The organism is Sphingomonas sp. CD22 (assembly GCF_034556155.1).
Lineage (GTDB): Bacteria > Pseudomonadota > Alphaproteobacteria > Sphingomonadales > Sphingomonadaceae > Sphingomonas.
In genome coordinates this window covers 109,926-164,620 of record NZ_JAYDYX010000008.1, presented here as the reverse complement: position 1 = coordinate 164,620, position 54,695 = coordinate 109,926, and the positions used below count along the sequence as shown (strand labels likewise).

The 54,695-nt window shown below is 68.4% G+C and carries 59 protein-coding genes and 2 tRNA genes (2 of these 61 cut by a window edge); 34 read left to right on the top strand and 27 right to left on the bottom strand.

Going from position 1 to position 54,695, the window contains the following annotated elements; genetic code table 11:
* The 4 genes from spt to lptG all read left to right on the top strand — a co-directional run.
* Positions 1-47, top strand: partial view of a serine palmitoyltransferase gene (gene spt, locus SFC76_RS16195; RefSeq protein WP_322850435.1) — the 3' portion only. The gene continues 1,228 nt to the left of window position 1, outside the view; 47 of the gene's 1,275 nt are visible here — the last part of the coding sequence; its start codon lies beyond the left edge, outside the window; the stop codon is at positions 45-47.
* A gap of 144 nt (positions 48-191) precedes the next feature.
* Positions 192-2,072, top strand: a complete 1,881-nt coding sequence (locus tag SFC76_RS16190) for an ATP-binding protein (RefSeq protein WP_322850467.1) — start codon at positions 192-194, stop codon at positions 2,070-2,072.
* Positions 2,073-2,152: 80 nt separating this feature from the next.
* Positions 2,153-3,349 carry an LPS export ABC transporter permease LptF gene (gene lptF, locus SFC76_RS16185; protein WP_322850434.1) on the top strand — a complete coding sequence of 399 codons (1,197 nt, stop codon included), beginning with the start codon at positions 2,153-2,155 and terminating at the stop codon, positions 3,347-3,349.
* Complete coding sequence (lptG, locus tag SFC76_RS16180) at positions 3,346-4,437, top strand: LPS export ABC transporter permease LptG (RefSeq protein ID WP_322850433.1); 1,092 nt, start codon at positions 3,346-3,348, stop codon at positions 4,435-4,437. The genes lptF and lptG overlap by 4 nt, the downstream gene beginning before the upstream one ends.
* A 283-nt stretch (positions 4,438-4,720) precedes the next feature.
* Here lptG and SFC76_RS16175 read toward each other — a convergent pair whose 3' ends face one another.
* Together SFC76_RS16175 and SFC76_RS16170 are read right to left on the bottom strand one after the other, a co-directional pair.
* Positions 4,721-5,260, bottom strand: a complete 540-nt coding sequence (locus SFC76_RS16175; protein WP_322850432.1) for a hypothetical protein — start codon at positions 5,258-5,260, stop codon at positions 4,721-4,723.
* A 55-nt stretch (positions 5,261-5,315) separates the two neighbouring features.
* Positions 5,316-6,419 carry a fatty acid desaturase gene (locus tag SFC76_RS16170; protein WP_322850431.1) on the bottom strand — a complete coding sequence of 368 codons (1,104 nt, stop codon included), beginning with the start codon at positions 6,417-6,419 and terminating at the stop codon, positions 5,316-5,318.
* Between the two features lie 144 nt (positions 6,420-6,563).
* Between SFC76_RS16170 and SFC76_RS16165 the strand changes: the two genes are divergently transcribed.
* Entirely contained in the window at positions 6,564-7,715 is a 1,152-nt protein-coding gene (locus SFC76_RS16165) for an N-acetyltransferase (RefSeq protein ID WP_322850430.1), read from the top strand.
* A gap of 46 nt (positions 7,716-7,761) precedes the next feature.
* Here the strand turns inward: SFC76_RS16165 and SFC76_RS16160 are convergent, their stop codons facing one another.
* The 7 genes from SFC76_RS16160 to SFC76_RS16130 all read right to left on the bottom strand — a co-directional run bounded on the left by SFC76_RS16160 (position 7,762) and on the right by SFC76_RS16130 (position 14,059).
* Complete coding sequence (locus tag SFC76_RS16160; RefSeq protein WP_322850429.1) at positions 7,762-8,115, bottom strand: HesB/IscA family protein; 354 nt, start codon at positions 8,113-8,115, stop codon at positions 7,762-7,764.
* Entirely contained in the window at positions 8,115-8,573 is a 459-nt protein-coding gene (locus tag SFC76_RS16155; RefSeq protein ID WP_322850428.1) for an SUF system Fe-S cluster assembly protein, read from the bottom strand. The genes SFC76_RS16160 and SFC76_RS16155 overlap by 1 nt, the downstream gene beginning before the upstream one ends.
* Before the next feature lie 10 nt (positions 8,574-8,583).
* On the bottom strand, positions 8,584-9,786 hold the full coding sequence (locus SFC76_RS16150) for a cysteine desulfurase (protein ID WP_322850427.1): 1,203 nt from the start codon (positions 9,784-9,786) through the stop codon (positions 8,584-8,586).
* Complete coding sequence (locus SFC76_RS16145) at positions 9,783-10,856, bottom strand: SufD family Fe-S cluster assembly protein (RefSeq protein WP_322850426.1); 1,074 nt, start codon at positions 10,854-10,856, stop codon at positions 9,783-9,785. The genes SFC76_RS16150 and SFC76_RS16145 overlap by 4 nt, the downstream gene beginning before the upstream one ends.
* Before the next feature lie 412 nt (positions 10,857-11,268).
* Positions 11,269-12,012, bottom strand: coding sequence for a Fe-S cluster assembly ATPase SufC (sufC, locus tag SFC76_RS16140; RefSeq protein ID WP_322850425.1), 744 nt, complete (start codon positions 12,010-12,012; stop codon positions 11,269-11,271).
* A 98-nt stretch (positions 12,013-12,110) separates the two neighbouring features.
* Positions 12,111-13,595 (bottom strand): Fe-S cluster assembly protein SufB, encoded by a 1,485-nt coding sequence (gene sufB / locus SFC76_RS16135; protein ID WP_038661488.1) that lies wholly within the window; start codon positions 13,593-13,595, stop codon positions 12,111-12,113.
* A 2-nt stretch (positions 13,596-13,597) separates the two neighbouring features.
* Complete coding sequence (locus SFC76_RS16130) at positions 13,598-14,059, bottom strand: SUF system Fe-S cluster assembly regulator (RefSeq protein ID WP_322850424.1); 462 nt, start codon at positions 14,057-14,059, stop codon at positions 13,598-13,600.
* Positions 14,060-14,360: 301 nt separating this feature from the next.
* Here SFC76_RS16130 and SFC76_RS16125 point away from each other — a divergent pair, with 301 nt between their 5' ends.
* From SFC76_RS16125 to SFC76_RS16115, 3 genes are read left to right on the top strand one after another with little or no spacing between them, the layout of a single operon-like run.
* Positions 14,361-15,386 (top strand): quinone-dependent dihydroorotate dehydrogenase, encoded by a 1,026-nt coding sequence (locus SFC76_RS16125; protein WP_322850423.1) that lies wholly within the window; start codon positions 14,361-14,363, stop codon positions 15,384-15,386.
* 40 nt (positions 15,387-15,426) lie between these two features.
* Complete coding sequence (ggt, locus tag SFC76_RS16120) at positions 15,427-17,145, top strand: gamma-glutamyltransferase (RefSeq protein ID WP_416222436.1); 1,719 nt, start codon at positions 15,427-15,429, stop codon at positions 17,143-17,145.
* Positions 17,146-17,188: 43 nt separating this feature from the next.
* A complete protein-coding gene (locus SFC76_RS16115) occupies positions 17,189-18,973 on the top strand; it encodes an AMP-dependent synthetase/ligase (protein ID WP_322850422.1) in 1,785 nt (594 codons plus the stop codon).
* 439 nt (positions 18,974-19,412) lie between these two features.
* On the opposite strand, the gene SFC76_RS16110 is transcribed toward SFC76_RS16115, so the two are convergent.
* Complete coding sequence (locus SFC76_RS16110) at positions 19,413-19,724, bottom strand: endonuclease domain-containing protein (protein ID WP_322850421.1); 312 nt, start codon at positions 19,722-19,724, stop codon at positions 19,413-19,415.
* A 124-nt stretch (positions 19,725-19,848) separates the two neighbouring features.
* On the bottom strand, positions 19,849-22,725 hold the full coding sequence (locus SFC76_RS16105; protein WP_322850420.1) for a M16 family metallopeptidase: 2,877 nt from the start codon (positions 22,723-22,725) through the stop codon (positions 19,849-19,851).
* Between the two features lie 152 nt (positions 22,726-22,877).
* Here SFC76_RS16105 and SFC76_RS16100 point away from each other — a divergent pair, with 152 nt between their 5' ends.
* The 7 genes from SFC76_RS16100 (at position 22,878) to SFC76_RS16070 (ending at position 28,367) form a co-directional block, all read left to right on the top strand.
* On the top strand, positions 22,878-23,672 hold the full coding sequence (locus SFC76_RS16100) for an aspartyl/asparaginyl beta-hydroxylase domain-containing protein (protein WP_322850419.1): 795 nt from the start codon (positions 22,878-22,880) through the stop codon (positions 23,670-23,672).
* A 102-nt stretch (positions 23,673-23,774) separates the two neighbouring features.
* Positions 23,775-24,347, top strand: a complete 573-nt coding sequence (locus SFC76_RS16095; RefSeq protein ID WP_322850465.1) for a NifU family protein — start codon at positions 23,775-23,777, stop codon at positions 24,345-24,347.
* Positions 24,347-24,940 carry a malonic semialdehyde reductase gene (locus SFC76_RS16090; protein ID WP_322850418.1) on the top strand — a complete coding sequence of 198 codons (594 nt, stop codon included), beginning with the start codon at positions 24,347-24,349 and terminating at the stop codon, positions 24,938-24,940. Before SFC76_RS16095 ends, SFC76_RS16090 begins: the two co-directional genes overlap by 1 nt.
* A 358-nt stretch (positions 24,941-25,298) precedes the next feature.
* Positions 25,299-25,940, top strand: coding sequence for a tRNA (adenosine(37)-N6)-threonylcarbamoyltransferase complex dimerization subunit type 1 TsaB (gene tsaB / locus SFC76_RS16085; RefSeq protein WP_322850417.1), 642 nt, complete (start codon positions 25,299-25,301; stop codon positions 25,938-25,940).
* Positions 25,940-26,407 carry a GNAT family N-acetyltransferase gene (locus tag SFC76_RS16080; RefSeq protein ID WP_322850416.1) on the top strand — a complete coding sequence of 156 codons (468 nt, stop codon included), beginning with the start codon at positions 25,940-25,942 and terminating at the stop codon, positions 26,405-26,407. Before tsaB ends, SFC76_RS16080 begins: the two co-directional genes overlap by 1 nt.
* A gap of 63 nt (positions 26,408-26,470) precedes the next feature.
* Positions 26,471-26,893, top strand: coding sequence for a Fur family transcriptional regulator (locus tag SFC76_RS16075; protein WP_037534772.1), 423 nt, complete (start codon positions 26,471-26,473; stop codon positions 26,891-26,893).
* A 754-nt stretch (positions 26,894-27,647) separates the two neighbouring features.
* Positions 27,648-28,367, top strand: coding sequence for a lysophospholipid acyltransferase family protein (locus tag SFC76_RS16070; RefSeq protein ID WP_322850415.1), 720 nt, complete (start codon positions 27,648-27,650; stop codon positions 28,365-28,367).
* 13 nt (positions 28,368-28,380) lie between these two features.
* Here SFC76_RS16070 and SFC76_RS16065 read toward each other — a convergent pair whose 3' ends face one another.
* The gene (locus SFC76_RS16065) at positions 28,381-29,181 is read right to left on the bottom strand and encodes a MipA/OmpV family protein (protein ID WP_322850414.1); all 801 of its coding nucleotides are present in this window, start codon (positions 29,179-29,181) and stop codon (positions 28,381-28,383) included.
* Positions 29,182-29,350: 169 nt separating this feature from the next.
* Between SFC76_RS16065 and SFC76_RS16060 the strand changes: the two genes are divergently transcribed.
* The 9 genes from SFC76_RS16060 to SFC76_RS16020 all read left to right on the top strand — a co-directional run bounded on the left by SFC76_RS16060 (position 29,351) and on the right by SFC76_RS16020 (position 36,804).
* Positions 29,351-29,908, top strand: coding sequence for a DUF4142 domain-containing protein (locus SFC76_RS16060; RefSeq protein ID WP_322850413.1), 558 nt, complete (start codon positions 29,351-29,353; stop codon positions 29,906-29,908).
* Positions 29,909-30,141: 233 nt separating this feature from the next.
* A complete protein-coding gene (gene miaB, locus SFC76_RS16055; protein WP_416222435.1) occupies positions 30,142-31,482 on the top strand; it encodes a tRNA (N6-isopentenyl adenosine(37)-C2)-methylthiotransferase MiaB in 1,341 nt (446 codons plus the stop codon).
* 116 nt (positions 31,483-31,598) lie between these two features.
* The gene (locus SFC76_RS16050; protein WP_322850411.1) at positions 31,599-32,597 is read left to right on the top strand and encodes a PhoH family protein; all 999 of its coding nucleotides are present in this window, start codon (positions 31,599-31,601) and stop codon (positions 32,595-32,597) included.
* A gap of 50 nt (positions 32,598-32,647) precedes the next feature.
* Entirely contained in the window at positions 32,648-32,896 is a 249-nt protein-coding gene (locus SFC76_RS16045) for a type II toxin-antitoxin system VapB family antitoxin (protein ID WP_322850410.1), read from the top strand.
* Positions 32,893-33,288, top strand: coding sequence for a type II toxin-antitoxin system VapC family toxin (locus SFC76_RS16040; RefSeq protein WP_322850409.1), 396 nt, complete (start codon positions 32,893-32,895; stop codon positions 33,286-33,288). Before SFC76_RS16045 ends, SFC76_RS16040 begins: the two co-directional genes overlap by 4 nt.
* A complete protein-coding gene (gene ybeY / locus SFC76_RS16035) occupies positions 33,285-33,797 on the top strand; it encodes an rRNA maturation RNase YbeY (protein ID WP_322850408.1) in 513 nt (170 codons plus the stop codon). Before SFC76_RS16040 ends, ybeY begins: the two co-directional genes overlap by 4 nt.
* A 10-nt stretch (positions 33,798-33,807) precedes the next feature.
* A complete protein-coding gene (locus tag SFC76_RS16030) occupies positions 33,808-34,716 on the top strand; it encodes a hemolysin family protein (protein WP_322850407.1) in 909 nt (302 codons plus the stop codon).
* 28 nt (positions 34,717-34,744) lie between these two features.
* Positions 34,745-35,230: a hypothetical protein gene (locus SFC76_RS16025; RefSeq protein ID WP_322850406.1), complete on the top strand. Its 486-nt coding sequence runs from the start codon at positions 34,745-34,747 to the stop codon at positions 35,228-35,230.
* Between the two features lie 245 nt (positions 35,231-35,475).
* Positions 35,476-36,804, top strand: a complete 1,329-nt coding sequence (locus SFC76_RS16020; RefSeq protein WP_322850405.1) for a sorbosone dehydrogenase family protein — start codon at positions 35,476-35,478, stop codon at positions 36,802-36,804.
* A gap of 196 nt (positions 36,805-37,000) precedes the next feature.
* Here SFC76_RS16020 and SFC76_RS16015 read toward each other — a convergent pair whose 3' ends face one another.
* Positions 37,001-37,219 carry a hypothetical protein gene (locus tag SFC76_RS16015; RefSeq protein ID WP_322850404.1) on the bottom strand — a complete coding sequence of 73 codons (219 nt, stop codon included), beginning with the start codon at positions 37,217-37,219 and terminating at the stop codon, positions 37,001-37,003.
* 296 nt (positions 37,220-37,515) lie between these two features.
* Here SFC76_RS16015 and SFC76_RS16010 point away from each other — a divergent pair, with 296 nt between their 5' ends.
* Positions 37,516-37,731, top strand: coding sequence for a cold-shock protein (locus tag SFC76_RS16010; protein ID WP_037534615.1), 216 nt, complete (start codon positions 37,516-37,518; stop codon positions 37,729-37,731).
* A 244-nt stretch (positions 37,732-37,975) separates the two neighbouring features.
* Here SFC76_RS16010 and SFC76_RS16005 read toward each other — a convergent pair.
* A tRNA-Ala gene (locus SFC76_RS16005) sits at positions 37,976-38,051 on the bottom strand.
* A gap of 83 nt (positions 38,052-38,134) precedes the next feature.
* Positions 38,135-38,455, bottom strand: coding sequence for a TIGR02300 family protein (locus tag SFC76_RS16000; protein WP_037534617.1), 321 nt, complete (start codon positions 38,453-38,455; stop codon positions 38,135-38,137).
* A gap of 121 nt (positions 38,456-38,576) precedes the next feature.
* Between SFC76_RS16000 and aroA the strand changes: the two genes are divergently transcribed.
* From aroA to SFC76_RS15965, 7 genes are all read left to right on the top strand, one after another.
* Positions 38,577-39,908: a 3-phosphoshikimate 1-carboxyvinyltransferase gene (gene aroA, locus SFC76_RS15995; RefSeq protein ID WP_322850403.1), complete on the top strand. Its 1,332-nt coding sequence runs from the start codon at positions 38,577-38,579 to the stop codon at positions 39,906-39,908.
* Positions 39,905-40,567, top strand: coding sequence for a (d)CMP kinase (gene cmk / locus SFC76_RS15990; RefSeq protein ID WP_322850402.1), 663 nt, complete (start codon positions 39,905-39,907; stop codon positions 40,565-40,567). Before aroA ends, cmk begins: the two co-directional genes overlap by 4 nt.
* A 268-nt stretch (positions 40,568-40,835) precedes the next feature.
* Positions 40,836-42,557, top strand: a complete 1,722-nt coding sequence (gene rpsA / locus SFC76_RS15985) for a 30S ribosomal protein S1 (RefSeq protein ID WP_322850401.1) — start codon at positions 40,836-40,838, stop codon at positions 42,555-42,557.
* Positions 42,558-42,689: 132 nt separating this feature from the next.
* A complete protein-coding gene (locus tag SFC76_RS15980) occupies positions 42,690-42,968 on the top strand; it encodes an integration host factor subunit beta (protein WP_322850464.1) in 279 nt (92 codons plus the stop codon).
* A 63-nt stretch (positions 42,969-43,031) separates the two neighbouring features.
* Positions 43,032-43,115 (top strand) — tRNA-Leu (locus tag SFC76_RS15975).
* Positions 43,116-43,117: 2 nt separating this feature from the next.
* Positions 43,118-44,551, top strand: coding sequence for an ABC transporter substrate-binding protein (locus tag SFC76_RS15970; RefSeq protein WP_322850400.1), 1,434 nt, complete (start codon positions 43,118-43,120; stop codon positions 44,549-44,551).
* Between the two features lie 5 nt (positions 44,552-44,556).
* Positions 44,557-44,985 carry a DUF4112 domain-containing protein gene (locus tag SFC76_RS15965; RefSeq protein WP_322850399.1) on the top strand — a complete coding sequence of 143 codons (429 nt, stop codon included), beginning with the start codon at positions 44,557-44,559 and terminating at the stop codon, positions 44,983-44,985.
* Positions 44,986-44,988: 3 nt separating this feature from the next.
* Here the strand turns inward: SFC76_RS15965 and SFC76_RS15960 are convergent, their stop codons facing one another.
* The 3 genes from SFC76_RS15960 to nadC all read right to left on the bottom strand — a co-directional run bounded on the left by SFC76_RS15960 (position 44,989) and on the right by nadC (position 47,077).
* The gene (locus tag SFC76_RS15960) at positions 44,989-45,705 is read right to left on the bottom strand and encodes a ribonuclease T2 family protein (protein ID WP_322850398.1); all 717 of its coding nucleotides are present in this window, start codon (positions 45,703-45,705) and stop codon (positions 44,989-44,991) included.
* Entirely contained in the window at positions 45,699-46,166 is a 468-nt protein-coding gene (locus tag SFC76_RS15955) for a hypothetical protein (RefSeq protein ID WP_322850397.1), read from the bottom strand. Before SFC76_RS15955 ends, SFC76_RS15960 begins: the two co-directional genes overlap by 7 nt.
* 62 nt (positions 46,167-46,228) lie before the next feature.
* The gene (gene nadC / locus SFC76_RS15950) at positions 46,229-47,077 is read right to left on the bottom strand and encodes a carboxylating nicotinate-nucleotide diphosphorylase (RefSeq protein WP_322850396.1); all 849 of its coding nucleotides are present in this window, start codon (positions 47,075-47,077) and stop codon (positions 46,229-46,231) included.
* A gap of 77 nt (positions 47,078-47,154) precedes the next feature.
* Here nadC and SFC76_RS15945 point away from each other — a divergent pair, with 77 nt between their 5' ends.
* On the top strand, positions 47,155-47,301 hold the full coding sequence (locus tag SFC76_RS15945; RefSeq protein ID WP_322850395.1) for a hypothetical protein: 147 nt from the start codon (positions 47,155-47,157) through the stop codon (positions 47,299-47,301).
* Between the two features lie 3 nt (positions 47,302-47,304).
* On the opposite strand, the gene nadA is transcribed toward SFC76_RS15945, so the two are convergent.
* From nadA to SFC76_RS15905, 8 genes are all read right to left on the bottom strand, one after another.
* Complete coding sequence (nadA, locus tag SFC76_RS15940) at positions 47,305-48,318, bottom strand: quinolinate synthase NadA (RefSeq protein WP_322850394.1); 1,014 nt, start codon at positions 48,316-48,318, stop codon at positions 47,305-47,307.
* 45 nt (positions 48,319-48,363) lie between these two features.
* The gene (locus tag SFC76_RS15935; RefSeq protein ID WP_322850393.1) at positions 48,364-49,095 is read right to left on the bottom strand and encodes a DUF4230 domain-containing protein; all 732 of its coding nucleotides are present in this window, start codon (positions 49,093-49,095) and stop codon (positions 48,364-48,366) included.
* On the bottom strand, positions 49,092-49,949 hold the full coding sequence (locus tag SFC76_RS15930; protein WP_322850392.1) for an MBL fold metallo-hydrolase: 858 nt from the start codon (positions 49,947-49,949) through the stop codon (positions 49,092-49,094). The genes SFC76_RS15935 and SFC76_RS15930 overlap by 4 nt, the downstream gene beginning before the upstream one ends.
* A 385-nt stretch (positions 49,950-50,334) precedes the next feature.
* Entirely contained in the window at positions 50,335-51,861 is a 1,527-nt protein-coding gene (locus SFC76_RS15925) for a M56 family metallopeptidase (RefSeq protein ID WP_322850391.1), read from the bottom strand.
* A complete protein-coding gene (locus SFC76_RS15920; RefSeq protein ID WP_322850390.1) occupies positions 51,858-52,226 on the bottom strand; it encodes a BlaI/MecI/CopY family transcriptional regulator in 369 nt (122 codons plus the stop codon). The genes SFC76_RS15925 and SFC76_RS15920 overlap by 4 nt, the downstream gene beginning before the upstream one ends.
* 326 nt (positions 52,227-52,552) lie before the next feature.
* Entirely contained in the window at positions 52,553-52,879 is a 327-nt protein-coding gene (grxD, locus tag SFC76_RS15915) for a Grx4 family monothiol glutaredoxin (RefSeq protein WP_322850389.1), read from the bottom strand.
* 11 nt (positions 52,880-52,890) lie between these two features.
* A complete protein-coding gene (locus SFC76_RS15910; RefSeq protein ID WP_322850388.1) occupies positions 52,891-53,121 on the bottom strand; it encodes a BolA family protein in 231 nt (76 codons plus the stop codon).
* Positions 53,121-53,450, bottom strand: coding sequence for a DUF1476 domain-containing protein (locus tag SFC76_RS15905; RefSeq protein ID WP_322850387.1), 330 nt, complete (start codon positions 53,448-53,450; stop codon positions 53,121-53,123). The genes SFC76_RS15910 and SFC76_RS15905 overlap by 1 nt, the downstream gene beginning before the upstream one ends.
* 171 nt (positions 53,451-53,621) lie before the next feature.
* Between SFC76_RS15905 and SFC76_RS15900 the strand changes: the two genes are divergently transcribed.
* On the top strand, positions 53,622-53,762 hold the full coding sequence (locus tag SFC76_RS15900) for a hypothetical protein (protein WP_322850386.1): 141 nt from the start codon (positions 53,622-53,624) through the stop codon (positions 53,760-53,762).
* Between the two features lie 4 nt (positions 53,763-53,766).
* Here SFC76_RS15900 and SFC76_RS15895 read toward each other — a convergent pair whose 3' ends face one another.
* Positions 53,767-54,695, bottom strand: the 3' portion of a protein-coding gene (locus SFC76_RS15895; protein WP_322850385.1) for an NADPH:quinone oxidoreductase family protein. It continues 70 nt past the right edge of the window; the window shows 929 of its 999 coding nt (coding positions 71-999); its start codon lies beyond the right edge, outside the window; the stop codon is at positions 53,767-53,769.

The window sequence follows — 54,695 nt, the reverse complement described above, 5'->3', positions numbered from 1 at the left end:
TGGCGGCGTTCCGCGCCGCGGGACAGGCCGTGGGCGCGATCGGCTGAGCCTGCCGCGGCGTACGCCGCGGCGGCTTTCCACGCGGCGGGAAACGGACTAGCCTCGCGACCGTGACTCGCAACGACGCCGAAACGGTCTCCGTAGGGACCCTGGAGGGCGACGCGACCTGGCGGACGATCACGCTCGTCGTGATGGGTCTGCTCGGCGCGGCGGTGCTCGTCGCGCTCATCGTGACGCTTGGCGAGGCCAACCGCCAGCGCGACCGCGCGTTGCAGGCGCAGGCGCACAGCTACGACGTGATGATCCTCGCCCGCACCGTATCGGGCACGATCGCCCGCTCCGAGGCGTCGCTCGGCCGCTACGTCATCAGCGGCAAGGCCGAGAAGGAGCTGGGCCAGCTCTATTACGACCAGTGGCGCCTCGCCGGATCGCAGCTCGGCCGGCTCGAACGGCTGACGATGGACACGCCGGAGCAGAGCGCCCGCGTCCGCCGGCTGCGCGGCGCCTACGAGCAGCGCGGCGAGGAGCTGTCGCTGACCGCGCTCAGCACCACCTACGGCCAGAACAGCCAGGCGCTCGCCCGCTATTACAAGGCGCGCCAGTCGCCGACGCTGACCGCGATCGATACCACGCTCGACCAGATCATCAGCCGCGAACGCGCGCTGCTCGACCAGCGCACCGCCGACGCGATGCGCACCGTCGACCGGTCGAGCCGCATCGCGACGGTGCTCGCGATCTTCGGCGTGCTGATCGTCGTCGGTGCGCTGGTGCTCGGCTGGTTCACGCTGCACGCGGTCGGCGAGCGCGCGCTCGCCCGCGCCGAGGCGGAGGAGGAACGCGAACGCGCCGAGGAACTCGCCGCCGCGGTGACCAAGGCGACCGACGAATTGCGCGTGCAGGAGGCCAAGGTCCGCCAGATCCAGAAGATGGATGCGGTCGGCCAGCTCACCGGCGGCATCGCCCACGATTTCAACAATATGCTCGCGGTGGTCCTCGGCGGGCTCGAACTGGCGCGGCGCGCGGTCGGTCATGACCCGGCGATCGTCGCGCGGCACCTCGACAGTGCGACCGACGGCGCCAATCGCGCCGCGGCGCTGACCCGGCGGCTGCTCGCCTTCAGCCGCGAGGAATCGCTCAAGCCCGAACCGATCGCCGCGGCGGCCCTGGTGTCGGGCATGTCCGAGCTGATCGACCGGACGCTCGGCGATGCGATCACCGTCGTCGTCCGCGACGACGCCCGCGGCTGGCAGGTTCACGCCGATCGCGTGCAGCTCGAAAATGCGGTGCTCAACCTCGCGGTCAACGCGCGCGACGCGATGAACGGCCGCGGCCGGCTGGTCATCGCGACCGGCGCGGCGACGCTCGCCGACGATCATGTCGACGATTGCTGCGCCGGCGACTATGTCACGCTCGCGGTCACCGATACCGGCACCGGCATGACGCCCGACGTGCTCGAGCGCGTCTACGAACCCTTCTTCACCACCAAGGCGGCGGGCAAGGGCACCGGCCTCGGCCTCAGCCAGATCTTCGGGCTGGTGCGGCAATTGCGCGGCGGCATCGCGATCGAGACCGCGCCGGGGCGCGGCACCACCGTCACGCTCTATCTGCCGCGCGACACCAGCGCCGGCGCCGCCGCGCCCGCCGCAGTCGCCGCGCCGGTCACCGTCGCCCCGCTCGCCGAGGCGCTGCGCGTGCTCGTCGTCGAGGACGATCCGCGCGTGCTCGCCGCGACGATGATGGCGCTGGAGGAGCTGGGCCATCGCGCCGTCGCCTGCGACGCGCCGCTCAAGGCGCCAGCCCTGCTCGCCGGGCACGACGATATCGACCTCATCATCTCGGACGTGCTGATGCCGGGGCAGACCGGGCCGGAGATGATCGCCGGTCTCGCGCCGCGTTACCCCCATATCGCGGTGCTGTTCGTCACCGGCTTTGCCGGCGAGGCGAATGCGAGCGAATTCGGCCGCCATCCGGTGCTGCGCAAGCCGTTTACCCTGAGCGGCCTGGAACGCGCGATCGGCAAGGCGCTGGCGACCGAACGCCCCGCCCCGCCGCAGCAGATAGCCGCCGAATGAGGCACGGGAATTTTAGCTGACGTTGCCGCGACCCGCGCCTATACCGGCGGTCCCCAGCCCCGGCCCGAGCCCCTGACCGCATGACTTCCCTCGACCGCTACATGGCCCGGCTGATCGCGTTGCCGCTGTTCTCGACACTGACCATCGCCGCCATGCTGCTGGTGCTCGACCGTATCCAGCGCCTGTTCGTGTTCGTCGCCACCGAAGGCGGCCCGGTCAGCGTCGTGTGGCGCATGCTCGCCAATCTGCTGCCCGAATATCTCGGCCTGGGCATCCCCATCGGCCTGCTGCTCGGCATCCTGCTCGCCTTCCGCCGGCTCGCCGCCAATTCCGAACTCGACGTGCTGCGCGCGGTCGGGGTGAGCTACACCCGGATGCTGCGCGTGCCGTTCATGTACGCGCTGATCCTGGCGGCGCTCAACATCGCGATCGTCGGCTTCGTCCAGCCCAAGGCGCGCTATTATTACGAACAGCTCCGCTTCGAGCTACGCACCGGCGCGCTGGGCGCGTCGATCAAGGTCGGCGAATTCACCCATTTCGGCGACCGCATGACGCTGCGCATCGAACAGAGCCATGACAAGGGCCGCAAGCTCGACGGCATCTTCGTCTATTACAACGACAAGGGCACCAGCTATTCGGTCACCGCGCAATCGGGCCAGTTCCTCGCCACCGACGATCCCAACACGATCATCTTCCGCCTGACCAAGGGCACGCTCGTCCACAAGGCGCCCAATTTCACCGTGCCGCGGGTGCTGACCTTCACCTCGCACGATCTGCCGATCCCGCTGCCGCGCTACGAGAACTTCCGCCAGCGCGGCGGCCGCAACCTCGAATTCACCTTGCCCGAACTCGCCAGGCTCGGCCATCGCGCGCAAAGCGTCGAGCAGCGCGACAGCAGCCGCTCCGAATTCCACTTCCGCCTGGTCGAGGTGGCGACGATGTTCCTGTTGCCGCTGCTCGCGATCGCGCTCGGCGTGCCGCCCAAACGCTCCAATTCGGGGTTCGGCGTGTTCCTCGCGATCGTGATGATCGTCGCCTATCACAAGGTGAACGAATATGCCGCCTCGATCGGCGAGCTCGGACGGATCGATCCGCTGATCGCGCTCTGGGTTCCCTTCTGCATCTTCGCCGGGATCATCCTCTGGATGTATTATCAGATCGCCTATGTCCCCGGCGGGCAACCGATCGGCGCGCTCGAACGCGCCTTCTCGAAGCTCGCCAAGCTCATCACCCGCTATCTGCCCGGCCGCGGCCGCAAGAAGGAGCGCGCGGCATGAGCAGCTTCTTCCCGTCGCGCACCGTCGCGATCTACATGGGGCGGATGTTCCTGGTGCGAACCTTCGGGCTGCTCGCCGCGCTGCTGCTGATCCTGCAGACGCTCGATCTGCTCAGCGAATCGGGACAAATCCTCGCGCATGCCGGCAATACGCAGGACCAGGTGTGGCAATATGTCGGGCTGCGCGCGCCGCAGATCGCCGCCTTCCTGCTGCCCTTCTCCGTCCTGCTCGGCACGATCCTGACGCTCATCACGATGAACCAGAACAGCGAGGTCATCGCGTTGAAGGCCGGCGGGCTGTCGGCGCATCAGGTGCTGGCGCCGCTGCTCGTCGCCAGCCTCGGCGTCGCGGCGCTCAGCTTCGCCTTCAACGAACGGATCGTCAGCCGCGCCACCGCGACGCTCGACCAGTGGAAGGACGCCGATTACGGCGCGCTGCCGATCGACCGCGGCGACCGGACCAACGTCTGGGTGCGCGACGGCGACGATCTGATCGCGGTGCAGCAGGTGCGCGGGCGCGGCGAACAGGTGCGGCTCGGCAACGTCACCGTCTACGATCGTACCGGCGGCGAGCTGGTCGCGATCATCAAGGCGCCGAGCGGCCGCCACGCCGGCAACGGCTGGGCGATCAGCCCGGCGACGCGCTTCGACGTCGCCACCGGCAAACTCAGCACCCTCGGCACGGTCAAGGTCGCGCCGGGCGTGCGTCCCGACCAGTTCACGCTCGGCACGGTCAATCCCGACGGGCTCGACTTCGCCGCGCTCCACGCCGCGATCGGCGACCTGCGCGACGCCGGCCGGCCGACCAAGGCGCTCGAAGGCACACTCTGGCACAAATTCTCCAGCCCGCTGTCCGCGGTGCTGATGCCCCTGCTCGGCGCCGTCGCGGCGTTCGGCATCGCCCGGTCGGGGCAATTGTTCGTACGTGCGGTGATCGGCATGGCGCTCGGCTTCGCCTATTTCGTCGCCGACAATTTCGCGCTCGCGATGGGCAACCTCGGCGCCTATCCGCCCTTCCTCGCCGCCTGGGCCCCCTTCCTGCTGTTCCTGCTGATCGGCGAAGCAGTCCTCATCCGCACCGAGGAATAGGCACGCTGGCGGTGCTGATTGTGGCAGTTGCCCACACCCCGACCGTCCGCCCTGAGCCTGTCGAAGGGCAAGTGAGTCTTGCGCCAAGCTTCGACAATCGGAGCATCAACGGGTGACGTGATGATTGCACGCGAAGGCGCGGAGGCGCGGAGAGGTGTCGCGTGGGCGGACGTGGTCCTATAATTGCGAGCTTTAGTAGGAGAGCCGCTGACGCGGCGAGCGCAACATCTCCGCGCCTCCGCGCCTCCGCGTGAACCAACCTTCTTCCCGTCCGACGCAGCCGTCAGGGCACCGACAACGGCCCCTCGAGCACCGCCGGCATGCGCGACACCAAGGCGCCCGCCAGCTTCGCACCGACGACGGCGGGCGCATTGGCCTGTGTGCCGCCGACCTGCGCGGTCACCGCGCTGCCCGTCCACAAGGTACGACCATCGCGCCACGCGGTGAGCGTGATCGTCATGCGCGTCACGATCAGCGCGCGCAGGTCCTGCTTTTGGGTCGGCAGCGACAGCTGCACGCCAGCCCCCCAATTGGCGACGCTGGCGGCGGGTCCCTTGGTCCCGGCCGGCGCTCCGACCAGACCGCGCGTCTCGTGGACGATCGCGACCCGCGCGCGATAGCGGCTCGGGCCGGTGGCAGGCAGGACGAGGTAATTGGCGGTGTTGAACGCGTCGCCGACTGCCTCCGCGATCGCCGGAACCTCGGGCCCGTCGGTCTTGCCGTCATCCACCACGGTGAGCGTCACCGTACCCGGCGGCAAGGCTTCGACAGCCACTGCGGCGGGAACGGCGAGCAGGGCGACGATGCCAGACCATATGACCATCTATCGACCCCCGCCTTCGATAACCGCCCTGCCCCATTATAGCGCAGTCATGTGGTTACCGGGGTTGGAACGTGCTCCGGACGATCTTGTTCACCAATCCCGGCAGACCGGCATAGCTCGCCTTGTGATAGGGCGAACCGTGCTCGACCGCCGCGGTGATCCGGCGATGCGCCTCGCCGAGCGCGTGATAGGGCAGGCTCGGCAGCAGGTGGTGGAGCGCGTGATAGCGCAGCCCGACCGGCGCCCACAACGCCGGCAACAGCGCGGGCGGCGGCACGTTGACCGAATCGAGATATTGCGCGGTCACCGACATCGGCTCGCCGTCATTCTCCCACAGATGCGCGACAAGCGTGCGGACCTGATTGACCACCGCGACGCCCGACCCGATCGCCAGCGCTATCGCGACGCTCCGCAGCGGGAAGACGCCCGTCGCGGTGAGCACGACGACCGCGATCGCCCACAGGCTTGCCGCGGTCTCCACCCGGTCCCACATCGTCCGCGCCTCGCCGTCAGGTGCGCGGCGGCGGAACGACGGATTGATCGCCAGCGCCGAATAACGCTCCATCACGATGGTGCGGAACTTGGGCGACAGCAGCGACAGCGGCGACAGGATCGCATAGCGGATCAGCAGGCCGAGCGGCGCCAGCGCAGATATCACCACGAACGCCGGCAGGGTCCACGGCTTCATCAGCGCGAGCGGCAGATATTCGGGATCCTCCGACGTGCCATAGCGCGTCTTGGCGTGATGGAGGTTGTGCACGCCTTCGTACATGAAGCTCGGCACCAGCATCGGCACGCCGACCAGCGCATTCCACGCACCGCGGAAGCGGGGCACGGCACTATGCTTCATGTGACTGATTTCATGGATAAAGCTCAGCGCGCGATACAAGGCCAGCGCCGACACGACGGCAGCGAGGACCACCCATCCGGTCCCCTGTACCGTGACCGCCGCGACCAGCGCGCCATAGCCGACCATCACCGACCCGATCAGGTCGGCCCAATAGATGCCGGGACGCGGCGCGATCAGGTCGCGCGTCGCCTCCGCCGCCGCCCGCAGCATCGCCTTGTCATCGGCGATGCGCACACGCGGCGCGCGCCCGGCGGCCTCGGCGACGGGGGCGCGGGATAGGGTCAGCGAGCGTTCCATGGCTTGGTCCATTGGATGAAGATAGTGGCGGTAGCGTGGCATTTACAGGCACCGTCGACGCTGCGGCGCTGCAACATATCGATCACTGATGACGGAAACGTCACTCGCCTTGTCGCGCCGGCGTGCTAGATCGCGGGCCAAAATGGGAGGCCCGACATGAGCGACCTGACGATCACCCCCGTCACCACGAAACGCGAGCGCAAGGCGTTCGTCGACCTGCCGTTCCGGCTGTACAAGGACGATCCCGCCTGGGTGCCGCCGCTGAAGGGCGAGGCGCTCGGCCTGATCACCCCGGAAAAGAACGGCTGGTACAGCCACGCAAAAGTGCAACTGTTCCTGGCGCACGAAGCCGGCCGCGTCGTCGGCCGCATCTCCGCCCACATCGACACCCTCGCGCTGACGATGCCGGCGGATCAGGGCTTCGGGCCGGGCGTCGGCCAATGGGGATCGATGGAGGCGGAGCGCGAGGATATCTTCGTCACGCTCCTCGCCAAGGCGGAAGGCTGGCTGCGCGAACAGGGCATGACGCGGGCGCTGGGTCCGATCTCGCAGTCGGTATGGGAAGAGCCCGGTCTCCTCGTCCAGGGCTTCGATCATGCGCCGACGATCATGATGGGCCACGCCAAGCCGGAATATCAGGGCTGGATCGAGCGCGCGGGCTACCAGCAAGTCAAGCAGCTCTTCACCTATGAGCTTGACATCACGCAGGAATTCCCGCCGATCGTGAAGCGGATCATCCGGTCCGGCGAAAACAATCCCCGCATCGTCGTCCGCGAGGTCGACAAGCGCAAGTTCGAGGAGGAGGCGGCGATCATCCTGTCGATCCTCAACGATGCGTGGAGCGACAATTGGGGCTTCGTGCCGCTCACCCCGCCCGAGATCAAGGACGTCGGCGTCAAGCTCAAACCGATCGTGTTCAACGACCTGATCCGCATCGCCGAGCTCGACGGCAAGCCGGTAGCGTTCATGATCACGCTCCCCGATCTCAACGAGCCGCTGAAGCCGCTCAACGGGTCGCTGCTGCCGTTCGGCTGGGCCAAGCTGCTGCTGTGGTTACGCAAGCCCAAGGTGCGCACGATGCGCGTGCCGCTGATGGGCGTCGTCAAGGAATTGCAGGCGTCGCGGATGGCGAGCCAGCTCGCCTTCATGATGATCGAATATATCCGCGTCGCCTCGGTCCAGCATTACGGCGCGAGCCGCGGCGAGATCGGCTGGATCCTCGACGACAATCAGGGGATGCGCTCGATCGCCGAGACGATCGATAGCCGCGTCAACAAGGTCTACAACATCTACGGGCGGGATCTGTAGACCCCGCCGGCTCCTTCCCCGCGGCGCGAGGGAGGAGCTGATCGGGTCAGACCGTGAAGCTTTCCCCGCAGCCGCAGGCGCCCTTGGCATTGGGGTTGTTGAACACGAAGCCCGCGGTGAAATCGTCCTCGACCCAGTCCATCGTCGAGCCGACCAGATACAGGATCGACCCGCCGTCGACGAACAACGTGCCGCCGGGCGTCTCGATCCGCTCGTCGAACGGCTTGGCCTCGGTGACGTAGTCGACCGAATAGGCGAGCCCCGAACAGCCGCGCCGCGGCGTCGAGAGCTTGACCCCGATCGCCCCGTCCGGCGCGCGCGCCATCAGGTCAGCGATGCGCGCGTCGGCGTTGGCGGTGAGGATCAGCGGCGCGGGCCGCTGGCGCAGGATCGTGGCCATTACAGCATCCCCAGTTCGAGCTTGGCGTCGTCCGACATCTTCTGCGGATCCCATGGCGGGTCCCAGACCAGATTGACGTCGGCGAAGGCGATCCCCGGCACCGCGGCGACGCGCATCTCGACCTCGGCGGGCATCGATTCGGCGACCGGGCAATGCGGCGTGGTGAGCGTCATCGTCACCACCGCCTGACCGTTGTCCGCGACCTCGACGCCGTAGATCAGGCCGAGATCGTAGATGTTCACCGGGATCTCCGGATCGTAGATCTCCTTGAGCGCGTCGATCACCGCCTCGTACAGCGCGCCGCCCGGCTCGCCCGGCGCATCGCCCTGCGGCTGCTGCTGGAGAAAGCCGGTGAGGTAATCGCGTTCGCGCGGCGCAGTGTCCGCCACGTCCTCGACACGCGCGCGCGGCGCCGGCGTCACCGCCTCCACTTCCTCGATACGGATCGCATCGCTCATCCGAAAATCCCTACCCAAAAATACGAGTTACGCGTTCGACGCCCTTGACCAGCGCCTCGATGTCCTGCGGACCGTTGTAGACCGCGAAGCTCGCCCGCGCAGTCGCGTCGACGCCCAGCACCTCCATCAGCGGCTGTGCGCAATGATGGCCGGCGCGGATCGCCACCCGGCCCTCGTCCAAGATGGTGCCAACGTCGTGCGGATGCACCCCCTCGACCGCGAAACTGACGATGCCGGCGCTGTCCTCCGGCCCGAACAGGCGGACCGAGTTGAGCGAGCCCAGCGCCGCACGGGCATCGCGGACCAGCGCGGTTTCATGCGCGTGGATGCGATCGAGCCCGATCCCCTCGACATAATCGATCGCCGCGGCGAGGCCGAGCGCGCCGACGATATGCGGCGTCCCCGCCTCGAACCGCCCCGGCGGCGGCGCATACGTGGTGCGCGCGAAGGTGACGCGGTCGATCATCGAACCACCGCCCTGATAGGGCGGCATCTGCGACAGCAGGTCGCCGCGGCCCCAGAGCACGCCGATCCCGGTCGGGCCATAAAGCTTGTGGCCGGAGAAGACGTAGAAGTCGCAGCCGATCGCCGCGACGTCCACCGCGATCCGCGGCACCGCCTGACAGCCGTCGAGCAGGATCTTCGCGCCCACGCCATGCGCCAGATCGGTCGCGCGCTTCGCATCGAGCACCGAGCCGAGCACGTTCGAGACGTGCGCGAGCGCGACCAATTGGTGCTGCGGGGTCAGCATCCGCTCCATCGCATCGAGGTCGATGCGCTGGTCGGCGGTGAGCGGCAACACGTCGATCGCCGCGCCGACGCGCTCGGCGGCCATCTGCCACGGCACGATATTGCTGTGATGCTCCAGCATCGACAGCAGGATGCGGTCGCCCGCCTTGAGCTGCGTCGCCGCCCAGCATTGCGCGACGAGGTTGATCCCCTCGGTCGCGCCGCGGACGAAGACGATCTCGTCGGACGTGGTCGCGCCGATGAACCGCGCGACCTTGGCGCGCGCCGCCTCATAGGCGACGGTCATGTCGGCCGACCGCTGATAGACGCCGCGATGCACGGTCGCATAGGTCTCGCCATAGGCGCGCGCGATCGCGTCGATCACGACCTGCGGCTTCTGCGCGGTCGCGGCGGTGTCGAGATAGGCCCAGCCCGCCGGGATCGCCGGAAAATCGGCGACGCGATCGAGGGGGGATTCGCTCATGACGTCCGCTCCAGCCACGCGTCGGCATCCGCCGCGAACACCTCGCGCACCGTCTCGTCCGCGATCCGGTCGATCGCATCCGCGACGAACGCTCGCGTCAGCAACGCCTTGGCGCGGGCCGCGGGGATGCCGCGGCTCTGCATGTAGAAGAGCGCGCGCGCGTCGAGTTCGCCGACCGTCGCGCCGTGCGCGCACTTCACGTCGTCGGCGAAGATCTCCAGCTCGGGCTTGAGGTTCACCGTCGCGGTACGCTGGAGCAGCAGGCCGCGCAGCGATTGTTCGCCGTCGGTCTTCTGCGCATCGCGCGCCACCTCGACCGCGGCGGCGAGGCTGACCGTCGAGCGATCCGCCGCGACCGCGCGCCAAAGCTGGTGCGACTGGCCGTTGGGCTTGGCATGGCGGACGCGCACCGCGCATTCCTGCCGCTGATCGTCGCGGGTGAGCAGCGCACCGCCAAGCTCGGCATAGGCGCCGTCGCCGTTCAGCGTCAGCGCCGCGTCGAGCCGCGTCCCCGCCGCAGTGGCGCCGAGCGCGACCGAGACGAAGCTGGCGGCCCCGGATAGCGTCACCTCGTCGCGGGTCGAGACGAAGCCGGCGTCCTGCACGATGCGGACGGCGCGCATCACCCGCGCGCCCTGCCCCAGCTCGAACCGGGTCAGCGTGTTGGTCCAGCCGGCGCCGGTGAAGCTCTCGACCAGCGTCAACACGGCATCCTCGCCGAGCGTGATGACGAGCGGCGTCTGGCTGTCCTCGCCGGCATTGACGCGGGCGATCTCGATCATGGTGACGGTCCGCGGCGCGAGCGTGATCCGGTGGCCGTCGCCCGAGGCATAGCGGCCGAGCGGGTGGTCGCTGCCGACGGTTTGCGCGGTGATGGCGAGATCGCCGGGGCGGCTGGCATCACGATCGAGACAGCCGCCGACGAACACCAGTCGCGCCGCGTCGGGCAGGATCGCCGCGGGCACCGCCGCCGACTGCGGCGTCAGCGCGCGGGCGGCCTGCAACGCGGGCATGTCGGCCCAGCGGAACGCTTCCTCGCGCGCGGTGGGCAATTCGAGAACGGCGGTCATGCGGCGGCTCGCTGAATGATGTCACGCGAAGGCGCGAAGACGCGAAGCATCCCCAATTCCTCCCCCGCCAGGGAGTGTCGGGTTGGATTGCCCCCGGCAATCCAAGCACATGCCGGGGGCATGTGCGACCCGACACTGTGGCAGGCCGAAGGCCTGACGGAGGGGGAGGATACGGTAAGCTCGGCGTATGCGGAAACGCCCCCTCCACCACGCCCTGCGGGCGCGGTCCCCCTCCCCCGCTGCGCGAGGGAGGAATTTAGGGCGCCCGCGAAAGCGACCGGCAGGATCGCCCCGACAACGCAATCTCCGCGCCTCCGCGCCTCCGCGCGAACAAAAACCGAATCGAGGACACCCGACGGCATGCCAAGCGACACGCCCTCTTCGCGCCTTCGCGCCTTCGCGTGAACGAAAATCACGCCGTCACCCCCGCATAGCCCTCGCGCTCCAGCTCGTGCGCAAGCTCCGCACCGCCGGTGCGGACGATACGCCCGTCGGCGAGCACATGGACGACGTCCGGCCGCACGTAATCGAGCAGCCGCTGGTAATGGGTAATCAACAGCACCGCCTTGTCGGGCGCGCGCATGATGCGGTTGATCCCGTCGCCGACGATGCGCAGCGCGTCGATGTCGAGGCCGCTGTCCGTCTCGTCGAGGATCGCGAACTTGGGGTTCACGACGCCCATCTGGACCATTTCGTTGCGCTTCTTCTCGCCGCCCGAGAAGCCGACGTTGACCGGGCGCTTGAGCATCTCGGCATCCATGTCGAGCTTGCGCGCTTCTTCGCGCGCGAGCTTGAGGAATTCGGCGCCCGACAGCGACTTCTCGCCGCGCACGCCGCGTTGCGCGTTCAAAGCCTCGCGCAGGAACTGGACGTTGCTGACGCCAGGGATCTCGACCGGATATTGAAATCCGAGGAACACACCCGCCGCGGCACGCTCGTTGGGAGCAAGCTCCAGCAGATCCTGCCCGTCGAAGGTGATCGACCCTTCGGTCACCTCATAGCCGGGGCGGCCGCCGAGGACATAGCCGAGCGTCGACTTGCCCGCGCCGTTGGGCCCCATGATCGCATGGATCTCGCCGGCGTTCACCTCGAGGGTCAGGCCCTTGAGGATCGGCTTGCCGTCGATCTCGGCATGGAGGTTTTCAATCTTGAGCATCGTTCTGATCTTCTTCCTTAAGCCCCTCCCCTTCAGGGGAGGGGTTTGGGGGAGGGGGAAGTCTCACCGAGACCGTCACCCGCATCCCTCACCCAATCTTACCCTACCGAGCCTTCGAGGCTGATCCCGAGCAGCTTCTGCGCCTCGACGGCGAACTCCATCGGCAATTGCTGCAGCACCTCGCGCGCGAAGCCGTTGACGATCAGCGCCACCGCCGCCTCCTGATCGAGCCCGCGGCTCATCGCGTAGAAGAGCTGGTCCTCGCTGATCTTCGAGGTCGTCGCCTCATGCTCGATCTGCGCCGAGGGGTTCTTCACCTCGATATACGGCACGGTATGCGCACCGCATTGGTCGCCGAGCAGCAGCGAATCGCACTGCGTGAAGTTGCGGACGTTCTCGGCGGTCGGCCCGACGCGCACCAGCCCGCGATAGGTATTGTCCGAGCGGCCCGCCGAAATCCCCTTCGACACGATCGTCGAGCGCGATCCCTTGCCCAGGTGGATCATCTTGGTGCCGGTATCGGCCTGCTGGCGGTTGTTGGTCACCGCGACCGAATAGAATTCGCCGACGCTGTTCTCGCCCGCCAGCACGCAGCTCGGATATTTCCAGGTGATCGCCGAACCGGTCTCGACCTGCGTCCACGACACCTTGCTGTTCCTGCCCTGACAGAGCGCGCGCTTGGTGACGAAATTGTAGATGCCGCCGACGCCATTCTCGTCGCCGGGATACCAATTCTGCACGGTCGAATATTTGATCTCGGCATCGTCGAGCGCGACCAGCTCGACCACCGCGGCGTGGAGCTGGTTCTCGTCGCGCATCGGCGCGGTGCAGCCTTCGAGATAGGAGACGTAGCTCCCCTTGTCGGCGACGATCAGCGTCCGCTCGAACTGCCCGGTATTCTCGGCATTGATCCGGAAATAGGTCGACAGCTCCATCGGGCAGCGCACGCCCTCGGGAATGTAGACGAAGGTGCCGTCCGAAAAGACCGCCGAATTGAGCGTCGCGAAGTAATTGTCGCGCTGCGGCACGACCTTGCCCAGCCATTTGCGGACGAGATCGGGATATTCGCGGATCGCCTCGCTGATCGAGCGGAAGATGACGCCCGCGGCCTCCAGCTCCTTGCGGAAGGTGGTGGCGACCGACACGCTGTCGAACACCGCATCCACCGCGACGCGGCGCTTGGGATTGCCCTCGGCGTCGAGATCCTCGACCCCGGCGAGCATCTTCTGCTCGGCGATGGGAATGCCGAGCTTCTCGTAGACGCGCAGGATCTCGGGATCGACCTCGTCCAGCGACCCCAATTTGGGCTTCGCCTTGGGCTCGGCGTAATAATATGCGTCCTGATAGTCGATCGGGGGCACGTTGAGCTTCGCCCAATCCGGCGCCGCCATCGTCTGCCACAGGCGGAACGCCTTCAGCCGCCAGTCGAGCATCCATTCGGGCTCGTTCTTCTTGGCGCTGATATAGCGAACCGTGTCCTCGCTCAGCCCCTTGGGCGCGAAGTCCTGTTCGATATCGGACGAAAAGCCCCATTCGTAGGTCTTGGAGACGGCCGCATAGGCCTCTGCGTTCTTGGTCGCCATGGTTACACCTGTTCGCCCGCAAGGACGGGAATGGGGCTGGAAATCGAATCGTGGATGGGCGCGCGCGACAGTCGGGCGAGCGAGACGCCGGCGAGCGCACCGCGCACCGCCTCGTTGACGATCCCCCAATGCGGCCGGACGAGGCAATTGCCCTCCAGCCCGCATTCGTGGCGACTGCCCTCGACGCAGGAGGTCATCTGGATCGGCCCTTCGACCGCCTCGATGATATCGGCGAGGCTGATCGCCGCCGCGGGGCGCGCGAGGCGGAAACCGCCGCCGGTGCCGCGCGTGCTCTCGATCAGGCCGGCGCTCGACAACCGGCTGACCAGCTTCTGCGCGGTCGGCAGCGGCACACCGGTCTCCTCGGCGAGCAGCGTCGCATTGAGCCGCGCCGCGCCGCCGCAATGGCGCGCGGCGGCCGACATCATTACGACCGCATAATCGGCAAGGCTGGAAAGTCGCATCGGCTCCGGTCGTGTTGTTGCGAGCGTTTCGCAAATCGGATCAATTCGATCCGATTGCGAGATAGGGTTTTGTGCGCTGCGGTCAAGCGGCGACGGTGGCAGGACGATGAGGCGCCTCCAAACTCCTCCCCCGCCAGGGGGAGGTGGCGCCGCGTAGCGGTGACGGAGGGGGAGGATACGGCGAAGGTCGCCGTATGCGGCAACGCCCCCTCCACCACGGCCTTCGGCCGCGGTCCCCCTCCCCCGCTAAAGCGAGGGAGGAATTTTGACGTTCGCCCGCACCGGTGCGATGGGCCACCCCATGTCTTACGCCCTCCGCCCCTTGCTCTTCGCCCTCGATGCCGAGCGCGCGCACGCGCTCACGCTCAAGGCGCTGGCGATGCGCGCGAAACTCCCCGCCCCCGCCGCCAAGACCAATCCGCGGCTCGCCACCCGCATCGGCGGCCTCGCCTTCGCCAATCCGCTCGGCGTCGCGGCGGGGCTCGACAAGGACGGCGTGGCGATCGAGGGGCTGTTCGGGCTCGGCTTCGGCGCGGTCGAGATCGGCACGCTCACCCCCCTGCCCCAGCCGGGCAATCCGAAGCCGCGCCTGTTCCGGCTGGTCGCCGATCGCGCGGTGATCAACCGGATGGGCTTCAACAACGGCGGCCTCGCCGCCGGGCTCGCCCGCGCGCGGACCGCGCAGCGCTGCACCGGCCGCCTGGGCATCAACGTCGGCGCCAACAAGGACGCGACCGACCGCGTCGCCGATTATGTCGCCGGCGTCTCCGCCGCGGCGCCGATCGCCGATTACGTCACGATCAACATCTCCTCGCCCAACACCCCCGGCCTGCGCGATCTCCAGCACGGTGCGGCGCTCGACGCGTTGCTCGCCGCCTGCACCGCGGCGCGTGGCACGACGCCGCTGTTCCTCAAGATCGCCCCCGATCTCGACGCCGCGGCGATCGACGGCATCGCCCGCGCTGCGATCGGCCACGGGCTCGACGCGATCATCATGGGCAATACGACGATCTCGCGTCCGCCGCTGCGTGGCCGGCACGCCGGCGAGGCCGGCGGCCTGTCGGGGGCGCCGCTCGCCACGCTCGCCCGGCAGCGCCTCGCCGACCTGCGCAGCGCCACCGGCGGCGGAATCGCGCTGATCGCCGCGGGCGGCATCGACAGCGGCGCCGAGGCCTATGCGCGGATCCGTGCCGGCGCGCGCGTCGTGCAGCTCTATTCGGCCTTGGTCTACGAAGGGCCGGGCCTCGCCCGCCGCATCCTCGCCGAACTCGACGCCTGCCTCGTCCGCGACGGTTTCGCCGACATCGCCGCCGCCGCCGTGGCGTAACGGCTTGCCCTCGGCGGACCAGCCGTTAGGCTTTGCGGCGATGAAGACCGGACTCGCGCTCGCCCTCGCCGCCGTCAGTGCCCCGGCGCTGGCCAAAGCTCCGTCACCCCAGGCGCCCGGGATGGTCAGCGCCGCCGATCCGCGCGCCGCGGCGGCGGGCGTCGAGATCCTGAAAGCGGGCGGCAGCGCCACCGATGCGGCGATCGCGACGATGCTCGCGCTCAACGTCGTCGAGCCGCAGAGTTCCGGCATCGGCGGCGGCAGCTTCTGGGTCAGCCATGCCGCCAGGACCGGCAAGGTCACCACGATCGACGCGCGCGAGGCCGCCCCCGCGGCCGCGACGCCGCGCTGGTTCTACGGCGCGGACGGCGTTGCCATGAGCCACGACGAGGCGGTACCGGGCGGGCGCAGCGTCGGCGTGCCCGGCGCGCTGCGCGGCATGGCGCTGGCGCATCGCCAGTCGGGCAAGCTGCCGTGGGCGCGCTTGTTCGCACCGGCGATCCGGCTGGCGCGCGACGGCTTCCAGGCGACGCCGCGGTTCCGCCATTCGATCGCATCCTACGGCGCCTATCTGACGCCGGCGGCGCGCACGTTGTTCACCGTCCCCGCCGACGGCATCGTCCGCAACCCCGCGCAGGCGGCGCTGCTCCAGCGGATCGCGAGACAGGGTCCCGACAGCTTCTACGTCGGTCCGCAGGCGGCGAAGCTCGTCGCGACCGTCAACGGCGCCGCGCGCAATCCGTCGAAGATGACCGCCGGCGATCTGGCGACCTACGATGCCAAGCCGCGCCCCGAAGTGTGCGTGCCCTACCGGACGTACCGGATCTGCGGCATGGGGCCGCCGTCGTCGGGCGGGATAACCGTGCTGATGATCCTCAAGCAGCTCGAACGCTTCGATATGGCGAAACTGGGCAAGGATTCGCCCGTCGCCTGGCATCTGTTCGCCGAAAGCTCGCGCCTCGCTTATGCCGATCGCAACCTCTACGTCGGCGACCCCGATTACGTCCGCGTACCGGTCGACGGCCTGCTCGACCCCGCCTATCTCGCCACGCGCTCCGCACTGATCGCGCCCGACCGGACGATGGCGAGCGTCGCCGCCGGCACGCCGCGCGGCGCGCCCGCGCGCACCCCCGCGCCGGTCAGCGAGGTCGCCGGCACCACCGACCTCGCCGTCGCCGACCGCGCCGGCAACGTCGTCGAGGTGACGACGACGGTCGAGGGGCCGTTCGGCTCGGGGCTGGTCGTCGACGGAACCGTGCTCAACAACGAACTGACCGACTTCGACATCGTGCCGGTGGATGCGGGCTATCTCGTCGCCAACCGCGTCGAGGGCGGCAAGCGGCCGCGCAGCTCGATGGCGCCGACGATCGTCTACGATGCCAGCGGCAAGGTCCGTCTGGCGGTCGGCGCGGCGGGCGGATCGACGATCATCGCGCAGATCGCCAAGGCGCTGGTCGGCGTGCTCGACTGGAACCTCTCGGCGCAGGACGCGATCGCGCTCGGCCTCGTCTACGCCCCCGGCCCGGTCGCGACGCTGGAGACCGGCACCGCCGCCGCCGCGCTGCAACCCGCGCTCGCCGCCTTGGGCGAGCGCACGCAGGTCGCGCCGCTCGGGCTCAAGGCGAATGCGATCGAATGGAAACGGGGCCGCTGGGTCGGCGCCGCCGATCCGCGCAGCGAGGGCGTCGCGATCGGCGAGGACGGCAGCGTCAGCGACCCCACCCGCATGGCGCCGGTCGCCAATCGCCCTTCGGAATGACGACGACGGCGGGCCGGTGAGTCCGGCCGCGACAGGAGAGACCATGGCCCTCGAGCGTTTTCCCAATCTCGTCACGATGTTCTTCGCGCGGGCGAAGGACCGCGGCGACGCCCCCTTCCTGTGGGCGAAGCGCGACGGCCGATGGGTCGCGACGAGCTGGGCCGAAGCGGCGCGACAGGTGGCGAGCCTCGCCGCCGGGCTGAAGGCGATCGGCATGAAGCCGGGCGACCGGGTGATGCTGGTCAGCGAGAACCGCCCCGAATGGTGTATCAGCGACCTCGCGATCATGGCGGCGGGCTGCGTCACCGTCCCCGCCTACATCACCAATACCGAACGCGACCACGCGCACATCATCGCCGATTCGGGCGCGTGCGGGATCATCGTCTCGACCGACAAGCTGGCGCGCACCGTGCTCACCGCGGTGCTGCGCTCCAACCAGGGGCAGATCGTCATCGGCATCGATCCGATGCGCGCGCCCTCGGCCAGCGTCGACTTCCACGACTGGCACGCGCTGATCGCCGACCATCCGACCGACCCCGCGGTCGCCGCGGCGGCGGCGACCTTCCAGCGCGGCGACCTCGCCTGCATCATCTACACCAGCGGCACCGGCGGCGCGCCGCGCGGGGTGATGCAGCATCACGGCGCGATCCTGCACAATTGCAACGGCTGCGCGACGGTCATCGCCGAGGATTTCGGCGCGGGGGACGAGGTGTTCCTGTCGTTCCTGCCGCTCAGCCACGCCTATGAACATACCGGCGGCCAGCATCTGCCGGTCTCGCTCGGCGGCCAGATCTATTATGCCGAGGGGCTCGACAAGCTCGCCGCCAATATCGAGGAGGTGCGCCCGACGATCATGTTCGTCGTGCCGCGCTTGTTCGAGGTGCTGCGCACGCGGATCAGCAAGGCGATCGAGAAACAGGGCGGCATGTCCGCCTATCTGCTGGCGAAGGCGCTCGACGTCGGCGCGAAGGCGAATGCGGGCACGCTGCGCCTCACCGACCGGCCCGCGCAATTGCTGGTGCGCACCCTGTTCAAGCCGAAGATCGCAAAGAAGTTCGGCGGCCGGATGAAGGCGATGGTGTCGGGCGGCGCGCCGCTCAACCCGGAGGTCGGGCTGTTCTTCCAGTCGCTCGGCGTCACCTTCCTGCAAGGCTATGGCCAGACCGAGGCGGCGCCGGTGATCTCGTGCAACCGGCCGAGCGCGGGCATCCGCATGGATTCGGTCGGCCCGCCGCTGGTCGATACCGAGGTGCGCATCGCCGAGGACGGCGAGATCCTGGTGCGCGGCGAGCTGGTGATGCACGGCTATTGGCGCAACGAGGCGGAAACCGCGCGCGTGCTCAAGGACGGCTGGCTGCACACCGGCGACATCGGCGAGATCGATGCGGCGGGCCGGATCGCGATCACCGACCGCAAGAAGGACCTCATCATCAACGACAAGGGCGACAATGTCGCGCCGCAGAAGGTCGAGGGGATGCTGACGCTGCAGCCGGAGATCGTGCAGGCGATGATCGCCGGCGACCGGCGGCCTTATATGGTCGCGCTGATCGTCCCCGACCCCGAATGGACCCAGGAATGGTGCGCCGCCAACGGCACCGCCTGCAAGTTCGAGCGGCTGGCCGAGAACAGCGAATATCGCACCGCGATCGGCCATGCGGTGGAGCGGGTGAACAAGGACCTGTCGGTCACCGAACGCATCCGCCGCTTCGTGCTGGCGGACGAGCCGTTCGGCATCGAGAACGAGCAACTGACGCCAAGCCTCAAGATCCGCCGCCACGTCATCCGCACCGTCTACGGCGAGCGTCTGGACGCACTGTATCGGGGGTGAGGTGGCAGGGTCGCGCGGCTCCCACCCTGTCCTCCCCCTCCGTCAGCGCTTCGCGCTGCCACCTCCCCCTGGCGGGGGAGGAATATAAAAGTCCTCCCTCGCTTTAGCGGGGGAGGGGGACCGCCCGGCGCAGCCGGGTGGTGGAGGGGGCGTTTCCACGGGCGGCGAGCTCCGCGAGGATGAGCCGCATCACCGCATCGAGGTCTTTCAACACGTCGCGCGCCAGTGACGCCAAGCCTCAAGATCCGCCGCAACGTGATCCGCACCGTCCACGGCGACCGGCTGGACGCAATGTATCGGGGGTGAGGTGACACAGGCGCGGCTCCCACCCTGTCCTCCCCCTCCGTCACGCCTTCGGCGCGCCACCTCCCCCTGGCGGGGGAGGAATAGACGGTCTCAAGTCCTCCCTCGCTTTAGCGGGGGAGGGGGACCGCCCGCGTCAGCGGGTGGTGGAGGGGGCGTTTCCACGAGCGGCCAACTCCGCGAGGATGAGCCGGATCACCGCATCGAGGTCTTTCAATACATCCCGCGCCGGTATCCGCAGCGTCCTGATCCCCCGCTCAGCCAACCATGCGTCGCGGCTCGCATCACGTTCCGGCCGGTCGCCACGATCATGCGCCTCACCATCCACCTCGATCACCAGCTTCGCCTTGGCGCAGTAGAAGTCGAGCACATACGGATCAGCGGGCGCCTGTTTGCGAAACCGCACCGGCAATCCCCGCAGCTCCCGCCACAACAGGACTTCGGGCAACGTCAACCGGCGGCGGAGCGCCCTCGCCTGTTCCCGGTTCCGTTTAGAGCCACCCAGCTCCACCCTGCCCCCCCTCCGTCACGCCTTCGCCGCGCCACCTCCCCCATACGGGGGAGGACTTCCATCACTTCCCCTTTCGCGGCAGCACCGCCAGCGTCCAGTCCTTTGCCGGCACCAGATATTTCGCCGCGGTCGCCTGCAGCACCTCGGGCGTCACGTCGCCGAAGTCGCGGCCCAGGCGGCGCGTCGCCTCCAGCCGGCGGTCGTCATACGCCCCGCCCGACAGCTCGCGCAGCCAGAACAGGCTGCTCGTCGCGGCGCGCGCATAGACCTGCTGCAACGGCCCCTTCACGCGCGCGAGTTCGTCGGCGCTGACCGGAGTCTTCGCCAGATCCGCCGCGATCTCGCGCGACAGGCGGAAGAACAGCGCGACATTGGCCGGTGCGACCTGGCTCACCGCCATCAGGCGGCCGCCGCCGGGCAGCCCCTTGGGCCAGTTGCTCGCGACGCCAGGGCTGTAGCTCGCCCCCGCCGCCTGCCGCATCCGCTCGAACAACCGGTCGCTGAACACCTGCGCCAGCACGTCGAGGCGGCGTGCTTCGGCGATGTCGGCGACCCCGGCGCCGGTCGGCCAGGCGATCACCGCGCTCGCCTGATTGTCGGGGCCGTTGTGGTAGCGCAGCACCGGCGTCGCGACATGCGCGGGGAAGCGCACCGGCGGGGCCGCCGCGGCGGGCGCGGTGCGCGGCGGGATCGCGCCGAGGCTCTTGGCGACCGCGGCGATCGCCTCGTCGGCCTTGACGTCGCCGAACACGTCGACCTCGATCGGGCCGCTGGCGAGCAGCGGCGACCAGAACGCCTGGAACGCCTTGGGGGTCAGCGCGTCGACCGCCTTGGCGTCGGGCGTCGCCCAGCGCGGATCGCCGGCATGCAGCAATCCTTCGAGATCGCGCGACAACACGCCGTCCGCCGACGAATCGTAACCGGGGATCGCGGTCAGCGCCGCCGATTTGGCGCGCGTCACCGGTGCCGGGTCCCAGCGCGGATGCGCGAGCTTGGCGGCGATCAGCGTCAGTTCGTCGGCATAATCCTTGGGGCTGCTCAGCGCGGCGATCGAGAAGGTGTCCTCGTCGATGCCGAAATCGAGGCCGAGCTGCCGCCCCGCGGTGAGCTGGTCGAGATCGTCCTGCCCCAGCGTGCCGATGCCGCTCTCCATCAGCGCGAGATCGCCCGCCCAGGCCGGGCTCGGCCGGTTGGCGGGCAGCGCATTATAGCCGTTGCCGAAGCGCACCCGCACGAACACGCGGCCGGTATCGTCGGGGTTGGCGAACACCAGCATGCGCACGCCATTGGCGAACACCACCTTTTCCGCCGGCAATCCGACGAGCGGCTCGCGCGACGCGACCGTGCCGGCCGCGCCCAGCGCGGGCAATTTGGTGAAGTCGACCGCCGCCTGGCTGGCGCGCTTGATCGTCAGCGTCGACACGTCCGCCTTGAGCGCGGCGGCGAGCTTCTCCGCCGTCCCCTTCTCCGCGGTGCGCGTGTTGACCAGCGCGCGGGTGGCATCGCCCTCGAACAGCTTCTTGGACGAGGCGAGCACCGCGGCGGGGTTGAACATCCCCTTCTGCTTGGCCTCGGTCAGGATCGCATAGCTGTTCTCGGGCGCGGTCACCGTCTCGCGGATGTCGAGCGCGCCGGCCATGTCGTCGGCCTGTTTGGCGCTCGCCTCGACCCGCGCGGTCTCGACGCTGTTGCGGATCGCGACCTCGTAATCGGCATATTCGCGGTCGATCTCGGCCTGCGTCGGCGCGCTGTTCTGCGCATCGGCGATCACCGCGCGCACGTCCTTCAGCGCCTGTTCCCACTGGTCGCCGACCGGCAGGATCAGCACCGACGTCATGTTCGCCGAGCGCGAGCGGTCGTCGAGGTCGACGCCCGCCTGCACGAAGCTCGCCCCCGCCCGCGCGCGCCGTTCCAGCCGGCGGCTGATCACCTTGGCGGCGATCGTGTCGACCATCCGCTTCTGGTTGAAGATCTTGGTATCGTCATTGTAATGCCAGGGGCGCACCACCCCCATCGTCACCAGCGGCGGCAGACCGGGTTCGACCATTGTCGCCGAGGTCGGCTTGCCGGGGTCGGGCTTGCCGAAATCGGGGTCGGCGGGATTGGGGCCATTGCCCTTCCAGCCGGCGAAATGGCGCGTCACCATCTGGCCGAGCGTCGCGGCATCCATGTCGCCCGAGATGATCACCACCGCCCGCTCGGGGCGGTACCAGCGATCGTGGAACGCCTTGATGCTCGCGCCGTTCGCCGCGTCGAGCGTCTCGACCGTGCCGATCGGCGAACGGTCGGCGAGCGGCTGGCCGGCGAAGAACAGCCGGTTCATCGCGTCCTGCAGCTTGACCTGCGGGCCGGGCTGTTCGCGCCGCTCGGCGAGCACGATCGGCCGCTCCGCCGACACCGCGGCGTCGGTCAGCGCCGGCGCGGCCATCATCCCCGACAGGATCTTCAGGCTCTCGTCGACGGTCTGGTCGGTCGCCGAGGGCAGGTCGAGCTTGTAGAGCGTCTGCGTCGGCGTGGTCGAGGCGTTGCTGTCCGAGCCGAAGGTCGCGCCGAACCGCTGCCACACCCGCTTCGCCTCGCCGTCGGGGACATATTCCGATCCGCGGAACGAGAGATGCTCGATGAAATGCGCATAGCCGCGCTCGCTGTCCTTTTCGTACAGCGAGCCCGCGTCGATGCGGACGCGGATCGACACCTGCCCCGGCGGGACGCCGTTCTTGCGCACCGCATAGCGCAGGCCGTTGGGCAAAGTGCCGAACACCCAGGCGGGATCGTGCGCGAGGTCGCTGCCCTTGTAGAGCCACGGCGTCGGATCGACCTTTACCGCGGCGCCGGTGGTCGTCGCGGCGGGGGCGGCGGGCGCCCTGACCTGGGCGATGGTCGCCGATGCGAGGGCGAGGACGAGTACGGGCGCGAACGCGCGGGGGAAGAACGCCATAGCCCCCATCTCTAGCGATTGCCGGGCAAGGCCGCCAGCGTGACCGTATCCTCCTCGTTTCGGTCATCATTTCGCCCCAGCCGGGGCCTAGCCGGGATCGCAGGGGCAGCCGGACCGCGCTGGGCGCGGCACGATTCGATGATGGTAAGCGTATGACGATCGGCACGAAGGACGCGGCGCCCGCAATGTGGCGAAACTCTGGCACGCCGCTGGCGGCGGAGCCCGGCCGGCCGCTGATCATCCACATCGGCAAGCATCTGCGTGGGCTCTTCGACCGGATGATCGCCGCCTCGTCGCTGGTCGCCAACGATCCGGTGCTCGACATGCGCCATTTCGGCTGGACCGCGCTGCTGCGCGACCAGTGGCACACGATCCGCGACGAGGCGGCGGCGGTGGCGCTGCAGGGCCAGCCGGCGCCGAGCCTCGCGACGATCTCCCCCGACCACCGGTCGATCGCCGAGGTCGACAAATGGCGCTCCTTCTTCTTGTGGGGCTATGGCTATCCGATCGAGGACAATCTGGCGCGCTGTCCGGCGACGCAGGCGCTGGTCGCGCGCATTCCGGGGCTCAACAGCGCCTTCTTCTCGATCCTCGCGCCCGGCACGCACATCCCGGCGCATCGCGGCGTCACCAAGGGGCTGATCACCTGCCACCTCGGCCTGTTCGTGCCGCGCGACGGCGACGTGCGGATGCGCGTCGGCGACCGCATCGTCCGCTGGGCGGAGGGCGAGACCCTGGTGTTCGACGACACCTACGACCACGAGGTGTGGAACGACAGCGCCGGCACGCGCGTGGTCCTGCTGGTCCAGTTCGCCCGGCCGCTGCGCAATCCCGGCAAGTGGATCGCGGACCTGTTCCTCGGCGTCGTGCGCCGCTCGCCCTTCGTGCAGGAGGCGCGCGCCAACATCCGCGCCTGGAACGCCGCGGTGAAGCAACTGGAAGTATGACCCTGTCCTCCCCCGCGCGGGGGAGGAATTGCGAGGCGGCGGAAACAATCCCTTTCCGCCGTTGCGCTTGATCCCCCGCCCCCCACGGTCCACATGACCCTCATGCTGATCGAGACCGAAACCACGCCCAACCCGGCGACGCTCAAGTTCCTGCCCGGCCGCATCGTCATGGATGCCGGCACGCGCGACTTCGCCACGCCCGAGGAGGCCGAGTCGAGCCCGCTCGCCGAGATGCTGTTCGCGCTGGGCGACGTCACCGGCGTCTTCTTCGGCCGCGACTTCGTGTCGGTCACCGCCGCGCCTGGCGTCGAATGGCACAGCCTCAAGCCCGACGTGCTCGCCATCCTGCTCGACCATTTCGCCGCCAACATGCCGCTGTTCCGCCAGGGCAGCGCGGGCTTCAGCGTACCGGTCGACGAGGCGGTGCTGACCGACGATCCCGCCGATGCCGACATCGTCGCGCAGATCCGCGAGCTGATCGACACCCGCGTCCGCCCCGCGGTGGCGAACGACGGCGGCGACATCGTCTATCGCGGCTTCGACAAGGGCAAGGTGTTCCTGCGCATGCAGGGCGCCTGCGCCGGCTGCCCGTCGTCGAGCGCGACGCTGAAGAGCGGCATCGAGCAGCTCCTCAAATATTACGTCCCCGAAGTCACCGAGGTGCGAGCCGTCTGATGTCCGAGCCCCTGACCGATACCGCGCTCGACCGCATCTTCCGCACCGCACGCAGCTTCAACAGCTACACCGACCGGCCGGTGGGCGAGGACCAGCTCCACGCGATCTGGGAGCTGATGAAATGGGGCCCGACCAGCGCCAATCAGTTGCCCGCGCGACTGGTCTGGTGCGTCAGCGACGCGGCGAAGGCGAAGCTCGCCGCCTGCGCCTCGGACACCAATCAGGGCAAGATCCTGAAGGCGCCGGTCAGCGTCATCATCGCCATGGACGTCGAATTCCACGAGAATCTGCCCGAGCTGTTCCCGCATGTCGACGCCAAGGCGTGGTTCGACGGCAGCACCGAATTGCGCACCGCCTCGGCCGTCCGCAATTCGACGCTGCAGGGCGCCTATTTCATCATCGCCGCGCGCGCGCTCGGGCTGGATACCGGGCCGATGTCGGGTTTCGACCAGGGCGCGGTCGACAAGGCGTTCTTCGCCGACCGGCCGGGCGTACGGACCAATTTCATCTCGACGCTGGGCTATGGCAATCCCGCCAGCCTCCACGACCGCCTGCCGCGGCCGGGCTTCGAACGGTTCAACACGATAGCATAAACCTAAGTCCTCTCCCGCCAGGGGCAGGGCTATCGGGTGTGCATTGGCACAGACATACCCCGTCATGCCGGACTTGATCCGGCATCCCGCTTCTTCGCACCGCCCGAAGAAGCGGGACCCCGGCGCAAGGCCGGGGTGACGGAGTGGCTTTGGAAACCCGTCCGGCTTACATAGACGCGCATATGCGATAGCCCTCCCCCGCCAAGGGGAGTTGGCCGGCCGGAGGCCCGACGGAGGGGGAGGATACGACGACGTTGATCGTATGCGGCGACGCCCCCCTTCCCCGCTACGCGAGGGAGGAATTGCGCCGAATCTCGTGCTTGTCCCCCGCGCCCGTGTGTCGCAAAGCATTCCAAACATGACCGACGCTTCTTCCCGCATCCTCGTCATCGATACCGCGACCGCCGCCTGCTCGGTCGCGCTGATCGAGGCCGGCGAGGTCATCGCCGCCCAGCATCGCGAGGTCGGCCGCGGCCACGCCGAGCAATTGCTGCCGATGATCGCCGATCTGCCCGACGGCGGCCGCGCCGCGCACATCATGGTCGATGTCGGCCCGGGCAGCTTTACCGGCCTGCGCGTCGGCATCGCCGCCGCCCGCGGCCTCGCGCTCGGCTGGGACGCCACCGTCGCGGGCTATTCCAGCCTGTCGCTGATCGCCGCCGCCGATTTCGCCGCCGGCCGCCGCGGCGAGATCGCGGTGATGCTGGAAGGCGGCCATGGCGAGGTGTTCGTCCAGTCCTTCGCCGCCGGCCCCGTCGCGCTCGACGCGCTCGCCTCGTCGAAGCCCGAAGCGGCGATCGCCGCGCTCGGCGATCGCTACCCCGTCGGCAACGGCATACGCTGGCTGCAACAGGTCGCGCCCGATCTCGCCGGCCGCCCCGCCCTGCCCGACGCGGCCGACGCGCTGCTGCTGCCCGAGGCGCTCGCGACGCTGCCGCCGCGCCCGCTCTACGGCCGCGCGCCCGACGCCAAGCTGCCCGGCGGAAGGACGCCCGGCTGATGGCGACCCGGCAGGTGCTGCTGCGCACCGGCGACGCGCGCGACGTCGCCGCGGTCGACGCGCTGATGACCGCGGCGTTCGAACCGCGCTTCGGCGAGGCGTGGACGCGCAACCAGTGCCTCGGCGTGCTGGCGATGCCCGGCGTCCGGCTGACGCTCGCTTATGTCGACGACACCGCCGCCGGCTTCGCGATGGTGCGCAGCGTCGCCGACGAGGCGGAATTGCTGCTGCTCGCGGTCGATCCCGCCTGGCGCCGCCGCGGCATCGCCCGCGCCCTGCTCCGCGGCGTCATCGCGGAGGCGCAGGCGAACGGCATCGCCGACCTGCATCTCGAGGTGCGTGAGGGCAATGACGCGGTCTGCCTCTACACCGAACAGGGCTTCGCCAAGGTCGGCGAGCGGCGCAATTACTATCGCGGCAAGACCGGTCAGGCGTTCGACGCGCACACCTATCGCCGCGCGATCTGACCATCTGCTTTTTGCGAGTCGGTTTCGCTTTTCGCAACAAGCCACCTGCACTACATAAGGGATATGCCCCGCAAGATCGATCTCGAAGCCCTGTGCAACCAGAAGGGCCTGCGTATCACCGAACAGCGCCGCGTCATCGCGCGCGTGCTGTCCGAAGCCGAGGACCATCCCGACGTCGAGAAGGTCTATGAGCGCGCCTCGGCGATCGATCCGGGCATCTCGATCGCCACCGTCTATCGCACGGTGCGCCTGTTCGAGGAGGCGGGCATCCTCGACCGCCACGATTTCGGCGACGGCCGCGCCCGCTACGAGCCTTCGCCCGAGGCGCATCACGACCATCTGATCGACGTCGAAACCGGCAAGGTCATCGAGTTCGTCGATCCCGAGCTGGAACAGCTGCAAAAGGCGATCGCCGAAAAGCTCGGCTTCCGCCTCGTCGACCACCGCATGGAATTGTACGGCGTCAGCCTCGACCGCAAGGTGTGATTCTGGCGGTCGTTGCGTGACCAGGGCGGGATCGACGTTCGGAATGCGCAACAAATTCCTCCCCCGCCAGGGCAGGGCTATCGCATATGACGTTCCACGCAATGTTCCACGCAACGATGGGTACGTGACCTTTCGCGAGGTTGGCATTTTCCAATTGAGCTGCGGGCCTCCGGCGCACGATCGCAACTCAAAAATTCCATATGCGATTACCCTGCCCGCCAGGGGGAGGTGGCGCGGCGAAGCCGTGACGGAGGGGGAGGTAAGCGATGTCTTGTGTTGCGTGTCCTCCCCCTCCGTCATGCCTTCGGCATGCCACCTCCCCCTGGCGGGGGAGGAATTTGCGCGAATGTTGATCGGCCCTGGCAGAACGGCCTTCCGAGCCACCTGTCACTCGTCACATCAATCACACTCAGCGGCAGGCATGAGCGCAATCGATCACCCAGAAAGGTCCGTCACCCCGGACCCGTTCGAAGCCTCCGCGAAAGTCGGTCCGTGACACACCAGGCGTGTACCCCGGCGGAGGCCGGGGCCCAGTTGGGTGAAGGTTCGTAATGACGTACAACGGCTTTCCCAACTGGGCCCCGGCCTTCGCCGGGGTACATCGGTTGTTCTGCAAAGGTCCTGGCCCGTTCCGGGGTTCACCGGGCTGCCGCCGGGCCGTCTCCCTTCAAGCCATCCTCCTCGCTGCCAAATGGACCCCGGGAAAAGCCCCGGATGACGAAGCGGTCGTGACACCGGCAATACCCCGATCGCGATGATCCCCAATCTCCGCCTCGCGGCGCGCCTGCTCGCGCTCGTCGTCGCCCTCCTCGGCGGGCTCGCGCTGCACGGCGTCTGGCGGCTGTTCCGGCGGCGCTCGCCCTGGCCGCGGCGCTTCCTCGGGCTGGTCGCAGGGATCGTCGGGGCGCGGGTGCGCGTCGTCGGCACGCCGCTCGCCACCGACGTGGTGTTCCTCAGCAACCATCTCAGCTGGATCGACATCCTCGCCATCGCCGGTGCCACCGGCAGCGCCTTCGTCGCCAAGGGCGAGTTGCGCGGCGTGCCGCTGGTCGGCTGGCTGTGCACGCTCAACCGCACCCTCTTCGTCAGCCGCGACGACCGGTTGCAGGTGACCGCCCAGATCGCGCAGCTCCGCGCCGCGATCGGCGCCGGCGGGTCGGTGACCGTCTTCCCCGAAGGCACCACCGGCGACGGCGTCACCCTGTTGCCGTTCAAGGCGGCGCTGCTCGCCGCGCTCGACCCGCCGCCGCCGGGTGTGCGCGTCCAGCCGATCCGGGTCGATTACGGGGCGGCGACGCCCGAACTCGCCTGGGTGGGCGACGAGCCCGGCGGTGCGCATGCGCTGCGCGTGCTGCGCCGGCGGGGGCGCTTCCCGGTGACGCTCCACCTGCTCGCGCCGTTCGATCCCGCCGCGGCGGGCAATCGCAAGGCGATCGCCACGCGGGCACGGGCGGCGATCGAAGACGCCGCCTGAACCCGCCGCGGCGTCAATGCACGCCGGCGCCGAACGTATAGCTCAACGCCAACCCGGCCGACGGCTGGCTGCGCGAACCGAAGGCGCGCACCACCGGCGAGCGGCCGGGATCGCCGACCAGCCGGTCGTATTTGGCATAGGCCGATACGCCCCAATGCGGGGTCAGCTGACGCAAGGCGCCCGCGGTCGCGCCCACCGCCTGCACGCCGCCGTCCGCCTTGAACGCCGGCAGCCCGGCGAAGGCCGCATCCGCAGCGGCGACGCCGAAATAGGCGCGATTGTAGCGGGCGCCCGCCAGCGTGACCCGCGGTCCGATCGAAAACAGCCAGCGGTCGGCGTCGCGCGCGATATAATCCGCGCCCACCACGCCGATCAGCCCCTTGTGACCGCCCAGCCCCTGCCGCGCCTCGACCCGCAGCCGGAACGCGTCGCTCACCGCATATTGGACGAAGCCGCCCAGTTCGAAGGTGGCGCCGACGCCCGGCAGCCGTCCGCCGACGTCGCGGCTGCGCCGCCGCCCCTCGAACCCGATCGCCGGCCCGAACTGGAACCGGTCGCCGCGCAATATGGGAAAGCCCGCGCTTTCGTCGGGCGCTTCGAAGGCGAAGGGCGTGTCGCCACGCGTCCGCGACACGTCGACGAACGGCCGCAGCGCGATCGAATCGGACCCCGGATAGCGCGGCACCAGTTGCGGCCCCAGCCCCACCCGCGTGCGCCGTGGCGCATCGGCGTCGGCGTCCTGCGCCATGGCGGTCGTGGCGCCGCAGCCGGTGGCGATCAGCAGGGTGAGGGCGAAGCGCGTCATCATCGTCATGACCCGACCGTACAGCGTTTCGGCGGAATGGCGAGCCGCATGCCACCGTCCGATGGCTGCAACATTGCCTCACATTAAGGGCGATCGGGCACAGAATTGGCCAAGTCTAGGCAAGCGAGGAACGGCTTTGACCGGCAGTCGTTGGGCAGCTTGATTCAAGGAGATAGACATGCGCAAGATATTGATCTGTATCAGTACGATCGCCCTCGCCGCGACATCTGCGGGTGCGCTGGCACAGGACGCCGGCACGATGACCCCGACCCAGGTCGGCGCGACCCCGCTCGCCGGAACGCCGGCGCAGAACTACGTCACCTGGGCGGCCGATGGCGACATGTACGAAATCCAGTCGAGCAAGATCGCGCTCACCAAGGCGAAGAGCCAGGCGACCAAGGATTTCGCGCGCGAGATGATCGCCGATCACATGCAGACCACCAAGTCGCTGATGGCGGCGCTGCCCAAGACCGAGCCCAAGGTCGCCAAGCCCGGCAAGGCGCTGTCCGAACCCAATGCGGCGAAGATCGCGGCGCTGAAATCGGCACCCGCCGACGGCTTCGACGCGCTCTACATGCAGCAGCAGGCCGAGGCGCATAAGACCGCCTGGGCCCTCCACAAGGGCTATGCCACCGACGGCCAGGACCCCGCGCTCCGCCAGGTCGCGACCAGCGCGGTGCCGATCATCGAAAAGCACCTCGCCCACGCCCAGGGCGCCGCCGCCGGCACGATGTAACCAATTCCTCCCCCGCCGGGGGGGGCAGCCGCCGGAACACTGTAAATTCCTCCCCCGCCAGGGGGAGGTGGCAGCGCAAAGCGCTGACGGAGGGGGAGGATGGGGCGGAACCCGATAATCGCGCTCCCACCCCTCCTCCCTCCACCATTCGGCTGACGCCAAACGCCCCCCGCCCGGCCGAGGAACAGGTTACCCGCTGGCGACCACCCCCCACATCCTGTATGCGCGCCGGCATGACTCCCGCGGACAAACCCGAAGCCCCGCCCAAGACCTTCCACGTCAAGTCGTTCGGCTGCCAGATGAACGTCTACGACGGCGAGCGCATGGCCGAACTGATGGCCGCGGACGGGATGACCGCGACCGACGATCCCGATGCCGCCGATCTGGTCGTGCTCAACACCTGCCACATCCGCGATCGCGCCACCGAGAAGGTCTATTCGGACATCGGCCGGCTGCGCAAGAACGCCCGGCTCAACGCGCGCACCGCGCCGATGATCGCGGTCGCCGGCTGCGTCGCGCAGGCGGAGGGCGACGAGATCGTCCGTCGCGCCAAGGTCGACGTCGTCGTCGGCCCGCAGGCTTACCACAACCTTCCCGCCTTGGTCGCGAGCGCCGCCGCCGGCACCCCCAGCCTCGACACCGACATGCCGTTGCTGTCGAAGTTCGGCGCCCTGCCCGCGCGCCGCCGCGCCGGCCCCTCCGCCTTTCTCACCGTGCAGGAAGGCTGCGACAAATTCTGCACCTATTGCGTCGTGCCCTATACGCGCGGTGCCGAGGTCAGCCGCCCCTTCGCGGCGATCGTCGACGAGGCCAGGGCGCTGGTCGACGCCGGCGCGCGCGAGATCACGCTGCTCGGGCAGAACGTCAACGCCTGGGACGATGACGGGCGCGGGCTGCACGACCTGATCCGCGTGCTCGACCGCATCCCCGGCGTCGCCCGCCTCCGCTACACGACCAGCCACCCCAACGACATGCGCCAGGGCCTGATCGACGCGCACGGCGACGTCGAAAGCCTGATGCCCTTCCTCCATCTGCCGGTGCAGGCGGGCAGCGATCGCATCCTCAAGGCGATGAACCGCAACCACGACACCGCCTCCTATCTGCGCCTGCTCGACCGGGTGCGCGCGGTGCGCCCCGATATCGCGCTGTCGGGCGACTTCATCGTCGGCTTTCCCGGTGAAACCGACGCGGAATTCGCCGAAACCCTGCGACTCGTCGAGGCGGTCGGATATGCCCAAGCCTACTCCTTCAAATACAGCCCCCGCCCCGGCACCCCCGCCGCCGACATGGCCGGCGCGATCCCCGATGCGGTGATGGACGAGCGGCTGCAACAGCTGCAGGCGGCGCTCGGCCGCGATCAGCAGGCGTTCAACCAGGCGAGCGTCGGCCGCAACTGCGAGGTGCTGGTCGAACGCCGCGGCAAGCTCCCCGGCCAGATGCTCGGCAAGTCGCCGTGGCTGCAATCGGTTCATCTGATCACCGATGCGGCGATCGGCGACATGGTGTCGGTCGACCTGCTCTCCGCCGGCCCGGTGTCGATGGCGGGCGCGGAACGGGTACGCGCGGCGGCCTGATCGACCCGCGGTGCGCGCGGCATCGCGGCTTCGCCGGAAACCCGGCTTTTGCCGCTTCCCTTTCGCCCGCCCGCATCCCACATTCCCGTCATGCCATCACGGCATGAAAGGACCGCATGAGTCGCAAGCCCGTCCCCGCCCGCTCCGGTGAACGCAGCCGGGCAGAGGTGTTGTTCGACAAGCCGCAATTGCTCGCCACGCTCTTCGGGCAATATGACCAGAATCTCGTCGCGCTCGAAAACCGGCTCGGCGTCTATATCACCGCCCGCGGCAACCGCGTCGGGCTGGAGGGCAGCGCCGAGCATGTCGCACTCGCCCGCGACGTGCTGCAGGACCTCTATCACCGCCTGCAACGCGGCGAGGAGGTCGACACCGGCCTCGTCGATGCCTCGATCGCGATGGCGTCCGAGCCGACGCTCGACGGCATCGTCAGCACCGAACGCGGCGCGATCCCCTCGGTGATGATCCGTACGCGCAAGAAGACGATCGTGCCGCGCACCCCGGCACAGGCGCATTACATGCGCGAATTGTCGACCAACGACATGATCTTCGCGCTCGGGCCGGCAGGCACCGGCAAGACCTATATCGCGGTCGCGCAGGCGGTGTCGCAGCTCATCACCGGCAGCGTCCAGCGCCTCATCCTGTCGCGCCCCGCGGTCGAGGCGGGCGAGAAGCTCGGCTTCCTGCCCGGCGACATGAAGGAGAAGGTCGATCCGTATCTGCGCCCGCTCTACGACGCATTGCACGACTGCCTGCCCGCCGAGCAGGTCGAGCGCCGCATCGCGAGCGGAGAGATCGAGATCGCCCCGATCGCCTTCATGCGCGGCCGCACGCTGGCGGATGCGTTCGTCATCCTCGACGAGGCGCAGAACACCACGCCGGCGCAGATGAAGATGTTCCTCACCCGCTTCGGCCAGAACAGTCGGATGGTGATCTGCGGCGATCCCAACCAGACCGATCTGCCCGGCGGCGTCGGTTCGTCGGGACTGGCGGATGCGACGATGCGGCTCGAAGGCGTCGAGGGCATTTCGATGACCCGCTTCACCGCCGCCGACGTCGTCCGCCATCCGATCGTGGGGCGGATCGTCGAGGCCTACGAGGGGCCGGGCGGTTGACGGGTCGGTATATCCCCGGTAAATTCTTGGGATATACCAGGACCTGAGCCATGGCATCATTGTATGTGAAGGACGAAGAGGCAAATGCGCTCGCGACGCTCCTGGCGCAGCGTCGCGGCATCTCCAAGACCGCTGCGGTGAAGCAGGCGCTCAAGCATGAGCTGGAGCGCGACACGGCGGCTCTGCCGTTGCGCGAGCGTATGCGGATCTGGCGGGAGGAGCACCCGCTCGGCGAACCGACCGGCCTGAAAGCCGACAAGGCGTTCTACGATTCGCTCAACGACGAGGATGACGATTGACCATCTTCGTCGACGCCTCCGCCATCGTCGCGATCATGGATGGCGAGCCGGAAGCGGACGCGTTTGCCGATACGATCGAGCGGCATGACGACCGCCGCTATTGCGCCCTCGGTGCATGGGAAGCGACGCGGGCCATAGCGCGGTTGCGAAAGACGGACGTGGCAGAAGCGGCAAGAGCCGTCGACAGCTTCGTCCGGGAAGCCGGGTTGCGCATGGCCCCGATCGGCGCGACGGAAGCGCAGGTCGCAATCGCGGCGCATTCCCGCTACGGTAAGGGTCGGCATCCCGCCCGCCTCAACATGGGCGATTGCTTCGCTTATGCCTGTGCCAAAGCGCACGACGCCCGCCTGCTCTATAAGGGCGACGATTTCTCCCATACGGACCTCGCATGATCCAGATCGAACTTGCCCGCGAAGAGCCCTGGCCCGCCGACACCGACTGGGATGCGCTCGCCACCCGCGCCACCCGTGCCGCGATCGAGCGTACGCCGCATGGCGAATTGCTCACCACCGCCGCCACGGTCGAGATCAGCATCCGCCTCACCTCCGATGAAGAGGTGCGCACGCTCAACGCGCAATATCGCCAGAAGGACAAGCCGACCAACGTCCTGTCCTTCCCCATGGTCCAGCCCGATCTGATCGACACGGTCAGCCAGAACAGCGACGATGGCGAACTGCTGCTCGGCGACATCGTCATGGCCTATGGCGTCTGTGAGAGCGAGGCGCGCGACAAGGGTGTCAGCGTCGCCGAACATGCCACGCACCTGCTGGTGCACGGCACGCTGCATCTGCTAGGCTATGACCATATGGGGGACGAAGAAGCCGAAGCGATGGAGGATATCGAGCGTCAGGCGCTCGCCACGCTCGGCATCGCCGACCCCTATCTGATACGAGAGGACTGATACGGCCGCCATGGCAGACGACCGAAGTAGCGCCGGCAACGGCGACCCCAGCGAATCGAACATCTGGCGCGGGTTGAAGACGTTGATCTTCGGCGGCACGCACGAAGAATCCCTCCGCGACCAGCTCGAGGAGGCGATCGACCGGCACGAGGACGATCCCGCGCCGGACGCCAAGGGCGATCTGACCCCGCTCGAGCGGCAGATGGTGCGCAACCTGCTCCATTTCGGCGAGCGCGACGCCGGCGACGTCGGCGTGCCCCGTGCGGATATCGTGGCGGTCGAGGAAGCCACCACTTTCGCGCATCTCGTCCAGATCTTCGCGGAAGCCGGCCACAGCCGCCTGCCGGTCTATCGCGGCGAGCTCGATACGATCATCGGCATGGTTCATATCAAGGACGTGTTCGCGATCCTCGCCACCGGCGCCGAGCATCCGGCCGATCTGTCGGGGCTGATCCGCGAGCCGCTGTACGTGCCGATGTCGCGCGGCGCGCTCGACCTGCTCGCCGACATGCGCGCGAGCCACGTCCATCTCGCGGTGGTGCTCGACGAATATTCGGGCACCGAAGGCCTCGTCACGATCGAGGACCTCATCGAGGAGATCGTCGGCGAGATCGAGGACGAGCATGACGAGGCACCCGAGGCGCTGCTCGTGCCGATCGACGGCGGCGCTTGGGATGCGGATGCGCGCGCCGAACTGGAGGATGCCGCGACGCTGATCGACCCGCGTTTGGGCGAGACCGATCACGATGTCGACACGCTGGGCGGGCTCGCCGCGGTGCTGGCGGGGCACGTGCCGACCGTCGGCGAATGCGTCGATCATCCCAGCGGCTGGAAGCTCGAGGTGCTCGACGCCGACGAACGCCGCATCCACCGCCTGCGCCTGCACCCACCGGTCGCGCAGGAGATCGAGGACGACTGAGGCTGCGGTCAGCCGCCGTTCAGCCGCGATGGCAATCATCAGTGCGAACGGACGGGAGGTGTGGATGCAGCGCTTGTCGAACGATCCGCGGACGATCCCGCCCATCCTCACCCTGTCGACGGCTGCGCCCTCTCTTCCCTCTCCCATTGCGAGAGGGAAGAAGGCGTGTCGTACCGAAAGGATGAGGGCGGCGCGGCACGCTCTCATGTGGCTCGCCGCGATCCTCCCCACGCCGGCGCTGGCGCAGGCGTGGACGACAATCCGCGCCACCCCACCTTCGCCCGCCGCTTATCAGGTCGCCAAGAACTACGACGACATCCGCGCCGGCCGCCGATCCGGCCAGCTCTCCAAAGCCGAAGCCCGTGACCTCCGCCGCGAAAACGCCCGCGTCGGCGATCTCGCCGCAAGCTATGCAAAGGGGGCGCCGACCGACTCGCAAGCCACTTTCGCTCAATCCGCCGCCGAAGCCACCCATGGCCTCATCGTCGCCAAACGTACGCGCGCCGGTAAGTAATCGCTCCTTTCGATCACGACCTTCGCGAATTCGCGATTCCCGATCTGTCCTGCTGGGTTAGCTATGTGCCCATATAGGCGCGTCGCAGCAAATCCGAGCGCGCGTCCCGAGCCTCCGGCCCTTGTCCCCGCCGCGGGGTGGACCCCAAACAGTCCGGGGTGACGAGATAGGTTGGCACAGTGGGCGTCTTGGCACTCCACACCTTTCCCCTTCCGCGCCGCCCCCCGCGCCCCTATCGTGCCCTTATGCTCAAGCACGTCCTGCGCGTCGCCGCGCTTCTTGTCGTGATCGCCATCGCGGTGGTCGTCTATCTCGCCTGGCCCGATACCGCGCAGGTGCCGTTCGACCGGGTGACCGGCAAACGGCCGCAGATCGTCGCGCCGCGCGAACAGACGCTGCCGACGGTCAAGGTCGCAGACGTCGTCGGCTGGCAGGGTAACGAGACCCCCACCCCCGCCGCCGGCCTGACCGTCAAAGCCTTCGCCAAGAACCTCGACCATCCGCGCTGGCTCTATCGCCTGCCCAATGGCGACGTGCTGGTCGCCGAGACCAACAGCCCGCCGCGCCGGGGCGGCGGCATCAAGGGCTGGGTGATGGGCTTGCTGCTCGGCAAGGCCGGCGCCGGCGTCCCTTCGGCCAATCGCATCACGCTGCTGCGCGACGCGGACGGCGACGGCGTCGCCGAGCAGCGCCACGTCTTCATGACCGGGCTCAACTCGCCGACCGGCATGGCGCTGCTCGACGGTCAGCTCTACGTCGCCAACACCGATTCGGTGGTGCGCGTGCCCTATACCGAAGGCGCGACGCAGATCGCCGCCAAGCCCGAACTGGTCGTCCAGCTCAACGGCGGCGGCAACCATTGGGCGCGTACCCTTGTCGCCGCGCCCGACGGCCGCACCCTGTTCGTCGGCGTCGGCTCGTCGTCGAACATCGCCGAAAACGGGCTCGACGCCGAGAAATACCGCGCCAACATCCTCGAGGTCTATCCCAAGGAGAAGACCTTCCGCGTCTACGCCTCCGGTCTGCGCAACCCGCAGGGGATGGCGATCAGCCCGTTCAACAAGCAGCTGTGGACTGTGGTCAACGAGCGCGACATGCTCGGCTCCGACCTCGCGCCCGATTATCTGACGCAGGTCGAGCTCGGCGACCAGTTCGGCTGGCCGTGGTTCTATTGGGGCGGCTATCCCGACACCCGCGTCGAGCCGGCGCGGCCCGAATTGCAGCAATATTCGAAACGCCCCGATTATGCGCTGGGGCCGCACGTCGCGGCGCTCGGCCTGACCTTCGCCGGCGACGTCAAGCTCGGCGACCGCTTCGCGCAGGGCGCCTTCATCGGCGAACATGGCTCGTGGAACCGCAAGCCGGTGTCGGGGTATAAGGTCGTGTTCGTGCCCTTCGCGGCACGCGGCTTCCCCGCGGATGGCGCCAAGCCCGTCGACGTGCTGAGCGGCTTCCTCGATGCGGATGGCAAGGCACGCGGCCGCCCCGTCGGCGTGATCGGCGACCGCACCGGCGCGCTGCTGGTCGCGGACGACGTCGGCAACACGATCTGGCGAGTGGCCGGGCGAAAGTAAGCCGAGGCCCGCAGATAGTTATCGCGACGTCATCGGCCAGGGACGACGCCCGGGCGGCCTCGTCTACGGATGACCAAATTTCTACGAAATTACCCAGTGCTCCTGCGAAAGCAGGAGCACTACGCTGATGTACCAAAGTCGGGGGCTTTCGCCGTGCCCTCGATGATCGGGGCGGCCGATGCCGCCCCTTGCGATCCTACGCCGTCCGCAGACGCAGCGGCGTGCGCTCCACCGCGCCGGACAGCACCTTGCGGCCGAACACGCGGTTCATCGTCGCGGCGCCATCGGCGTTGGTCAGCACGACCCGCGTCCCGCCCGAGGCGAGCGTCTCGATCGCGCTGATCGTCACCTTGTGCTTGCGGCACAAAGCTTCGACATCGGGCTTGGCGGCTTTGACGTTGATGGCACGCGACATGCGGGTCTCCCATAGGCAGCGGGAGCGCATATCATCTCTCAGTCGGGCCATGCGCAGAGTGGAGCAGCCCGATGCTCTCCAAATGGACCCTGCTGCGCTGCGGCGCAAGCCTTCGTGGCCCAGCTACGTCCACCCCTTGCCGAATGACGCGGCATGCGCCATATAGGGAATGCTAGAGTCGCACATCGACGGTCTACGGCGTGCTTTGCGGCTCCCTCTTCCTTCCTTCCCTGCTTCGTACGCGATTTGGCGCGTCGGTAATCGTACCGTCGTGCCGCAAGAAGAAAGGATCTGCCATGAGCAGCATCACCGGCACCGTAAAGTTCTTCAACGCCGACAAGGGCTATGGCTTCGTCGCACCCGATACGGGCGGCGCGGATGCGTTCGTCCACATCACGGCGGTGGAGCGCGCCGGCATGGCGACGCTGAACCAGAACCAGCGCATCAGCTACGACCTGGAGCAGGACCGTCGGGGCAAGACCTCGGCCGTCAACCTTCAGCCGGTCGACTGATCGGTTTCGGACGGGGCGGGTCACACCGCCTTGCCCGGCCTGAACGCAAGAGCCCGCGGGAAACCGCGGGCTTTTTTGTGTCCGGATCCGCCGCCATCGCCACGCGCTTCAGCATCGCGTTGGCTCGGATCCCTTCCGTGCAAGAACACCGCAAACGAAAACGGCGCCCGTCACCGAAGTGACAGCCGCTGGATCGACCCGATGCTTTGGAAACTCTGCCGCCACATCGGCAGAACGGAACGAATGGTGGAGCCGAGGGGGATCGAACCCCTGACCTCTGCAATGCCATTGCAGCGCTCTCCCAGCTGAGCTACGGCCCCATTCGTTCCGGGAGGCGCCCCACTAGCGGGGGCGCCGGGGCATGGCAAGCGCTGAATTGGCGCCGGCCATGCCTTTTTTCAGATCAATGTTCGTCTTCGTCGTTCGGCGCTTCCACGCCCAGGTCGTCGTCGCCGCCGAGATCGACCTCGTCATCGGCCGAAGGCTCTTCTTCTTCGCCCAGCGCTTCCAGATCCTCGTCCTCGCCTTCCAGGTCGCGATCGGCTTCCTTGGTGTCGGGCTTGGCCTGCTCGAACGGCAGCGGCTGCTTGGACTTCAGGATCGGCTCCGGATTCCACGTCGTGCCGCAGTTGATGCAGGTGACGGGATCGTCCTTTTCGAGGTCGTAGAAGCGCGTGGCGCATTTCGGGCACGTACGCTTCGTGCCCCATTCCGGCTTGATCATGCCGCGGTGTGCCTTTCGGAATTGGGTGTCGCAGGCAAAGGTTGCCCCCGCCTGTAGATTGGGCCCGTGAGTTGGTGGGCGCCTTGCCATAGCGCAAGGTGGCTGTCAAAGCCCTCGGCCCATGGCGCACCCCCTTCCCCAGGAACTGAGCGTGGCCCCGCGCGGGCCTCTCACCGGCACCCTCCAGGTTCCCGGCGACAAGTCGATCAGCCACCGCTCGCTGATGTTCTCGGCGCTCGCAATCGGCACCAGCCACATCACCGGTCTGCTCGAGGGCGAGGACGTGCTCGCCACCGCCGCGGCGCTCCGCGCGATGGGCGCGACGATCGAGCGTACCGGCGACGGCGCCTGGCGCGTGGACGGCGTCGGCGTCGGCGGCCTGCTGCAACCCGCGACCGCGCTGGAGATGGGCAACAGCGGCACCTCGACGCGGCTGCTGATGGGCCTCGTCGCCAGCCATCCGATCACCGCCACCTTCACCGGCGACGCCTCGCTGTCCGGCCGGCCGATGGGCCGCGTCATCGAACCGCTGTCGCAGATGGGTGCGGACGTCACCGCCAGCCCCGGCGGCAAGCTGCCGCTGATGCTGCGCGGTATGTGTCCGGCGGTGCCGATCACTTATACGCTTCCCGTCGCCTCGGCGCAGGTCAAGTCGGCGGTGCTGCTCGCCGGGCTCAACACGCCCGGCATCACCCGCGTCATCGAACCGGTCGCGACCCGCGACCACAGCGAGCGGATGCTGCGCGGCTTCGGCGCCGACCTGACCATCGAGGACGGTCCCGAAGGCCGCATCATAGCCATCCATGGCGAGGCCGAGCTCAAGCCGCAGACGATCACCGTCCCCGGCGACCCCTCGTCGGCCGCCTTCTGGCTGGTCGCCGCGTCGATCGTCCCCGGCTCCGATCTCGTCGTCCGCAACGTCGGGCTCAACGTCACCCGCACCGGGCTGATCGCCGCGCTGCGGCTGATGGGCGCTGATATCACCGAGATCGACCGGCGCGAGGTCGGCGGCGAGCCGGTCGCCGACCTGCGCGTCCGCCACGCCGCGCTCACCGCGATCGACGTGCCGCCCGATCTCGCACCGAGCATGATCGATGAATATCCGGTGCTCTTCGTCGCCGCCGCCTTCGCCAAGGGCCGCACCGTCGCGCGCGGCGCGCACGAGCTGCGCGTCAAGGAATCGGACCGGATCGCCGCGATGAAGGCGGCGCTGGAGGCATGCGGCGTCCCCTGCGAGGAATATGAGGACGGGCTCGCGATCACCGGCACCGGCGGCGACGCGATCCCCGGCGGCGGTCGCGTCGCCTCCCGCCTCGATCACCGTATCGCGATGAGCATGACGGTGGCCGGCCTGCATGCGGCACGTCCCGTCACGATCGACGACGTCGCTCCGGTGGCGACCAGCTATCCCGTCTTCTATAAGACATTGGAAGAAGTGTCGGAGGAAGCATGATCATCGCAGTGGACGGCCCAGCAGCGTCGGGCAAGGGCACTATCGCCAAGGCGCTCGCGCAGCATTACGGCCTCCCGCATCTCGACACCGGTCTGCTCTATCGTGCCGTCGCGTTCAACGTGCAGCGACTTGAGCTCAACCCCGCCAAAGAGGCCGATGCGGTCGCCGCCTGCGACTTCGACGAGGCGTTGCTCGACGATCCCGTGCTGCGCACCGACGATATCGGGCAGCTCGCGTCGATCGTCTCGGTCCATCCGCTGGTGCGCGCCTCGCTGCTGCAGCGCCAGAAGCGCTTCGCTCGCCAGCCCGGCGGCGCGGTGCTCGACGGCCGCGATATCGGCACGGTGATCGCGCCCGACGCCGACGCCAAATTGTTCGTCAAGGCGACCCCGCAGATCCGCGCGCAGCGCCGCCACAAGGAGTTGCTCGCCAAGGGGTTCGAGGTCACCTTCGTCAAGGTGCTGATGGACATCCGCGCCCGCGATACGCGCGACAGCGCCCGCTCCGCGGCGCCGCTCAGCATGGCCCCCGACGCCGCCCTGCTCGACACCAGCCAGATGACGATCGAGGCGAGCGTCGCCCGCGCGATCGCGATGGTCGAGGCCCGCGCCGCCACCCGCGCCCGTCAGCAGCCGAGCGCCGGCGCCAGCCCGGCCTGACGAACGCCGGGAGCGCCAGCGCGCTCACCTTGCCAAAACGCGGGCTTTGGGTTATGGCCCGCCGGTCCTGCGAGCCGATGTTCGTGGAGGTAGGCGCGTCCGGCTGGCCCGGTCGCGCCCTTTTCGCAAGCAGCGCATCGTATTCCTCCGCGTGCCGACGCCCAATGGATGCCGCGACCGGCATGGGGTCGCCGCGGCGTTTTCAGCCAAGACCAGCGGATCCAACCGCTTGGCCGGAAACAGATAAACCCGAGGACACTCTAACCCTATGGCTACCCAGCCCACTCCTACGCGCGACGATTTCGCCGCGATGCTCGATGACATGTTCGGCGGTGCCGACAGCTTCGAGGGCCGTGTCGTTCACGGCACCGTCACCGCCATCGAGAACGACCTCGCCGTCATCGACGTCGGCCTGAAGTCCGAAGGCCGTGTGCCGCTGCGCGAATTCGCCGCACCGGGCCAGAAGGCCGACCTGAAGGTCGGCGACGAAGTCGAAGTCTATGTCGACCGCGTCGAGAACATGCATGGCGAAGCGATGCTCAGCCGCGACCGCGCCCGCCGCGAAGCCGCCTGGGACAAGCTCGAGCTGGAATTCAGCAAGACCGCGCGCGTCGAGGGCGTGATCTTCGGCCGCGTCAAGGGCGGCTTCACCGTCGACCTGTCGGGCGCCGTCGCTTTCCTGCCGGGCAGCCAGGTCGATATCCGCCCCGTCCGTGACGTCACGCCGCTGATGGACATCCCGCAGCCGTTCCAGATCCTCAAGATGGACCGCAAGCGCGGCAACATCGTCGTGTCGCGTCGCGCGGTGCTGGAAGAGACCCGCGCCGAGCAGCGTTCGGGCCTGATCCAGAGCCTCGCCGAGGGTCAGATCATCGACGGCGTCGTCAAGAACATCACCGATTACGGTGCGTTCGTCGACCTCGGCGGCATCGACGGCCTGCTCCACGTCACCGATCTCAGCTACAAGCGCGTCAATCATCCGTCCGAGATGATCGCGATCGGCGACACGGTGAAGGTGCAGATCATCCGCATCAACAAGGACACGCAGCGCATCAGCCTCGGCATGAAGCAGCTCGAGTCGGATCCGTGGGACGGCGCATCGGCTAAGTATCCGATCGGCGCCAAGCTGTCGGGCCGCGTCACGAACATCACCGAATATGGTGCGTTCGTCGAGCTGGAAGCGGGCATCGAGGGCCTCGTCCACGTTTCGGAAATGTCCTGGACCAAGAAGAACGTCCATCCGGGCAAGATCGTCTCGACCTCGCAGGAAGTCGATGTCGTCGTGCTCGAGGTCGACGAGGACAAGCGTCGCATCAGCCTCGGCCTCAAGCAGGCGCAGAACAATCCGTGGGAAGCGTTCGCCGCCGCCCATCCGATCGGTTCGACCGTCGAGGGCGAAGTCAAGAACGCGACCGAATTCGGTCTGTTCATTGGTCTGGACAACGACGTCGACGGCATGGTCCACATGTCGGACATCGCCTGGGGCGTGTCGGGTGAGGATGCCCTCAACCTGCACCGCAAGGGCGAGACCGTGCAGGCGGTCGTGCTCGACATCGACGCCGAGAAGGAGCGCATCAGCCTCGGCATGAAGCAGCTCGAGCGCGGCGGCCCGTCGGCTGGCGGCATCGCGGCATCGGGCGATCGCCTGAACAAGAACGCCGTGGTCACCGTGACCGTGCTCGAAGTCCGCGACGCGGGCCTCGAAGTGCAGCAGGGCGACGATGGCGCGACCGGCTTCATCAAGCGCACGGATCTGGGTCGCGATCGCGACGAGCAGCGTCCGGAGCGTTTCCAGGTCGGCCAGAAGTTCGACGCGATGGTGACCGGCTTCGACCGTTCCAAGAAGCCGACCTTCTCGATCAAGGCGATGCAGATCTCCGAAGAGAAGCAGGCGGTTGCGCAATACGGTTCGTCCGACTCGGGCGCGACCCTGGGCAACATCCTCGGCGAGGCCCTCAAGGCCCGCGTCGCGGACGCCGACAAGAAGTAAGACGGCTCGGGCTGGAGTGGTTTCGTACCGCTCCAGCCCAAGTTTCTACGTTTAAGTTCATTTTGGCCCTATACGCAGACCCCATTGATCTCTATCAAGCCACGGTTGCATCAACCGGGGGGGAGTTTTGCGATGATCCGTTCTGAACTTGTTCAAAAATTGTGTGAGCTCAATCCGACCCTGTCGGCAGCCGAGGTCGACGCCATCGTCTCGACCTTCTTCGACGAGATCGCCCGGCGCCTCGCCTCCAACGGCCGCGTCGAACTGCGCGGCTTCGGCGCCTTTTCCACCCGTGCGCGCGATGCCCGCATCGGCCGCAACCCGCGCACCGGCGAGACCGTCGAGGTCGAGGCCAAGCGCGTTCCCTATTTCAAGCCGGGCAAGGAAATGCGCGCGCGCCTCAACGTCTGATCGCGCTTCCCGCCCGTAGCGGGTTGACGGTCGGCGCTGGTTGCGCTTGTCGTGCAGCCGTGTGCGGACGTGGCGAAATCGGTAGACGCTTCCGACTTAAAATCGGCTTCCTTTGGAGTGCGGGTTCGAGTCCCGCCGTCCGCACCATCATGCTGCTGCTCGGCGTCGGCGCGTCGGCGCTGGCCGGCTGTGGTCAGCGCCCCGATTCGGGGCCGGTGATCGTCAGCGCGATCGGTGCGCCGCCGCGCCCGGCCGATCCCGCCCGGATGCGGCTCGACACGCCATCGCGGCTGCTGCTCGACGCCACCGCGGAGGGGCTGGTGCGGTTCGACGGGGCCGGCCAGATCGAACCGGGGCTCGCCGAACGCTGGATCGTGATCGATCAGGGGATGAGCTATATCTTCCGGCTGCGCGATGCGCAGTGGAGCGACGGCAGCAAGGTCGACGCCGATCAGGTCGTCGCGCAATTGCGCCACCAGCTCGCGCGGGGATCGCGCAACCCCCTCCTCCCCTTCCTCACCGCGGTCGACGAGATCGTGACGATGACGCCGCAGGTCATCGAGGTGCGGCTGCTCCGCCCGCGTCCCGACCTGCTCAAGCTGTTCGCCCAGCCCGAGCTGGCGCTGTGGCGCAGCGGCACCGTCGGCGGCGCCGGGCCGATGCGCATCGTCCGCGGCACGCGCAGCCCGCTGCTCCGCCCCGCCTTCGATCCCGGCCGCGCCGATCCCGACGATCAGCGCCGGACGCGCCCCGAACAGGACGTCCGCCTGATCGGCGAACGCGCCGCCCGCGCCATCGTCCGCTTCGCCGCGCGCGAGTCGGATTACGTCGCCGGCGGCACCTTCCGCGACTGGCCGCTGGTCGGGCTGGCGTCCGTCGCCCCCGCCAACGTGCGCCTCGATCCCGCCGCCGGGCTGTTCGGGTTCGCGATCCTCAAGCGCGACGGGTTCCTCGCCGACCCCGCCAACCGCGCCGCACTCAGCGGGGCGATCGACCGCGCCGCGGTCACCGCCGCGGTGATGCCCAATTGGGAACCGGCCGAGCGCATCCTGCCCGACATGCTCGATTCGACCGCACCGCCCGCCTTGCCCGGCTGGTCGTTGCTCACCCCCGAACAGCGCGTCGCCGCGGCGCAGGCGCGGGTCGCCGGCTATGGCGCCCCGGTGGCGCTGCGGATCGCGCTGCCGTCCGGTCCCGGCGCGACGTTGGTCTATGCGCAGGTCGCCGCGTCGCTGCTCACCATCGGCATCACGCCGCAGCGCGTCGGCCCCGACGACGACGCCGAGTTGCGCCTGATCGATCAGGTCGCCCCCTATGACAGCGCGCGCTGGTATCTCGCCAATGCCTGTGCCTTGTGCGGCGAGGCCGCGCAGAGCGCGCTGGTCGCCGCCCGCGAAGCCCCGACGCTCGCCGAACGGTCGCGACTGATCGCCGCCGCCGATGCCGCGCTGGCGACGGATACGCCCTTCATCCCGATCGCGCGGCCGCTGCGCTGGTCGCTGGTCGCGATGCGGCTGCGCCAGTGGCGTCCCAATACCCGCGCCTGGCACCCGTTGAACCGGCTGCGCGACGACACCAATTAGAAGGTATGACCACCACCCGCCCCCGCCCGCTCGATGCGCGTCCGCTGCTCGACTCCCTGCCGGTCGGCCGCGACGCCGCCTCGGTCCGCATCCGGCTCGAGGCGATGGAGCGGGTGATGGAGGGGCTGTTCACCATCCCCGGCACCAACCGCAAGCTCGGCCTCGACGTGATCCTCGATCTCGTTCCCGTGATCGGCACCACGGTCGCCGCCCTCGTCGGGTCGTGGCTGGTGTGGGAAGCACGCAATCTCGGCATGTCGAAGCTGCAGATGGCGCGGATGTTCGGCAACGTCGGGATCGACTGGGCGCTGGGCATCATCCCCTTCGTCGGCGCGGTGCCCGATTTCTTCTTCCGGTCGAACACCCGCAACCTGCGGATCATCCGCCGCCACCTCGACAAACATCATCCGGCGACGGCGACGATCATCGGCTGACGATCAGCGCCCGCCGCGCCAGATCTTCACCGTCGCATCGCTTGGCAGGCCGCCCTGGTGCGCGGGGCAACGCTGGTAGCGGAATGCCTTGTCGAGGCAGATCCAGATCTCGTCGAGCCAGCCCTGCTTGCTCGCCGTCACCCGCATCATGTCCGGCCCGAGCCCGGGATTGCTGCGCGCGACCGCCGCCGCCAGTCCGCCGGCGGTGAGCGGCGCGCGCGACAGCGCGTCCATGTCCGGATAGCGCAGCTTGCCGTACAGGCTGGTCGAGGTGGCGAAATAACGATCGGGCCGGTAGCCGGCCATGCAGGTGCCGTGCTTCGACCATTCGTGTTGCATCAACTGCGCCGACGGGGTGCTACAGATATGCTTCTGGATCACGCCACGCGGCAGCAAGGGGGTCGCCTGGCAATATTGCGGCCAGTCCTTGCCGATGCCGTCGGGCCACAGCCCGTGCAGGGTGAAGCCGAACCGGTTGCCCGCCGCGCATTGGAAGCGCGCGCCGCCGTCGCGGTCGTGATCGCGGCAATATTGCGGTGCCCAGGTGATCGCCAGCGTATAGCCGCCGATCGGCAGCAACCGCCGCGGCTGGCTGTCGCTCGGCAGGTCGGGATGCGGCCGTTCGATGCTCGCCGGTGCGGCGCATTGATAGGCCTGCGCCTGCACCACATTGGGCACCGCCGCGAGCAACGCGGCGACCGCGACCCGCGCGATCACCATCGCGGCGCGTCCGGCGTTTCGACCACGTCGAGATCGTCGTCTTCGTCCAGCCCCTCGCCGAACCACGTTTTGGCATCGGGCTTGAACAGCATCACCGCCGCGGCGACGTAGAGGATGTTGGCGACCAGCCCCAGCGCGAGCTGCGCATTGACCGCCGACTTGCCGAGCGCGATCAGCACGACCGCGGAGACGACCGCGAGCACGCCGAAGGCGGCGAACACCACCTGCACCCATTTCGCGACCACGCTCGGCCGGCGGACGATGAAGAACCAGACCAGCACCGCGATCGCCAGCCCCAGCACCTGCATCGCCGGCAACAGCCACGACATGCTCGCAAGCATCGGATTGGACGCCAGCGCCGCCTGCGACGTGCGCCAGTTGAGCGCGGTGTTGATCAGGCCGAGTATCACCGACGCCCAGTAGAATTGCTCGAACCGGGCAATGGATGGCGGTTTGGTCACGACAAATCCCCTTGCTGCTTCATGTCAGCCTAGCCGCCCCGCCGGGGCGTGCAAGCCGCCGCTCATATCACCGTGAAATCCAGGCCGATATCCGCCGCGGGCGCCGATTGGGTCAGCCGCCCGACCGAGACGTAGGTGACGCCACTCTCCGCGATCGCCCGCACCGTGTCGAGCCGCACCCCGCCCGATGCCTCGGTCGGCACGCGCCCGCCGACCAACGCCACCGCCTCGCGCAGCAGCGCCGGCGGCATGTTGTCGAGCAGCAGATGCGTCGCCCCCGCATCGAGCGCCGGCGCGATCTGGTCGAGCCGGTCGACCTCGACGATGATCCGCGCGATCCCCGCCGCGACCGCACGCTGCACCGCCGGGGCGATGCCGCCGGCGACCGCGATGTGATTGTCCTTGATCATCGCCGCATCCCACAGCCCGAGCCGGTGGTTCTGTGCGCCGCCGGTGCGGGTCGCATATTTCTCCAGCCGGCGCAGCCCCGGGATCGTCTTGCGCGTGTCGAGCAGCACCGCGCCGGTATCCGCGATCGCATCGACATAGGCGCGGGTCAGCGTCGCGATCCCCGACAGATGCTGCACCGTGTTGAGCGCCGAGCGTTCGGCGGTGAGCAGCGCCCGCGCCGAGCCCTCCAGCCGCATCAGCTCGCTATGCGCCGGCACCCGGGCGCCGTCCTCGACCAGCCGGGTGATCCGCACCTCGGGGTCGAGCGCCCGGAAAAAGGCTTCCGCGATGCCGAGTCCGGCGACGACGATCGCATCGCGCGTGTCCATTACCCCGGTGAAGCGCGCCTCTGCCGGGATCACCGCGGCGGAGGTGATGTCGCCGCGATCGCCCAGATCTTCCGCCAAAGTGGCGGCGACGAAGCCGTCGAGGTCGAAACCGTCTAGAGTAAAGCGCGTCATACGTATACGATCCTGTCGTATGGCGTAGCGGACCATAACATCATGGGTCCGCAGCCGAATCACGGGGAAGCAAGGCGATGACCGAACGCGAGGCCCTGGAGGAACTGCACCAGTTGCTCGCCGCCGCGTTGCAGAAGGCGGACGAGCTGGAGCTGATCCTGGTCGGCATCCATATCAACGAAGCCCGCAACCTGCTCGCCCCGACGACCGCGACCTCGCACTGACGATCAGTCGCCGGTCACCGGCACCACGCGGAACGGCGTCGGGCCGAGATCGCCCTGCCCGACCGTCGCCGAGGCCATCGACAGCATCGCGTCGAGGCTCTTCTTCGCCTTGACGCGCAGCCCCTCCTCGATGTCGATGCGCGGCGTCAGGTCGCGCAGCGCGACGTAGAGCTTCTCCATCGTGTTGAGCGCCATATACGGGCAGATGTTGCAGTTGCAGTTGCCGTCCGCACCCGGTGCGCCGATGAAATTCTTCAGCGGCATCGCCTTTTCCATCTGGTGGATGATGTGCGGCTCGGTCGCGACGATCAGCGTATCGCCCGGCATCGCATTGGCGAATTCGAGGATGCCGCGCGTCGACCCGACGTAATCGGCATGGTCGAGGATCACCGCCGGGCATTCGGGATGCGCGGCGACGGGCGCGCCGGGATTCTGCGCCTTGAGCTTCATCAGCTCGGTTTCGCTGAACGCCTCGTGGACGATGCAAACGCCCGGCCACAGCAGCATCTCGCGCCCGGTCTTGCGCTGGAGGTAGCCGCCGAGGTTGCGGTCGGGACCGAAGATGATCTTCTGGTCGCGCGGCAATTGCGCCAGGATCGTCTCCGCCGACGACGAGGTGACGATGACGTCGCTCAGCGCCTTCACCTCGGTCGAGCAGTTGATGTAGGTCAGCGCGATATGATCGGGATGCGCGGCGCGGAACGCGGCGAACTGGTCGGGCGGGCAACTGTCCTCCAGCGAACAGCCGGCATCCATGTCGGGCAGCACGACGATCTTGTCGGGGCTCAGGATCTTCGCGGTCTCCGCCATGAAGCGCACCCCGCAGAAGGCGATGACGTCGGCATCGGTCGCCTGCGCCTTGCGGCTGAGGTCGAGGCTGTCGCCGACGAAATCGGCGAGGTCCTGCAACTCCGGCTTCTGGTAATAATGCGCGAGGATCACCGCGTTGCGCTCCTTGCGGAGGCGCTCGATCTCGGCGCGGAGGTCGAGTCCGGCGAAGCTGTTGGTCAGTTCCATAACGCCCTCGTTAGGCGATTGCGCGCCGCCCCTCAACGGCCGCCGTCACCGAGAATTGCCAAGCACTTCCGCCAGCGACCGGCTGGCATCCCACCGCTCGGTCGCCGCCGTGGGATCGTCGATGAAACTGACCTTGACGGTGGCGTCGATCCCCGCGGCGCGCAGCGGCATGACGAAGCTGTTCTCGACCGCGCGCCGTGTCGCGTCGCGCGCCAGCTTCATCGGCGTCGCGTCGCGCGCCTGCCGCACCAGCTCGGCCTGCCCGGCCCGGCGATTCGCGGTGTCGAGCGCGGTGTCGGCATCGGTCAGCCGCGACAGGATGCCGCCGCTGCCATATTCGCGGATCGCGTTGAGATCGACCTGCGGCCCGTCGAGTTCGATCGGCGGCAGCCGTACCGACAAGGTGCGGCTGTCCGCATCCCAGGCGACGTCGCGCTGGGTCAGCTTGCCGAGATCGACCTCGTAGCGGACCAGGCCGGGCATGATCAGCGTCTTCTCGGTCGACAGGCCGAGCTGCGACTGGCGCGAGGTGCTCACCGCGACGAAGCGCGCGGCGAAGGCGGACAGGCGGTTCTGCTCGCGCAGCCCCTGCAGGCTGGCGCTGGCGACGGTGGTCGGATCGGGCGACAGCCGGCGTTCGACGTAGCGTTGCACGCCCCACAGGCCGATCAGCACGGCGAGGGCGAGCAGCACGATGATCCCCGCCGCCTTGCCGAGGAACGATCCGGTCGACGATCGGACCGCGGGTGCCGCGGCGTCGGGCATTGGATCGCTCATTCGCTGCTCCGCCATAGGTCGCCCTCCTCGCTCACCCGCTGCCGTTTGTTGAGATCGTAGAGGTGCGCGAGCACCGATCGCTGCGCCGCCGGGATCAGGCGCGGATCGAGCCCGACGTACATCCGCCGGGTCATCTCCTCCAGCGCCAGCGGCGTCTCGCGCAGCAGCCGCAGGATCTGTCCCTCGCGCTGCTTGCGATGCCCCAGCATGCCGCGCACCAGCCGCTGCGGCTGGTCCACCGCCTCGCCATGCCCGGGATAATAGATGCGATCGTCACGGCCGAGCAGCTTGTCGAGGCTCGCCATATATTGCCCCATGTCGCCGTCGGGCGGTGAGATCACGCTGGTCGCCCAGCCCATCACGTGATCGCCTGAGAACAACGCCCCCGTCTCGGGCAGCGCGAAGGCGAGATGGTTCGACGTATGGCCGGGGGTCGCGATCGCGCTCAACGTCCAGCCGTCGCCGGCGACGCTCTCGCCCTCGGCGAGCACGCGGTCGGGCGCGTAAGCGGCATCGAACGCCGCATCGAGCCCGGGCGTCTCGCTCGCGACATGCACCGGCGCGGCGCCGACGACCGGCGCCCCGGTCGCGGCGGCGAGCGGCCGGCTGGCGGGGCTGTGGTCGCGGTGATGATGGGTGATGACGATCGCACGCACCGGCCGCCCGGCGATCACCCGCAGCAGCGTCTCGACATGCGCGGGATCGTCCGGTCCCGGATCGATCACCGCCAGGTCGCTGCCGCCGACGACATGCGTCTGCGTGCCGCCATAGGTATAAGGCGACGGATTGGGCGCGAGCACACGGGTGACGAGCGGCTCGAGCTGGATCGGGATACCGGTCGGATGCTCGGCCATTGTGTCGGATGTGGCGCGATGCGCGACGGAGCGCAAGAGGCGATGGGCGGCGGGAGCGGCGTCCGCCATCGGCGATCCCCTCGAACGGGACGGCACGCGCCGCGCAAATCCGGCTGCCCAGTGATGGCAAAACCTTCGCGGAAAGCCGAATGTACCCCGGCGAAGGCCGGGGCCCAGTTGGGAAAGCCGCGGTAAGTCATCACCAACCTCCGCCCAACTGGGCCCCGGCCTCCGCCGGGGTATATCAGGATTTTCCCAGATACGTCACGCAACCGACCTCCCTCCGGACGCCCGGATGCAATCGCCCGTCGCTTTCGCCGAAGCATCGAACGCCGAAAGCCCGCGCCCCCCGCCTCTGCGAGCAATCCGTCGCAGCGATACCGCCTCAATCCTTGTCGGGCGAAGCCATTTCCGCGCGTAACTCCGCCAGCGCCGAATCCATCTCGGCCAGCGCCTCCTTGCGGCCGCTCGCGGGCATGAACTGGTTGGCGGCGATGCTGGCGCGCGAGGCCTCCACGCTCGCCACCGCGGTCATCATCGCATTCCGGCGTATGGCCGCGGCATCCACCGTCGCGGCGGTGCCCGCGGCGGCAGCGGCCTGGATGCGGTTGGTGCAGATCACCATCGTCCGCTTGTCGCCGTTGCGCCCCTGCACGACGAAGCGCTGCGCCTCGCCATCGCGACCGACGCTGCAATTGCGCTCGCTGACCTCGGGCACGCTCCGCATCGACCGGTAGACCATAGACCGGACCTCGCGGCGGTCGGAACGGCCATCCTGCGCTGTTGCATAGGTGTCGGCCCCGTCGTCGCCGGCGCCATCCTTGGCGATCCGCTTGACGGCGACGCGGCGGACGCTCGGCGCCGGCTTGGCGGCATCCGCCATCTCCGGCATCTCCCGCATTTCGGGCATCTCCCGCATCTCGGGCATCTCCATCGCGGCGGACGCCGCTTGCAGATCGATCCCCATCGTATCGCCCACCCGGTTGCTGATCGCGGCGGCGGCGCTGGTGCCCGAGGCGGTGACGCCGAGCCCGCCGAGGACGAGGGTCGAGACCAGCGCACCACCCAAAGCGAGACGGCGGCGCGATCGTGGCGACGTGGACAGCATGCGGATTCTCCCTTTCAGATCGTCGATGGTGTGCAGATGGCACGCAGCGGAAACCGCCCCGCCATGCGCCGCCTTGACGATGGCGCAGGCATAAGCGTGGCGGTCGATCGTCGACCGGCCGGTGAGCACGCGGGCGTCGTTGGCGAGTTCCTGATCGGCGCGGAAGGCGCGGAAGGCGCGCCAGGCGACCGGATTGAACCAATGCAGCGCCAGCACGCCGAGCGCGATCCAATTGGCGATCAGGTCGCCGCGCTGGTGATGCCCGATCTCATGCTCAAGCGCCAATTCCCGCTCGTCGGCGTCGTAGCGGTCGGCAAAGTCGAGCGGAAAGGCGACGTAGCGGCGCATGACGCCGAAGGCGAGCGGCCCCGCCGCCGCCTCGCTGGCGATGATGCGCACCCCGCGCACCTCCTCAATGCTCGCCGCGGTGCCGAGCAGCCGGCGGCAGTGGCGCCGATGGCTGGTCAGGTGCCAGACGAGGAAGCCGAGCGCCCCGATCGCCCAGAGCACGCCGATGACCAGGCCGATCGCCGGCGCCGCGACCGCCACCGGCGCCACCGTGTCGTGCACGGCGCCGTCGGCGACCAGGACGGTGAGCGTATCGCTGGCGCGGCTGATCGGCGTCACCGCCATTTCCTGCCACGATGCGGGCAGCGGCGGCAGCAGCAGGCGCAGCAGCGGCAAGGCCCATAGCGCATAAGCGACCTGCGGCCCGAACGCATTGCGCACCGGCGCGCGCACCAGCATCACCAGCGCCATCAGGATCGTGGAGGCGATTAGCGCCTCGACCAGCCAGCCGATCACTGCTTGAGGTCCTTCAGCAGCGCCTCGATCTCGGCGATATCTTGTGCGGTGAGTTCGTCGCGCTCGGCGAGATGCGCGACCAGTGGGGTCAATTTGCCGCCGAACAGCCGGTCGATCAACCGCTTCGATTCGCCCGACACATAGTCACCGCGCGCGACCAACGGGCGATAGAGATAGCGGCGGCCATCCTCCTCATGCGCGATCGCGGTCTTGGCGAGCAGCCGGCCGAGCAGCGTCTTGACGGTATTGGCGCTCCAGCCGCGGGCAGGATCGACACGCTCGGCCACGTCCTGCGCGGTGAGCGGCGCCTCGTCCCACAGCACCTCCATCACCGCATGTTCGGCATCGCTGATTCGTTCGACCACGGTTACGCTCCTGCTGGACTACAGGTGTAATCGTACCGTTTACGGTCGTAGTCAAGTGCGGGCCGTCGGAGTCGGGATCGCTTACAGATCGGGAGGGCATACGACCCTCGTTAACCCTAAAAGAAACAGAAATCCGCGCGCGGGGACGTTTGGCATAGCGTCTGCATATCGCATGCTAGCCGAGCGTCACGACGCTTCAGCAGGGTGGGGTCATCGCTTTTCCGCGTCTCGCGACCCCACCCGCACCCGGCCGCCGCCGATCCGCCGCTGGCAGTCCCGCCGAAAGCGACACCGCCCCGCATTCCTTCGCGCGAGGCCGGACGCCGTCACGCAGCGGCGGCGTCGCCCTTCAGCAGCGTCGCGAGCTCGCCGCTCTCGTACATCTCCATCATGATGTCCGATCCGCCGACGAATTCGCCGCCGACGTAGAGCTGCGGGATCGTCGGCCAGTCCGAATAGGCCTTGATGCCCTGCCGGATACCCTGGTCCTGCAGCACGTCGACGCTCTCATATTCGACGTTGAGGTGGTCGAGGATTGCGACGGCGCGGCTCGAAAAGCCGCATTGCGGGAACAGCGGGCTGCCCTTCATGAACAGCACTACGGCATTGTTCTTCACGACGGCGTCGATGCGGGCGTTGGTATCGTCAGTCATGGTCATCATCCTCAGGCGGCGGCGGTCTTGAGCTGCAGGGCGTGGAGTTCGCCGCCCATTCGCTCGCCGAGCGCCGCATAAACGGCTTGGTGTTGCTTGCGGAGCGGCAGACCGGCGAAGCTCGCCGATACGACGCGGGCGGCATAATGGTCGCCGTCCCCGGCAAGATCGGTGATCTCGACCTCCGCATCGGGGATGGCGGTGCGGATCAGCGCGGCGATGTCGTCGGCGGCCATCGGCATCAGCCCTGCTCCGCCTGCATCAGCTGCCGGCGCGCCTCGATCATCTTCTCGGCGAGGGCGCGGCGCACCGCGGCATCGTCGGTCTCGACACCGGCGGCGGTCAGGTCGCCGAACAGCTTGCGAACGACGTCCTCCTCGCCCGATTCCTCGAAATCCGCCTGGACCACCGCCTTGGCATAAGCATCGGTCTCTTCCGGCGTCAGCCCCATCTGCGCGGCGGCCCATTGCCCGAGCAGGCGATTGCGGCGCGCGGTGATGCGAAATGCCATCTCTTCCTCGCGCGCGAACGCCGCCTCATGGGCGTGCTCACAGTCGTCGAACATGGACATCGTCACTCACCCCATTTTTTGGTCCTCCGCACATAGGGGCGCGCCTGCGCACGCGCAACGGATGCCCGGGGAGACCGTCCCATGTCGGGCCTAAGTGGTTCGGAACAAATAGGTTAACGATGCGATAAACATAAGACGGCGGGCGCTTCGCCCGACCGCAGGAGAAGGATCATGATCAAGAGGCCCATTCCCGCTGGAGGCCACGCGCACGGATCGACCCGCGCCGCGCCGCTCACCGGCATCGTCGTCGGATCGGCGATCTCGCTGATCCTGTGGGCGCTGATGCTCGCGATCGTCTTCGCGATCCGCTGACCGGTCAGTCGACCGCGACCACCAATTTGCCGATCGCGTCCCGCGCCGCCATCTTGGCGATGGCGTCGCCGCCGCGCTCGAACGGAAAGGTCTCGGTCACGTTCGGCGCGATCTTCCCGTCGCGCCACAGATCGAACAACCGCGCGACATGCGCCGCATTGGCCTGCGGATCGCGCGCGGCGAAGGCTCCCCAGAACACGCCGCAGACGTCGCAGCTCTTGAGCAACGTGAGGTTGAGCGGCAATTTGGGGATGCCGGCGGGAAAGCCCACCACCAGATAGCGCCCTTCCCAGCCGATCGACCGCAATGCGGGTTCGGCGTAATCGCCCCCGACCGGATCGTAGATCACGTCGAAGCCGCCGCGCCCCCCCGCCGTCTTGAACCGTTCGGCGAGCACCTTGGACTGCTCCTTGTCGAAGGGCGCGCGTCCGTAGAGGATCGTCTCGTCGGCGCCCGCCGCTTTGGCCGCCGCCGCTTTCTCCTCGGACGACACCGCCGCGACGACGCGCGCGCCATAGGCCTTGCCCAGTTCGATCGCCGCCAGCCCTACCCCGCCCGCCGCGCCGAGCACGAGCAGCGACTGCCCAGCGGTCAGCCGGCCGCGATCGAGCAGCGCATGGATGGTGGTGGCATAGGTGAGGATCAGCGCCGCGCCCTCGGCAAAGCTGCGCTCGTCGGGCAGGCGGTACAGGCGCTGCGGCTCGGTGACGATGCTGGTCGCGAGGCCGCCATGGCCGATCACCCCCATCACCCGGTCGCCGACCTGCCAGTCGCTGACGCCCTCGCCGAGCGCGTCGATCACACCGGCGATCTCGCCACCCGGTGCGAACGGCCGCGACGGCTTGAACTGATATCGGTCCTCGATGATCAGGACGTCGGGATAGTTGATCGCGCACGCCTTGACCGCGATCCGCACCTGCCCCTGGGCCGGCG

Excerpts from the sequence above, each read along its gene's own strand:
- SFC76_RS16190 (WP_322850467.1), top strand. The coding sequence starts at position 192 with ATGGGTCTGCTCGGCGCGGCGGTGCTCGTCGCGCTCATCGTGACGCTT.
- lptF (WP_322850434.1), top strand. The coding sequence starts at position 2,153 with ATGACTTCCCTCGACCGCTACATGGCCCGGCTGATCGCGTTGCCGCTG.
- lptG (WP_322850433.1), top strand. The coding sequence starts at position 3,346 with ATGAGCAGCTTCTTCCCGTCGCGCACCGTCGCGATCTACATGGGGCGG.
- SFC76_RS16175 (WP_322850432.1), bottom strand. The coding sequence starts at position 5,260 with ATGGTCATATGGTCTGGCATCGTCGCCCTGCTCGCCGTTCCCGCCGCA.
- SFC76_RS16170 (WP_322850431.1), bottom strand. The coding sequence starts at position 6,419 with ATGGACCAAGCCATGGAACGCTCGCTGACCCTATCCCGCGCCCCCGTC.
- SFC76_RS16165 (WP_322850430.1), top strand. The coding sequence starts at position 6,564 with ATGAGCGACCTGACGATCACCCCCGTCACCACGAAACGCGAGCGCAAG.
- SFC76_RS16160 (WP_322850429.1), bottom strand. The coding sequence starts at position 8,115 with ATGGCCACGATCCTGCGCCAGCGGCCCGCGCCGCTGATCCTCACCGCC.
- SFC76_RS16155 (WP_322850428.1), bottom strand. The coding sequence starts at position 8,573 with ATGAGCGATGCGATCCGTATCGAGGAAGTGGAGGCGGTGACGCCGGCG.
- SFC76_RS16150 (WP_322850427.1), bottom strand. The coding sequence starts at position 9,786 with ATGAGCGAATCCCCCCTCGATCGCGTCGCCGATTTTCCGGCGATCCCG.
- SFC76_RS16145 (WP_322850426.1), bottom strand. The coding sequence starts at position 10,856 with ATGACCGCCGTTCTCGAATTGCCCACCGCGCGCGAGGAAGCGTTCCGC.
- sufC (WP_322850425.1), bottom strand. The coding sequence starts at position 12,012 with ATGCTCAAGATTGAAAACCTCCATGCCGAGATCGACGGCAAGCCGATC.
- sufB (WP_038661488.1), bottom strand. The coding sequence starts at position 13,595 with ATGGCGACCAAGAACGCAGAGGCCTATGCGGCCGTCTCCAAGACCTAC.
- SFC76_RS16130 (WP_322850424.1), bottom strand. The coding sequence starts at position 14,059 with ATGCGACTTTCCAGCCTTGCCGATTATGCGGTCGTAATGATGTCGGCC.
- SFC76_RS16125 (WP_322850423.1), top strand. The coding sequence starts at position 14,361 with ATGTCTTACGCCCTCCGCCCCTTGCTCTTCGCCCTCGATGCCGAGCGC.
- ggt (WP_416222436.1), top strand. The coding sequence starts at position 15,427 with ATGAAGACCGGACTCGCGCTCGCCCTCGCCGCCGTCAGTGCCCCGGCG.
- SFC76_RS16115 (WP_322850422.1), top strand. The coding sequence starts at position 17,189 with ATGGCCCTCGAGCGTTTTCCCAATCTCGTCACGATGTTCTTCGCGCGG.
- SFC76_RS16105 (WP_322850420.1), bottom strand. The coding sequence starts at position 22,725 with ATGGCGTTCTTCCCCCGCGCGTTCGCGCCCGTACTCGTCCTCGCCCTC.
- SFC76_RS16100 (WP_322850419.1), top strand. The coding sequence starts at position 22,878 with ATGACGATCGGCACGAAGGACGCGGCGCCCGCAATGTGGCGAAACTCT.
- SFC76_RS16095 (WP_322850465.1), top strand. The coding sequence starts at position 23,775 with ATGCTGATCGAGACCGAAACCACGCCCAACCCGGCGACGCTCAAGTTC.
- SFC76_RS16090 (WP_322850418.1), top strand. The coding sequence starts at position 24,347 with ATGTCCGAGCCCCTGACCGATACCGCGCTCGACCGCATCTTCCGCACC.
- tsaB (WP_322850417.1), top strand. The coding sequence starts at position 25,299 with ATGACCGACGCTTCTTCCCGCATCCTCGTCATCGATACCGCGACCGCC.
- SFC76_RS16080 (WP_322850416.1), top strand. The coding sequence starts at position 25,940 with ATGGCGACCCGGCAGGTGCTGCTGCGCACCGGCGACGCGCGCGACGTC.
- SFC76_RS16075 (WP_037534772.1), top strand. The coding sequence starts at position 26,471 with ATGCCCCGCAAGATCGATCTCGAAGCCCTGTGCAACCAGAAGGGCCTG.
- SFC76_RS16070 (WP_322850415.1), top strand. The coding sequence starts at position 27,648 with ATGATCCCCAATCTCCGCCTCGCGGCGCGCCTGCTCGCGCTCGTCGTC.
- SFC76_RS16065 (WP_322850414.1), bottom strand. The coding sequence starts at position 29,181 with ATGACGATGATGACGCGCTTCGCCCTCACCCTGCTGATCGCCACCGGC.
- SFC76_RS16060 (WP_322850413.1), top strand. The coding sequence starts at position 29,351 with ATGCGCAAGATATTGATCTGTATCAGTACGATCGCCCTCGCCGCGACA.
- miaB (WP_416222435.1), top strand. The coding sequence starts at position 30,142 with ATGACTCCCGCGGACAAACCCGAAGCCCCGCCCAAGACCTTCCACGTC.
- SFC76_RS16050 (WP_322850411.1), top strand. The coding sequence starts at position 31,599 with ATGAGTCGCAAGCCCGTCCCCGCCCGCTCCGGTGAACGCAGCCGGGCA.
- SFC76_RS16045 (WP_322850410.1), top strand. The coding sequence starts at position 32,648 with ATGGCATCATTGTATGTGAAGGACGAAGAGGCAAATGCGCTCGCGACG.
- ybeY (WP_322850408.1), top strand. The coding sequence starts at position 33,285 with ATGATCCAGATCGAACTTGCCCGCGAAGAGCCCTGGCCCGCCGACACC.
- SFC76_RS16030 (WP_322850407.1), top strand. The coding sequence starts at position 33,808 with ATGGCAGACGACCGAAGTAGCGCCGGCAACGGCGACCCCAGCGAATCG.
- SFC76_RS16025 (WP_322850406.1), top strand. The coding sequence starts at position 34,745 with ATGGCAATCATCAGTGCGAACGGACGGGAGGTGTGGATGCAGCGCTTG.
- SFC76_RS16020 (WP_322850405.1), top strand. The coding sequence starts at position 35,476 with ATGCTCAAGCACGTCCTGCGCGTCGCCGCGCTTCTTGTCGTGATCGCC.
- SFC76_RS16015 (WP_322850404.1), bottom strand. The coding sequence starts at position 37,219 with ATGTCGCGTGCCATCAACGTCAAAGCCGCCAAGCCCGATGTCGAAGCT.
- SFC76_RS16010 (WP_037534615.1), top strand. The coding sequence starts at position 37,516 with ATGAGCAGCATCACCGGCACCGTAAAGTTCTTCAACGCCGACAAGGGC.
- SFC76_RS16000 (WP_037534617.1), bottom strand. The coding sequence starts at position 38,455 with ATGATCAAGCCGGAATGGGGCACGAAGCGTACGTGCCCGAAATGCGCC.
- aroA (WP_322850403.1), top strand. The coding sequence starts at position 38,577 with ATGGCGCACCCCCTTCCCCAGGAACTGAGCGTGGCCCCGCGCGGGCCT.
- cmk (WP_322850402.1), top strand. The coding sequence starts at position 39,905 with ATGATCATCGCAGTGGACGGCCCAGCAGCGTCGGGCAAGGGCACTATC.
- rpsA (WP_322850401.1), top strand. The coding sequence starts at position 40,836 with ATGGCTACCCAGCCCACTCCTACGCGCGACGATTTCGCCGCGATGCTC.
- SFC76_RS15980 (WP_322850464.1), top strand. The coding sequence starts at position 42,690 with ATGATCCGTTCTGAACTTGTTCAAAAATTGTGTGAGCTCAATCCGACC.
- SFC76_RS15970 (WP_322850400.1), top strand. The coding sequence starts at position 43,118 with ATGCTGCTGCTCGGCGTCGGCGCGTCGGCGCTGGCCGGCTGTGGTCAG.
- SFC76_RS15965 (WP_322850399.1), top strand. The coding sequence starts at position 44,557 with ATGACCACCACCCGCCCCCGCCCGCTCGATGCGCGTCCGCTGCTCGAC.
- SFC76_RS15960 (WP_322850398.1), bottom strand. The coding sequence starts at position 45,705 with ATGGTGATCGCGCGGGTCGCGGTCGCCGCGTTGCTCGCGGCGGTGCCC.
- nadC (WP_322850396.1), bottom strand. The coding sequence starts at position 47,077 with ATGACGCGCTTTACTCTAGACGGTTTCGACCTCGACGGCTTCGTCGCC.
- SFC76_RS15945 (WP_322850395.1), top strand. The coding sequence starts at position 47,155 with ATGACCGAACGCGAGGCCCTGGAGGAACTGCACCAGTTGCTCGCCGCC.
- nadA (WP_322850394.1), bottom strand. The coding sequence starts at position 48,318 with ATGGAACTGACCAACAGCTTCGCCGGACTCGACCTCCGCGCCGAGATC.
- SFC76_RS15935 (WP_322850393.1), bottom strand. The coding sequence starts at position 49,095 with ATGAGCGATCCAATGCCCGACGCCGCGGCACCCGCGGTCCGATCGTCG.
- SFC76_RS15930 (WP_322850392.1), bottom strand. The coding sequence starts at position 49,949 with ATGGCCGAGCATCCGACCGGTATCCCGATCCAGCTCGAGCCGCTCGTC.
- grxD (WP_322850389.1), bottom strand. The coding sequence starts at position 52,879 with ATGACTGACGATACCAACGCCCGCATCGACGCCGTCGTGAAGAACAAT.
- SFC76_RS15910 (WP_322850388.1), bottom strand. The coding sequence starts at position 53,121 with ATGCCGATGGCCGCCGACGACATCGCCGCGCTGATCCGCACCGCCATC.
- SFC76_RS15905 (WP_322850387.1), bottom strand. The coding sequence starts at position 53,450 with ATGTCCATGTTCGACGACTGTGAGCACGCCCATGAGGCGGCGTTCGCG.
- SFC76_RS15900 (WP_322850386.1), top strand. The coding sequence starts at position 53,622 with ATGATCAAGAGGCCCATTCCCGCTGGAGGCCACGCGCACGGATCGACC.